This is a genomic window from Streptomyces sp. ST2-7A (genome assembly GCF_021390475.1).
Taxonomy (GTDB): Bacteria; Actinomycetota; Actinomycetes; order Streptomycetales; family Streptomycetaceae; genus Streptomyces.
On record NZ_JAJUWS010000006.1, the window covers coordinates 115,344 to 173,014 of the forward strand.

A 57,671-nucleotide genomic window follows, 5' to 3' on the forward strand; every position below is an offset into this window, starting at 1 on the left:
CCACACCCGGTGGGCGAGATCCTCCTTCGGGCCACGGGGGATCTCCTCCCGGGGGCCGCGGGCGTCCAGCAGGACCGCCTCGTTGTCCTCGGTGCCGAAGGCCACCCCCTCCCCCACCCGGTTGACGACCAGCAGGTCGCATCCCTTGCGGGCGAGTTTCGCCTCACCGTTGGCCAGGACGTCGTCGGTCTCGGCGGCGAATCCGACGACCACGCGCCGGGGGTCGGAGCGATCGGCCGCCAGTTCGGCCAGCACGTCGGGGTTGCGGACCAGCCGGATCGGTTCGGGGTCCTCGCCCTCCCGCTTCTTGATCTTTCCCGCGGCTCGGTGGGCGGGGCGGAAGTCCGCCACCGCGGCGGCCATGACCACGGCGTCGGCACCGGTGGCGGCGGCCAGCACGGCTTCGCGGAGTTCGGCGGTGGTCTCCACCGTGATCGTCTCCACCCCCTCGGGGTCCGGCAGTGAGGTGTTGGCGGCCACCAGGACGACCCGGGCGCCGCGGGCCGCGGCGGTGCGGGCGAGGGCGTACCCCTGTTTGCCGGAGGAGCGGTTGCCGAGGAAACGGACGGGGTCCAGCGGTTCGCGGGTGCCACCGGCGCTGACCACGACGCGGCGCCCCGCGAGGTCGTCGGACCGGTCGGCGGGGCGCGCGGACACGACGGCGGGTTCCCCGGGTTCGGTCGGGCCGCCGGGCACGTCGGGGAGGGAGGTGTCCCCCTCCGCCCGGGTCAGCGCCGCCCGGCACTCCGCGAAGAGGTCGGCCGGGTCGGGGAGCCGACCGCGCCCGGTGTCGGCACCGGTCAACCGGCCGACGGCGGGCTCCACCACCGTTACGCCGCGCCGGCGCAGGGTGGCGACGTTCTCCCGGGTGGCGGGGTGTTCCCACATCTCGGTGTGCATGGCGGGGGCGAGCACCACCGGGCAGCGGGCGGTGAGGAGGGTGTTGGTGAGCAGGTCGTTCGCCAGGCCGTGGGCGGCGCGGGCCATCAGGTCGGCGGTGGCGGGGGCGACGACGACCAGGTCGGCCCGTTGTCCCAGGCGCACGTGGGGCACCTCGTGGACATCCACCCAGACCTCGTCGGCCACCGGCCGACCGGAGAGGGCTGCCCAGGTGGGGGCGCCGACGAAGCGCAGCGCGGAGGCGGTGGGCACGACGGTGACCGCGTGGCCGGACTCGGTGAGGCGTCGCAACAGCTCGCACGCCTTGTAGGCGGCGATACCGCCGCTCACCCCCAGGACCACCTCGGGTCTGCGCGTCATCGTCCGCCGCCTCTCGCCGTCGTCTCAATCCAGCCCCGCCATCCTGCCCCGGGGGAGGCCGTCGGGTTCGGCCGGGCCCCGGACACACCGACGGGCCCGTCGCCGCGTCGGGGACGCGGGTCGGGCCCGTGGGATTCGGAGGGGTCGATCGGTCGAGGGGCCGATCAGTCGGCCGGGCCCTCCACGGCCTCGGAGGTGAGCAGGCCGGCGTTGATCTCGCGCAGGGAGATCGACAGCGGCTTCTCGTGGACGTGGGTGTCGACCAGGGGGCCGACGTACTCCAGCAGGCCCTCACCGAGCTGCGAGTAGTACGCGTTGATCTGCCGGGCGCGCTTGGCTGCGTAGATCACCAGGCTGTACTTCGAGTCGGTGGCCTCGAGCAGCTCATCAATCGGCGGATTGATGATGCCCTCGGGAGTGGTGATGGGAGAGGACACGCTCTGCCTTCCGGAAGACGGGAACGAAGATGGTGACCGGGACGGACGCGCGGGGCGCGCACGGGGGTCAGGATTTGCTGACCAAGGCTAGCAGCTCGGCCGATACGTGCTCGACCGACGTGTTGGTCAGGGTGGTGTCGAACTCCGGCTCGGCGGCCAGCTCGACCCGGGCCGCCGCCAACCTGCGCTCGATGACCTCGGGGGGCTCGGTGCCGCGGCCGGTGAGCCGGCGGACCAGTTCCTCCCAGGAGGGGGGCGCCAGGAAGACCAGCCGGGCGTCGGGCATGGCCTCCCGCACCTGCCGTGCCCCCTGGAGGTCGATCTCCAGGAGGACGGGCTCACCGCGCTCGAGCCGTTGGAGCACGGGCCCGCGCGGCGTGCCGTACCGGTTGCCGGCGAACTCGGCCCATTCGAGCAGCTCACCGTTGGCGACGAGCTTGTCGAACGCGGCGTCGTCCACGAAGAAGTACTGCACACCCTCGCGCTCGCCGGGACGCGGCGCACGGGTGGTGGCCGAGACCGAGAGCCAGAGTTCGGGGTGGGCACGGCGCAGATGCGCGACGACCGTGCTCTTACCGACCCCCGAGGGGCCGGAGAGCACGGTCAGTCGCGGACGGCCGACCGGGGTCGCGGGGGTCTCGCCCCGGGGCGCAGCAGCTTCCATGCGGCGATTATCCCGGTTCCCCGCGACACGGTGAAATCAGGCCTGGTTGACGCCGAACTCGCGCTCCAGCGAGGCGATCTGGTTGGAGCCCAGGCCGCGGACGCGGCGGCTCTCGGAGATGCCGAGCCGCTCCATGATCTGCTTGGCGCGGACCTTGCCCACGCCCGGCATCGACTCCAGGAGTGCGGAGACCTTCATCTTGCCGATGACCTCGTTCTCCTGGCCCTGCTTGATGACCTCCTGCAGGGATGCGCCGGAGTGCTTGAGGCGGTTCTTGACCTCGGCGCGCTCCCGGCGAGCCGCGGCGGCCTTCTGGAGCGCGGCTGCGCGCTGTTCAGGGGTAAGGGGCGGAAGAGCCACGCCTGCGTCACCTCGGGTATCGGAACTGTCGGATACGGAAGCGGTGGGGGCCGACGGCCCCGCACCGGCGGGGCGATGGGCCTCGCCCGGCATCCCCGCTCTGCTCGGAGACTAGCGGCCCGAGGCGCCGGAGTCAGCGAGAACAGCCGAAAACTCCTGGTCAGCCTCCCGAAAAAGGGAAACAAAGCGACATTTCACCCCTCCGGCGGGGAGTTTCTTTACCGACTCCTTGCCGGGACCCCGCACCGGAATCCGGCATTCCGCCGACTTCCGGACTCTTGCGGCGTGTCGCCCGGGGCTCCCGCGCCGGCTCCCCGACCCCCGGGAACGGAATACCCCGGGGTGACCCCGGGGTTCCGACCCGCCGGACTCAGGGGGTCGCGCCGTCCAGACCCGCCCGCACCTCCCCCGTCCAGCGGTCGGCGGCGGCCCGCAGCGCCGCGATGTCCGGACCGGCCCCCAGCACTCCCCGACCGACCGTGGGGACCACCTGCCGCAGGGCGGCACCGAACACGCGCGGCAGATCGGCCGCGCGGGCGCCCTGGGCGCCGAGCCCGGGGGCCAGCAGGGGGCCGTTGACCGCCGTCAGCGCGCGCTCCGAGACCGCGGCCGCGGTCTCGCCCAGCGGGGGCAGGGTGGCCCCCACCACCGCGCCCAGGCTGCCCAGGGGCTCGGCACCGGCGTTCCGGGTCGCCAGGTGGTCCAGCACCGTCTCGGCCACCGTCCGTCCGTCCGCCGCCACGGCGCGCTGGACCTCGGCCCCCTCCGGGTTCGAGGTCAGCGCCAGGACGAACAGGCCCCGCCCGTGCTCGCGGGCCAGTTCGACGGCGGGCGCCAGGGAGCCGAACCCCAGGTAGGGGCTGACGGTCAGGGCGTCCGAGGAAAGGGGCGCGTCGGGCGTCAGGAAGCTCTCCGCGTAGGCGGCCATGGTGGAGCCGATGTCCCCGCGCTTGGCATCCGTGATCACCAGCGCGCCCGCGGCCCGGGCGTCGGCCACGGCCCGTTCCAGCACCGCCAGGCCCCGGGAGCCGAAGCGCTCGAAGAAGGCGACCTGCGGCTTGAGCGCCGCCACCCGGTCGGCGAGTGCCTCCACCACCGTACGGGTGAAGCGCTCCAGGCCCGTGAGGTCGTCCGACAGGCCCCATTCGGCCAGCAGGGAGGCGTGCGGGTCGATGCCCACGCACAGCGGATCCCGGACCTCCATGGCGCGGTGCAGGCGGGCACCGAACGACTCCGGGGCGGACGGCCCCGTCGGTGCGGTCGGGTCGGTGCCCGGGCTGCCCGGGGATCGCGGTGCGGCGTCGGTCACGGGGTGTCCACCTTCCGGTGTTCGGCGCCGACCGCGTCGGCGAGACTTCGATGGGGACTCGCGGCCAGCAGACGGGCCAGGCCGCGATGGATCCCACGCGGCCACGCGGGACCGCGGTAGACGAAGGCGCTGTATCCCTGGACCAGGGAGGCACCGGCGAGGATCCGCTCCCAGACGTCCCCGGCGGTCTCCACGCCACCGGCGGAGACCAGGACGAGACGGTCGCCGACCCGCCGGTGCAACCGGCGCAGGACGGCGAGGGAGCGCTCGCGCAGCGGCGCGCCGGACAGACCTCCCCCGCCCGCCGCCTCCACCGTCGCCGGGTCGGTGACCAGGTCCCGGCGCCCGACGGTGGTGTTGGTGGCGATGATGCCGTCCAGACCGAGTTCCACCGCGAGGTCCGCGACTGCGTCGATGTCCTCGTCGGAGAGGTCGGGGGCGATCTTGACCAACAGCGGGACGCGCCGCCCCGCGGACGCGGTCGCCCGGTCGGCGGACTCGCGGACCGCGGCCAACAGGGGGCGCAGCCGCTCCACGGACTGCAGGTCCCGCAGGCCGGGGGTGTTGGGCGAGCTGACGTTGACGACCAGGTAGTCGGCGTGCGGGGCGAGCCGGTCGGCGGAGAGCACGTAGTCGGCGACCGCCTCCTCCTCGGGCACCGCCTTGGTCTTGCCGATGTTGACGCCCACCGGCACCGGGAAGACCGGGCGGCGGCCGGACAGCCGGGCGGCGACGGCCGCCGAGCCGTCGTTGTTGAAGCCCATCCGGTTGATCAGGGCCCGGTCCTCCGGCAGGCGGAAGAGCCGGGGCCCGGGGTTCCCCGGCTGGGGCTCACCGGTGACGGTGCCGATCTCGACGGCGTCGAAGCCGAGCATGGCCAGGCCGTCGATCCCCTCGGCGTTCTTGTCGAAGCCGGCCGCGAGGACGAAGGGACCCGGCAGGTCGAGGCCGAGCACCCGGGTGCGCAGCGACGGGTCGCGGCGGGCCAGGACGCCGGCCACCGCGTCGCGCACGCCCGGCACCCGGGCCGTGGCGCGGATGGCGCCGAAGGCCAGGTGGTGGGCGCGCTCGGGATCCATACGGCGGAAGGCGAGGCGGAACAACAGCCGGTAGGCGGGGTGGGACACGGGGGACGACCTCCGTCGGGGGCTCGCCGGTGGGCGGGCCCGGTGCGGTGCCGAGGCCCGTCGACGGTCGGGACCCGACCGGGGGACGGGCGTTCGGGGCGTGCTCGGATGGGGGTGGGGCGGCGTTCCCGCCGCCCCGGACACGGACACGGACACGGACACGGGTGCGGGCCCGTCCCGGACGGGTCGTCCGGGACGGGCCGGGAGGCGCGCGCGTCAGTCGCGCGGGGCGCGCAACCGCTCGGCGTGCTCCTGGAGCGAGCCGACCCCGACCTCGCCGCTGTTGAGCGCGCCGATGCCCTGCACCGCGGCGGCCAGGGCCTGCACGGTGGTCAGGCAGGGCACCGAGCGGGCGACGGCGGCGGTGCGGATGTCCCAGCCGTCCAGGCGGCCACCGGTGCCGTAGGGGGTGTTGACGATCAGGTCGACCTCACCATCGTGGATGAGTTGCACGATGGTCCTCTCCCCGTTCGGCCCCTCGCCCTCGCTCTGCTTGCGCACCACGCCGGCGGGGATGCCGTTGCGTCGCAACACCTCGGCGGTGCCGGAGGTGGCCAGTAGTTCGAAGCCCATGGCGGCCAGTTCCCGGGCGGGGAAGATCACGGCGCGCTTGTCCCGGTTGGCCACCGAGACGAAGGCCCGTCCGCCGGTGGGCAGGGCGCCGTAGGCGCCGGCCTGGGACTTGGCGTAGGCGGTGCCGAAAACGGCGTCGATGCCCATCACCTCACCGGTGGAGCGCATCTCCGGCCCCAGGACGGTGTCCACACCGCGGCCGTGCACGTCCCGGAAGCGGGACCAGGGCATGACCGCCTCCTTGACCGAGATCGGCGCGTCCAGCGGCAGGGTGCCGCCGTCGCCCTCGGCCGGGAGCAGGCCCTCGGCCCGCAGTTCGGCGACGGTGGCGCCCAGCGAGATGCGGGCCGCCGCCTTGGCCAGGGGCACGCCGGTCGCCTTGGAGGTGAAGGGAACCGTCCGCGAGGCCCGGGGGTTGGCCTCCAGGACGTAGAGGATGTCCCCGACCAGGGCGAACTGGATGTTGATCAGTCCGCGCACGCCGACCCCGGCCGCGATGGCCGTGGTCGAGGCCCGCAGTCGCTTGATGTCGTGGCCGCCCAGGGTGATGGGGGGCAGGGCGCAGGCCGAGTCGCCGGAGTGGATACCGGCCTCCTCGATGTGCTCCATCACGCCGCCCAGGTACAGCTCCTCACCGTCGTACAGGGCGTCGACGTCGATCTCGATGGCGTCGTCGAGGAAGCGGTCGATCAGCACGGGGTGCTCGGCGATCAGTCCGGCGTGCCGGCGCAGGTACTCCGCCAGGGAGACCTCGTCGTAGACGATCTGCATGCCGCGCCCGCCCAGCACGTAGCTGGGCCGCACCATCACCGGGTAGCCGATGCCGGCGGCGATCGCGGCGGCCTCCTCGAAGGAGAAGGCGGTGCCGTACTTGGGCGCGGGCAGGCCGGCCTCGGCGAGGACCCGGCCGAAGGCGCCCCGGTCCTCGGCTGCGTGGATCGCCTCCGGCGGGGTGCCGACGATGGGCACGCCGTTGTCCTTGAGCGCCTGGGCAAGACCCAGCGGGGTCTGGCCGCCGAGCTGGACGATGACCCCGGCGACGGGGCCCGCCAGCCGCTCCGCGTACACGACCTCCAGGACGTCCTCCAGGGTGAGCGGCTCGAAGTACAGCCGGTCGGAGGTGTCGTAGTCGGTGGACACGGTCTCGGGGTTGCAGTTGACCATCACGGTCTCGTAGCCGACCTCGCCCAGTGCGAAGGAGGCGTGGACGCAGGAGTAGTCGAACTCGATGCCCTGCCCGATGCGGTTGGGACCCGAGCCCAGGATGATCACCGCGGGCTTCTCCCGGGGCGCGACCTCGGTCTCCTCGTCGTAGGAGGAGTAGAAGTACGGCGTGCGGGCGGCGAACTCGGCGGCACAGGTGTCGACGGTCTTGTACACCGGGCGCAGCCCCAGCGCGTGGCGCACCTCGCGCACCACGTCCTCGCGCAGCCCGCGCAGTTCGCCGATCTGCAGGTCCGAGAAGCCGTGCCGCTTGGCGTGACGCAGCAGGTCGACGTCGAGTCGGGGGGCGTCGGCGATCTCCACGGCGATCTCGTGGATCAGGAAGAGCTGGTCCACGAACCAGGGGTCGATCTTCGTGGCCTCGAAGACCTGCTCGGGTGTGGCACCGGCGCGGATGGCGCGCATGACGGTCGACAGTCGGCCGTCGGTGGGCCGACCGGAGAGCGCCAGCAGTTCGTCGCGGTCGCCGGGGTCGCCGACGAAGGAGAACTGCGAGTCCTTCTTCTCCAGGGAGCGCAGCGCCTTGTTGAGGGCCTCGGTGAAGTTCCGGCCGATGGCCATGGCCTCGCCGACCGATTTCATGGTGGTGGTCAGGCCGGCGTCGGCGGCCGGGAACTTCTCGAACGCGAACCTCGGCACCTTGACCACGACGTAGTCGAGGGTCGGCTCGAAGGAGGCCGGGGTCTTCTCGGTGATGTCGTTCGGAATCTCGTCCAGGGTGTAGCCGATGGCCAACTTGGCTGCGATCTTCGCGATCGGGAAACCGGTGGCCTTGGAGGCGAGTGCCGAGGAGCGGGAGACCCGGGGGTTCATCTCGATGACGACGACCCGACCGTCCTCGGGGTCGACGGCGAACTGGATGTTGCAACCACCGGTGTCCACGCCGACCTCGCGGATGATCGCGATGCCCATGTCGCGCAGGATCTGGTACTCGCGGTCGGTCAGCGTCATCGCGGGGGCGACGGTGATGGAGTCACCCGTGTGCACCCCCATCGGGTCGAGGTTCTCGATGGAGCAGACGACCACGACGTTGTCCTGCTTGTCGCGCATCAGCTCCAGCTCGTACTCCTTCCACCCGAGGATGGACTCCTCCAGGAGCACCTCGGTGGTCGGGGACAGCGTCAGCCCCTGGCCGGCGATGCGGCGCAGTTCCTCCTCGTCGTGGGCGAATCCGGAGCCGGCGCCGCCCATGGTGAAGGAGGGCCGCACCACCACGGGGTAGCCGCCGAGGGTCTCCACCCCGGCGAGGACGTCCTCCATGGAGTGGCAGATCACCGAGCGGGCGGACTCGCCGTGCCCGATCTTCCGCCGGACCGCCTCGACGACCTCCTTGAACAGGTCGCGGTCCTCGGCCTTGTGGATCGCCTCGACGCTGGCACCGATCAGCTCGACGCCGTACTCCTTGAGGGTCCCGGCGTCGTGCAGGGCGATGGCGGCGTTCAGGGCGGTCTGGCCGCCGAGGGTGGGCAGCAGCGCGTCCGGCCGCTCCTTGGCGATGATCTTCTCGACGTACTCGGCGGTGATCGGCTCGACGTAGGTGGCGTCGGCGATCTCCGGATCGGTCATGATCGTGGCCGGGTTGGAGTTGACCAGGATGACCCGCAGGCCCTCCGCCTTGAGCACCCGGCACGCCTGGGTGCCGGAGTAGTCGAATTCCGCCGCCTGCCCGATGACGATCGGGCCCGAGCCGATGACCAGGACGGATCGGATGTCGGTGCGCTTAGGCACGCTGGGCCTCCATCAGAGAAACGAAGCGGTCGAAGAGGTGGGCGGCGTCGTGCGGACCGGCCGCCGCCTCGGGGTGGTACTGGACGCTGAAGGCCGGGCGGTCGAGCAGCCGCAGCCCTTCCACCACGTCGTCGTTCAGGCAGATGTGGGAGACCTCGGCCCGGCCGAAGGGGGTGTCGGAGGGCTTGTCGAGGGGGGCGTCGACGGCGAAGCCGTGGTTGTGGGCGGTGACCTCCACCTTCCCCGTCGTACGGTCCTGCACCGGCTGGTTGATGCCCCGGTGCCCGTACTTCAGCTTGTAGGTCCCGAAACCCAGCGCGCGGCCCAGGATCTGGTTGCCGAAGCAGATCCCGAAGAGCGGGATGCGGCGCTCCAGTACCGCCCGCATCAGCTCCACCGGGTGGTCGGCGGCGGCCGGGTCGCCCGGGCCGTTGGAGAAGAACACGCCGTCCGGGCCGCCCGGCGCCACCGCCAGCAGTTGCTCCACCGAGGTGGTGGCCGGCAGCACGTGCACCTCGATGCCGCGCTCGGCCATCCGGCGGGGGGTCATGCCCTTGATGCCGAGGTCCACCGCGGCCACGGTGAACCGCTTCTCGCCGATGGCGGGTACCACGTAGGGCTCGGTGCAGGCCACCTCGGCGGAGAGGTCGGCGCCCTTCATCCGCGGGATCGCCCGCACCCGGTCGGCCAGTCGTTCCGGGTCGGCACCCTCCAGGGCGGGCCCCGAGAAGATGCCCACCCGCATGGCCCCGCGCTCGCGCAGGTGACGGGTGAGTGCCCGGGTGTCCACGCCGCTGATACCGACCACGTCCTGCGCGGTCAGTTCCTCGTCCAGGGAGCGGCGGGAGCGCCAGTTGGAGGAGCGGCGGGCGGGGTCGCGGACCACGAAGCCGGAGACCCAGATCCGGCCCGACTCCGGGTCCTCGTCGTTCACGCCGGTGTTGCCGATGTGGGGGGCGGTCATCACCACCACCTGCCGGTGGTAGGAGGGGTCGGTCAGCGTCTCCTGGTAGCCGGTCATGCCGGTGGAGAAGACCGCCTCGCCGAAGGTCTCGCCGACGGCACCCCAGGCGCGTCCGCGGAAGACGCGGCCGTCCTCCAGGACCAGCAGGGCCGGTCCGGACGCGGTGGTGGGGCTCTTTGTCGTGGAGGGGGCGGAGGTCGTCATCGTGCGCCTTCCTGGTCGTGCGGGCCGGTGGTGCCGGCGGGGGATTCGGAAGCGTCATCGGTACCGGGACTCGCCGCGGTGGCGGGGGACGGGGCGGGGACGGGGACCGGGGCCCCCGCGGGGGTCCGCGTCCCCTCGGCGGCCTCGGCGGCCGCGCGGTGGACCGCCTCCAACCACTCCCGGTGCTCCTCGGCGCGGTCGGAACGGAATCCGGAGTCCAGGACCCGCTCCCCGTGGCGCCAGGTGAGCACCAGCAGGCCGCCGTCGGTGAGCACCTTCCCGGCGATGCCCCGGTCCAGCCGGGCCCCGATCAGGCGGTCGGCGGGGACGAAGAAGTCCCGCGCGCCGGGGCGCACCACGCGCACCCCGTGATCGGTGAGGGTCAGCTCGGCCGTGCTGCGGGTGCCCAGCCCCCGGGTGACGATGCGGTCCAGCCACTGCTCGGTGGTGGTGGAGCCGAAATAGCGGCCCCGCAGCACCAGGCGGGCCGGTGCGTCCGGGGCCGGGTCGACGGGCAGCTCCGGCAGGTCGGAGTGGAAGGATCCCCGGCGGGCCCAGCCCCGGCCCATCAGCCAGTAGAGCAGGACCACGACCAGCAGCATCCCGATGGTCCAGGAGATGTATCCCGGCCAGTGGATCTCGGGGCGCTCCACTGCGAGCGCGACCACCGACGTGTCGGGCGCGGCGGGCGTGTCGGGCGCGGCGGGTGCGGAGAGGGTGATCACGCGGGCTCCCCCTCCACGACGGTGGCCCGACCGCGCAGGAAGGTGTACCGGACCCGGCCCGGCAGTTCCAGCCCTCGATACGGGGTGTTGCGGCTGCGCGAGGCGAAGGACCCGGGATCCACCACCGCCCGGTGGGTGGGGTCGAAGAGAACCAGGTTGGCGGGTTCTCCGGGGGCGACGGGCCGGCCGTGACCGGACAGCCGACCGATCTCCGCGGGACGGTGGGACATCCGTTCCGCGACCCCGGCCCAGTCCAGCAGGCCGGTGTCCACCATGGTGTGCTGAACCACCGACAGCGCGGTCTCCAGGCCCACCATGCCCATGGCCGCGGCGGGCCACTCGCAGTCCTTGTCCTCGTGCGGGTGGGGGGCGTGGTCGGTGGCCACGCAGTCGATGGTGCCGTCGGCCAGCGCCTCGCGCAGCGCGCGCACGTCCCGCTCGGTGCGCAGCGGCGGGTTGACCTTGTAGACCGGGTCGTAGGAGCGCACCAGTTCCTCGGTGAGCAGCAGGTGGTGCGGGGTCACCTCGGCGGTGACCCGCCATCCCTTGGACTTGGCCCAGCGCACGATCTCCACCGAACCGGCGGTGGACAGGTGGCAGATGTGCACCCGGGAGTCGACGTGCGCGGCGAGCAGCACGTCGCGGGCGATGATCGACTCCTCCGCGACGGCGGGCCAGCCGCCCAGGCCCAGCTCGGCGGAGACGGTCCCCTCGTTCATCTGGGCGCCCTCGGTGAGCCGCGGCTCCTGGGCGTGCTGGGCGATCACCCCGTCGAAGGCCTTCACGTACTCCAGCGCCCGCCGCATGATCACGGCGTCGTCCACGCACCTGCCGTCGTCGGAGAAGACCCGGACGCCGGCGGCTGACTCGTGCATCGCGCCCAGTTCGGCGAGCTGCTTGCCCTCCAGCCCCACGGTGACCGCGCCGATCGGCTGGACGTCGCAGTAGCCCGAGGAACGGCCCAGCCGCCACACCTGCTCCACCACGCCGGCGGTGTCGGCGACGGGGAAGGTGTTGGCCATCGCGTGGACGGCGGTGAAGCCGCCCCGGGCGGCCGCCCGGGTGCCGGTCAGGACGGTCTCGGAGTCCTCGCGGCCGGGTTCGCGAAGGTGGGTGTGGAGGTCGACGAGGCCGGGCAGCAGCACCGCGCCCTTCGCCTCGACGATCTCGGCGTCGGCGGTGTCCGGGCCGGCGAGGTCGGCCCCGACGGCGGCGATCGTCCCGTCCGTCAGGAGGACGTCGACGGGATCGGCGCCGAGTGGGCGGGCGCCGCGGATCAGGGTCTTGCCGGTGGTCACTGGTTCTCCTCGGGAAGGACGGGGGCGGTGGCAACGATGGGGGTTCCCCCGGTGGCGCCGGCGGCGGGCGCGTCGTCGCGAGTCGCGCCGCCCAGCAGCAGGTAGAGGACGGCCATCCGGATGCTGACGCCGTTGGTGACCTGTTCCACCGCGGTGCACCGGGGGGAGTCCGCGACCTCGGCGGTGATCTCCATGCCCCGGTTCATCGGCCCGGGGTGCATGACGACGGCGTGCTCCGGCATCCGGGCCATCCGGTCGCCGTGCAGACCGTAGCGGCGGGCGTACTCGCGCTCGGTGGGGAAGAACGCGGCGTTCATCCGCTCCCGCTGGACGCGCAGCATCATCACCGCGTCGCTCTTGGGCAGGACCGCGTCCAGGTCGTAGGAGACGGCGCAGGGCCATGCCTCGACCCCGACGGGGATGAGGGTGGGCGGTGCCACCAGGGTGACCTCGGCGCCCAGCGTGTGCAGCAGGCGCACCCCGGACCGGGCTACCCGGCTGTGCAGGATGTCACCGACGATGGTGACCCGGCGGCCGGCCAGGTCGGCGCCCGCCCCCCGGGTGCCGGTGCCCACCAGGCGGCGGCGCAGGGTGAAGGCGTCCAACAGCGCCTGGGTGGGGTGCTCGTGGGTGCCGTCCCCGGCGTTGACCACGCTGCCGCCCAACCAATCGGAACGGGCCAGGCGGTGCGGGGCCCCCGAGGCGTGGTGCCGGATGACCACCGCGTCGGCGCCCATCGCCTGGAGGGTGAGCGCGGTGTCCTTGAGCGACTCCCCCTTGGAGACCGAGGATCCCTTGGCGGAGAAGTTGATCACGTCGGCCGACAGCCGCTTGGCGGCGGCCTCGAAGGAGATGCGGGTCCGGGTGGAGTCCTCGAAGAAGAGGTTGACCACCGTCCGGCCGCGCAGGGTGGGCAACTTCTTGACGGGGCGGTCGGCGAGCCGGGCGAGTTCCTCGGCGGTGTCCAGGATCAGGACCGCGTCGTCGCGCGAGAGGTCGGCGGCCGAGACGAGATGGCGTTTCATCGCTTGCCTTCCGGGTCAGGCAGGTGGATCGGGTGGGCCGCGGGTGACGGCCGCGGGACGGGCCGGAGCGCCCGGTGGTGACCGGGACGCGCCGGGGCGCGGTGTCGCGCGTTCCCGCGGGTCAGGGTTCGCGCCGCCCGAGCAGGACGCCGTCGCGGCCGTCCTCCTCGGCGAGCCGGACGCGGACGGCCTCCCGCAGGGAGGTGGGCAGGTTCTTGCCCACGTAGTCGGCGCGGATCGGCAGTTCGCGGTGCCCCCGGTCGACGAGCACGGCGAGTTGGACGGCGCGCGGGCGGCCGAGATCTCCGAGGGCGTCCAGTGCGGCGCGCACGGTGCGCCCGGAGAACAGCACGTCGTCGACGAGCACGACCAGGCGGCCGTCGATGCCCTCGTCGGGGATCTCGGTGCGGGCGAGGGCGCGGGCGGGGCGCAGCCGCAGGTCGTCCCGGTACATGGTGATGTCCAGGGAGCCCACCGGCACGTCCGCGCCGGTGATGTCGCGCAGCCGCGTGCCGAGGCGACGGGCGAGGTGCACGCCACGGGTGGGGATGCCCAGCAGGACGACGTCCTCGGCGCCGCGGGCGCGCTCGACGATCTCGTGGGCGATGCGGGTGAGGACCCGGGCGATGTCGGGGGCCTCCAGGACCGGGCGGCCGGATTCGGCCCCACCCGGCGACGTCGGGGCGGCCGGCTTCCCGGCGGTCTCGGCGCCCCGGCTTCCGGGATCGGATGCGCGTTCGGAGGGTGTACCGGTGGTGTCCATACGAAACGGACCTCCTTCCCCGCCTCACGGGACGGGCTTTAAAGGACGTCTGGCCGACCGGTGATCGGAAACCGAACGTTCACGCAACACTCACGAGTGAGACGTTCAGCTGTACGATCCCGGTCCGCCCCGAGCATAGCAGGAAGGGTGGGGGCGCCCGCATCATCGCAGGTCGGGGGCGTTCGACGGCGCCCCGCTTGACGGCGGTTATCACGCTGCGTAATCTCACACTGAGTTACCACTACGCCGTCCGGGGAGTCCCATGTCGAGTGAATACGCCAAACAGCTCGGAGCCAAGCTCCGAGCGATCCGCACCCAGCAGGGCCTGTCCCTGCACGGAGTGGAGGAGAAGTCCCAGGGCCGTTGGAAAGCGGTCGTGGTCGGCTCCTACGAGCGCGGCGACCGTGCCGTCACCGTGCAGCGCCTGGCCGAACTGGCCGATTTCTACGGGGTCCCGGTCCAGGAGCTGCTGCCGGGCACGACGCCGGCCGGCGCCGCCGAGCCGCCGCCGAAGCTGGTCCTGGACCTGGAGCGGCTGACCCAGCTCCCGGCCGACAAGGGCGGCCCGCTGCAGCGCTACGCGGCGACGATCCAGAGCCAGCGCGGCGACTACAACGGCAAGGTCCTCTCGATCCGCCAGGACGACCTGCGGACCCTGGCCGTCATCTACGACCTCTCGCCCTCGGTGCTGACCGAGCAGCTGATCGGCTGGGGCGTGCTGGACGCGGACGCGCGGCGTGCCGTGCAGGCCGAGGAGAGCTGAGCGGTTCCCGGGTGAACCCGACCCGTTCCGGGAACCGGGGGCGGTCACGGCCGTGACGGGTCACCGCGCCCGGGCCGGGATCGGTCGGCCCCGGGTCACCGTTCCCCTTCACGACCCTCCACCGCGGTCCGTCGTCCGCGTCCGGTCCCCGCGCCGGGGATCCCTCCCCGGAAAAGGCGGGGAACACCTCCGGTACCGGTGACGGGCCCGACGGCCGACCCCGGACGGCGAAGGGCCCCGACGGACACCGGATGTCCGGTGTTCGTCGGGGCCCTCGTCACCCGGGTGGGCGGGGCTCAGCGGGAGAGGCCCGGCTTGAGTTCCTTGATCTTGCCGAGCAGTCCGTTGACGAAGCCCGGGGAGTCGTCGGTGGAGAACTCCCGGGCCAGGCGCACCGCCTCGTCCAGAACCACCGCGTCCGGGGTCTCGTCCTCCCAGATCAGCTCGTAGGCGCTCATCCGCAGCAGGCTGCGGTCCACCACCGGCATCCGGTCCAGGGGCCAGCCCACCGCGTGACGGGCGATCAACCCGTCGATGGTGCCGGCGTGTTCGGCGTACCCCTCGACCAACCGCATGGTGTACTCCGAGACCGGCGGCTGCCGGGTGTCGCTGTGCGAGTGCCGGATCCAGTCGGCGAGCACCGTGGTGGGCCGCACGTCCCGCTGATCGGCCTCGAAGAGGATCTGGAGGGCGCGCTTGCGGGCGGTGTTGCGTGCCGCCACGTCAGCTGCTCACGCGGCCGAGGTACTCCCCGGAGCGGGTGTCCACCTTGATCTTCTCACCGGTGGTGATGAACAGCGGGACACCGATCTCGTAACCGGTCTCCAGGCGGGCCGGCTTGGTCCCACCGGTGGACCGGTCGCCCTGCACACCCGGCTCGGTGTACTCGATGGTCAACTCGACCGCCGCGGGCAGCTCGATGAAGAGCGGGTTCTCCTCGTAAATCGCCACCGTGCAGTCCTGGCCCTCGAGGAGGTAGTTGGCCACGGTGCCCACGGTCTCGGGGTTGATGTACAGCTGGTCGTAGGTCTCCATGTCCATGAAGACGAAGTCCGAGCCGTCCTTGTAGGAGAACTGCATGCCCCGCCGGTCGACGGTGGCGGTGTCCACCTTGGTCCCGGCATTGAAGGTCTTGTCCACCACCTTGCCGGAAAGCACGTTCTTCAGCTTGGTGCGGACGAAGGCGCCGCCCTTGCCTGGCTTGACGTGCTGGAACTCGACTACGGACCACAGCTGGCCCCCGTCGAGCTTGAGCACCATGCCGTTCTTGAGGTCGTTCGTGGTGGCCACGGTCGCGGAATCTCCTGAGACTGCTGCTTCGGATGAACCGAGGGCCGCACCCGCCCGTACGCCCCGGTTCGGGGACTACAGGGCGAGGAGCTCCTTGGTCGTGATGGTGAGTAGCTCCGGTCCGCCGTCCGCCTCGGGGCGGACGACGAGTGTGTCGTCGATCCGGACACCGCCCCGACCCGGGATATGCACCCCCGGCTCGACGGTGACCGGAACACAAGGGCCCAGTCTACCCATGGCCGCGGGGGAGAGCCGTGGGTCCTCCCCGATTTCCAGCCCCACGCCGTGACCGGTCGAGGTTCCCGGAGCCGGGCCGTGCCCCGCCGCCTCCAACACCGAACGGGCCGCCCGATCGACCTCGCGGCACTCGGCGCCCGGTCGCAGCGCCTCCCGTCCGGCGCGTTGGGCCGCGAAGACCAACTCGTGCAACTCGATCTGCCAGTCGTCCGGGCGACCGCCGATGACGAAGGTACGGGCGATCTGGCAACCGTAGCCCCGGTGACGGGCGCCCAGCCGCACGGTGAGGAAATCCCCCTCCTCCACCCGCCGATCGGTGGGACGGTGGTCCGGTAGCCCGGAGTGCGGCCCGGTGCCGACGGAGGTGGGCAGGGCCGGGGCCTCGGCCCCGTGGTCGACCAGCCGCCGCTCCAACTCCAGCGCCAGGTGACGCTCGGTGCGACCGACCAGGATGGACTCCAGCAGTTCGCCCAGCGCCCGATCGGTGATCTCCGCCGCGGTCCGCAGGGCCTCCAGTTCCCCCTCGTCCTTCACCAACCGTCGGTGTTCCACCGCGCAGCCCAGATCCACCAGGGGCGGCCCGCCGAGGGCCGCGGCCAGCGCGCGGTGACGGGTGACCGTCAGATGGTGCTCCTCCACCGCCAGCGTCCCCGCGCCCCGGGCCCGGACCAGCCGGGCGATCTCGAGCAGCGGCTCGGGGTGGGTGACGCGCGGCAACCCGGGGTCGGGGCCCGCGGGGGGCCCACCCGGCTGCCGCGCGGCGTCGGGGGCCGGGCCGGGCGGGAGGACGAGCAGATCCTCCCCCGCGTCCCCGGCGGGGCCCGGCGGCAGCAGCAGGGCGGCCCCGGCGGGGCGGAGACCGGTCAGATAATGGATGTTGGCCGGATGGGTGACCAGCACCGCGGTCCCGGACTCCGTCCCGGCCGCCGCCCGGATCCCGGCCCGTCGGCGGGCGTGTGCCTGTGGAGTGCCGCGTGACATGCGGCGAGCCTACGCAGCACGGGAGCCGACGGCTCCCCGGACGCGTCCGGGCGGGTTCCGGACCGGTTCCGGGGCCCGGGGCGGGCACCGCCGGGCCCGTCACCAGGTCGGGGGGTGGGCCAGGGCCCCGGCCACCGCCTCGTCGATCATGCGTGCGGTGGTGGGGATGTCCAGCCGGGAGTTGTCGATGACGGGAAGCCCCGAACCGTACCAACCGGCCATGCGGCCGTGGATGACCGCCACCTCCTCGTCGGCCAGGCGCCGGGTGCCGCCGCGGGCCGCGTTGCGCTCCAGGACCGTCTCCAGGCCGGGCAACAGCACCACCGGTATGAGCCCGGGGCCCACGTGCCGCTTCCAGCCGCCCAGACCGACGGCGGGACGGTCGGGGAACACCGCGTCGTCGAGGATGCAGGAGATTCCGTTGGCGAGGAAGTTGCGAGCGGCGAAACCACAGGTGCGACGGGCCAGCCGGTACTGGGCCTCGGAGCGGTCGTCCCAGCCGGCCCGGGGGTCGGCGAAGCCCGAGCGCACCCATTCGCGCACGTCGTCCAGGCTGATGTGGGCGGTCGGGGCGGTGCGCCGGTCGGCCCAGTGCCGGGCCACAGTGGTCTTGCCCGCCCCGGCCGGGCCGATGAGCAGGACCGCGACGGCGGTACCGGCCGGACCCGGCGGGGCCGGGACCGGGGCGGGTACCGCCGGGGGCAGCGGCAAGTGACCGGTGACCGGGGGCTCGGCGGCCCGGGGGGCCGGGCCGGTCGGGGCGAAAGGGGGTCCCGGGACCCCTCCGGGGTGATGCATCCGCTGTCGCTCCGTGGTGTCGCGTTCGGGACCGGCGGGCGATCCGGCCCCTCGGGTATCGGGATGGGTGGGGCGTGTCGGGACGACCGACGGGCAGGGCCCGGTCGGGTGCCGGCGGGCCGGCGCCGGGGGCCGCCGTCGACGCCCTCCCGGGAGGGACGTTCGGGGCACCCCCGGGGTTCCCGCTTCGTCCGGCCGATCCGCCGGAACGGGGACCGGGCTCCCCGACCGGCGGCCGATCCCCCGGCTTCAGGCCCGGTCCGCCGCCCGGGGTCGCGTGTCCTCCTCGGCGAGGGCGCGCAGGGCCAGCAGGTAGGAGTTCACGCCGAAGCCGGCGATGGTGCCCGAGGCCACCGCGCCCACCACCGAGGTGTGGCGGAAGGACTCGCGGGCGTGGGGGTTGGAGATGTGCACCTCGATCAGCGGGGCGGTGCGCTGGGCCGCGGCGTCCCGCATCCCGTAGGAGTAGTGGGTGAAGGCTCCGGGGTTGAGGACCACGGGCAGCCGGCCATCGGCCGCCTCGTGGAGCCAACGGATCATCTCCCCTTCGTCGTTGGTCTCCCGCACCTCGACCGCCAGCCCGAGGTCGGCGCCCAGCGCGGTGCAGCGCTCCACCAGCCCGGCGTAGGAGACCGCGCCGTAGACGTCCGGTTCCCGGGAGCCGAGGCGTCCGAGGTTGGGGCCGTTGAGGATCAGCACCCGGCGTTCGGCGGCGGCGCTCACGCGGCGATCTCCGCGTGCGCGGCCAGCAGCAGGGCGGGGTCGGGCGCCTCCATCACCGTGGGGCGGGCCAGGCCCTCCAGGACGATGAAGCGCAGTCGGTCCCCGCGCGACTTCTTGTCCACCCGCATCGTCTCCAGCAGGCGGGGCCACTGGTCGCCACGGTAGGTCAGAGGCAGGCCCAGCAGCTCGAGCACCCGGCGGTGCCGGTCGGCGGTGGCGTCGTCGAGCCGACCGGCGATGCGGGCCAGCTCGGCGGCGAAGACCAGACCGACGGAGACCGCGGCCCCGTGCCGCCACCGGTAGCGTTCGTTCTTCTCGATGGCGTGGGCCAGGGTGTGACCGTAGTTGAGGATCTCCCGGCGACCGGACTCGCGCAGATCGCCGGCGACCACGTCGGCCTTGACCCGGATCGAGCGCTCGATGAGTTCCACGGTGTGCGGGCCGGCCGGGGTGCGGGCGCCGGCGGGGTCCTCCTCGATCAGGTCGAGGATGGTGGGGTCGGCGATGAAGCCGGCCTTGACCACCTCGGCCAGTCCGGCGACGTACTCGTGGCCGGGCAGCGAGTCCAGCGCCGCCAGGTCGCACAACACCCCGGCCGGGGGGTGGAAGGCCCCGACGAGGTTCTTGCCCTCGGCGGTGTTGATGCCGGTCTTGCCCCCGATCGCGGCGTCGACCATGCCCAGGACCGTGGTGGGGACCGCCACCCAGCGCACCCCGCGCAGCCAGGTCGCCGCGACGAAGCCCGTCAGGTCGGTGGTGGCCCCGCCGCCCACGCCGATGATCGCGTCGCTGCGGGTGAATCCGCTCTGCCCCAGCACCGACCAGCAGTAGGCGGCGACCTCCACGTTCTTGGCGTCCTCGGCGTTGGGTACCTGGATCGCGACGGCCTCCATCCCCTGCCCGGCGAGGTCGGCGCGGATCGCCTGCCCGGTCTCGTCCAACGCCTCGGGGTGCAGGATGGCCACCCGGCGGACCCCGGGGCCCAGGAGGTCGGGCAGCTCGCCCAGGAGCCGGTGGCCGATCAGGACGTCGTAGGGGGCGGTGCCGGCGCTTCCGGCGACGGTCAGTCGGATGGGGGCGGCCGGCGGCTGGTCGGCGGTCATGCGCGGGTGGGCTCCAATGCGTCGAGAACGGCGTCGGCGACCTGTTCGGGGGTGCGGTCGTCGGTGGTGACGACCGCCCGGGCCACCTCGGTGTACAGCGGCCGGCGGTGCTCCATCAGGGTGCGCCACTGCTGTCGTGGGTTGACCGCCAGCAGGGGGCGCGCGGTGTCCAGGCCCACCCGCCGCACGGCGTCGGCCAGGGCCACGTCGAGGAAGACCACGGGCCCGCCGGTCAGCAGCCGGCGGGTGGATTCGCGCAGCACCGCGCCGCCACCCAGGGCGAGGACCCCGGTGTGCTCGCGGACGGCCTCCTCCACGGCCGCGACCTCCACCTCGCGGAAGTGGTCCTCCCCGTGCTCGACGAAGATGTCCGCGACGCTCTTGCCGGCCCGCTCGGCGATGTCGGCGTCGGTGTCGCGCAGCGCGACCCCCAGCCGCTCGGCGAGCAGGGACCCCACGGTGGTCTTCCCGGCCCCCGGAGGGCCGACCAGGATGACCAGCGGCCCGACATCCGATCGGCCGGGACGGTCGGCGGCGCTCACCGGATCGCCAGGGCGTCGAGGTAGCCGCGCAGGTTGCGACGGGTCTCCACGACGTTGTCGCCGCCGAACTTCTCCATCACCGCGTCGGCCAGCACCAGTGCCACCATGGCCTCGGCGACGATCCCGGCGGCCGGCACCGCGCACACGTCCGAGCGCTGGTGGTGGGCCCGGGCCGGCTCACCGGTGGCCACGTCCACCGTGGCCAGGGCGCGCGGCACGGTGGCGATGGGCTTCATCGCCGCCCGCACCCGCAACAGCTCACCGGTGGACAGGCCGCCCTCGGTGCCGCCCGAGCGTCCCGACGCCCGGCGGATGCCCGGCCCCCGCCCGCCGGCACCCGAAGCGGGGTCGCTTCCCGTCGCCGCGTCCGGTGCGCCGGGGAGGATCTCGTCGTGCGCCTCGGAACCGGGCACCCGGGCCAGGTCGAAGCCGTCCCCGACCTCCACTCCCTTGATCGCCTGGATGCCCATCAGCGCCCCGGCCAGCCGCGCGTCCAGGCGGCGGTCCCAGTGCACGTGGGATCCCAGACCCACCGGCACCCCGTACGCCAGCACCTCGACCACCCCACCGAGGGTGTCGCCGTCCTTGTGGGCGCGGTCGATCTCCGCGACCATCGCCTCGCTCGCCTCCGGGTCCGCGCAGCGGACCGGGTCGGCGTCCAGTCGCGCGGTGTCGTCGGGGCCGGGCAGCACCCCCTTCGGGGCACGGGCGGCACCCAACTCCACCACGTGGCTCACGATCCCGATGCCCGCGACCTCGCTCAGCAGCGAACGGGCCACCGTACCCAGCGCCACCCGGGCCGCGGTCTCCCGCGCGGAGGCGCGCTCCAGGATCGGCCGGGCCTCCTCGAAGCCGTACTTCTGCATCCCCGCCAGGTCCGCGTGACCGGGACGGGGACGGGTCAACGGCGCGTTGCGACCCAGCTCGGCGAGGATCCCCGGATCCACCGGGTCGGCCGCCATCACCTGCTCCCACTTGGGCCACTCGGTGTTGCCGACCATGACCGCCACCGGGGAGCCCAGGCTCAGCCCGTGACGCACCCCACCGAGGAAGGTCACCTCGTCGCGCTCGAACTTCATCCGGGCACCACGCCCGTAGCCCAGTCGCCTCCGGGCCAGCGCGTCCGCCACCGCGTCCGTGGTGATCGGGATCCCGGCGGGCAGCCCCTCCAGGGTCGCCACCAGGGCGGGTCCGTGCGACTCACCGGCCGTCAGCCAGCGCAACCTGCTCAACGGTGCTCCTCGATTGTCCTCGACGATGCGATCGGCGCGGTCGGGACGGCCCCGCGGGCCCACGGGGGCCCGCGGCCGGGGTCTCTCGACGCGGCCGGCGGCCGGCGGGGGCGTCCGGCGCCCCTCCGGCGGCGTCGCCGATCCTCCCACGAATCGGGGGGGCGCCGCTCCCGGTCCAGGGTACGGACGCGGTCACGGGCGGGGACGCTCCCGGTCCACCGGAGCCCGGGCTCCGCCATCGGTCCAGGCGGTCCGGGCCCGGGGGCGGCGTCAGGCCCGGACGACCGGGCCCGAGGGGGGCCCGAGCGACCCTCCGTCGCCCCGCGCCGCCAGGGCGCGCTCCCCCGCCTCCCGCATGGCGGCGAGCGGTCCCGGGACGCGACCGGTCATCAACTCGACCTGGAGCACCGCCTGGTGGACCAGCAGGTCCAGCCCGCCGAGGACCGTTCCGCCCCGACGGTCCCAGGCCGCTGCCAGCCGGGTCGGCCAGGGTTCGTAGAGCACGTCGAAGAGGGTGCCCGGGGCCGCGGGCACCACGTCGGCGAGGGCGTCGCAGGCACCGGCCGGGGTGGTGGAGACCACCAGCGGCAGGTGCAGGGAGTCGGCGGCCCGTTCCCAGGGCTCGGGACGCACCCTCACACCCAGCCGCTCGCCGAGCGCGAGCATCTCGGCGACACGATGGGCACCGCGCACGTGCGCCACCACCTCACCCTCGCAGATCGAGGCCAGTGCGGCGAGGGTGGAGGCGGCGGTGGCCCCGCCCCCCAGGACGGCCGCGGTCGGCACCCGATGGACGCCGCGTTCGGCGAGGGCCGCGACCAGGCCGGGTACGTCGGTGTTCTCGCCGATCCGGCCGGCGTCGGGGTCGAACACCAGGGTGTTGACCGCCTCCACCGCCACGGCGCTCTCCCCCACCCGGTCCAGCAACGGGATGACCGCTCGCTTGAGCGGCATGGTGAGGGAGAGGCCCGCCCACTCCCGTCCCAGACCGGCGACGAAACCGGGGAGCGCCGTCTCGTCCACCTCGAACCGGTCGTAGCTCCAGCCGGTCAGACCGAGGGCCGCGTGGGCCGCCCGGTGGAGTTCCGGCGACAGGGAGTGGGTGATCGGGCAGCCCAGCACCGCGGCCCGACGGTGCTCAACCGATGCCCTGGCGCTCATTGAACTCCTTCCTCAACTCCTCGTGCTCGTCCAGCGTGCGGGTGAAGGTGGTCTTCTCCCCGTCGATGGAGATGAAGAACATCCACCCCTCGTCGGTCGGGTCGAGACTGGCCTCGATGGCGACCTCACCCGGATTGCCGATCGGGCCCGGCGGCAGACCGGTGTGGACGTAGGTGTTGTACGGATCCCGGTTGGAGTGGATCTCCCGCTCGGTGATGCGGATCTCGCTCTGCCCCATCAGGTAGTTGTACGTGGAGTCGAATTCCAGTTTCCGGTTGGTGACGTCGTTGTCCGGCTCGAGCCGGTTGTAGACGACCTCGGCCATCTGCTGGAAGTCGTCGTAGGTGATGCCCTCGGCCTGCACCAGGCTGGCGACGCTGAGCACCTGCAGGGGGGACTCCAGCCCCAGTCCGGCCGCGGCGTCCTCGATGCCGTAGCCCTCGTAGACGGTCACCGCCCGTTCCACCATCCGGGCCAACACGTCCTCCGGGTCCATGCCCTCGGCCACGTCGTACCGGGCGGGGAAGAGGAAGCCCTCCAGCGGGTCCTTGATGTCGGGGTGGCTGTCGGCCCATTCGGGCAGGTCGAAGTCGCCGAGGGCGGCGGCCTCCCGCGTGGTGCCCTCGGGCACCCCGAGCCGCTCGTCGATGGCCTGGTAGATCTGTTCCGCACGCATCCCCTCGGGGATGGTGAGGACGTTGAGGGCCGAGGGGTCGGTGAGCGCGTTCACCGCGGAGGCGGCGGACATCTCCAGACGCAGGCTGTAGACACCGGCCTGGATGTTGCTCTCACCGGCGGCGGAGATGAAGGCACCGACACTCTTGACCACGCCGGCGTCCTTGAGGATGTTGCCCATCTGCGCGATCGAGGAACCCGGCGGGATCTCCACCTGCACCGATTCGGTGCCCTCCCCGGCGAAGTCCTCGGGGGCGGCGAACCGGCTGTTGTAGAACTGGTATCCCTGGTGCACGGCGATGCCCAGACCACCGGTGACCAGCACCAGGGCGGCCAGGCACCCGCAGCCGGCACGCCGCTTGGGGCGGCCGCCGCGGCCGGTGCGCTTCCGCGGGTCGTCCCGGTCGTCGAAGTCCCCCGGGCCCGGGGCCTCGGCGGCCTCCGGATCGTCGAGACCGTCGGAACGGCGGGAACCACGGGAACCACCGGGGACGTCCCGGTCGTCGAGGGGGTCCGCCTGCTCCCGACCGCCACGGCGCCGTACGGTACGGCGGGAGGCGGGGGCCTCGTCGTGGCCGAAGCCGCTGGTGAAGAAGTCGTGTTCCCCCTGGTCCGGCCCGGGGTCCCAGCCGGTCTCGGGGTCCGCCCCCGGGGGGTTGGCCGTGCCGCGGGCGTTGCCCTCCGCACGGCCCCCGGGCGCCCCGGACGGGGGATACCCGTCCTGCGCGGGAGGGTTCCCGGCTCCGGGGGCACCGCCCCAGCTGTCGGGGCCCTGCGGGGCCGCGGACCGCGCTTCCCCGTACCAACCGCCGTCCTGGCCCTGGCCCTGCTGCGGATAGCCGTACCCCCCATTGGGGTCGTACCAGCCGTCACCGCCACCGTGCTGCGGACTCTGCGGGGCCGCGGACTGCGCCTCCCCGTACCAACCGCCGTCCTGGCCCTGGCCCTGCTGCGGATAGCCGTACCCCCCATTGGGGTCGTACCAGCCGTCACCGCCACCGTGCTGCGGACTCTGCGGGGCCGCGGACTGCGCCTCCCCGTACCAACCGCCGTCCTGGCCCTGGCCCTGCTGCGGATAGCCGTACCCCCCGTCGGGGTCACCGGACCACTGCTGTTGCCCGTCGGGGGGGTGGCCGTGTCCGGCGGGGGCCCGGCCATCGGGGGCGGCACCGGGGTCACCACCCCGGGGCACGTCCCCGTAGAGCGGGTCCGCGGGGTGCCACGGTTCGGAGCCGGAGCCCCGGCCATACTCAGTCATCGATCCCCTTGTGACGCCGGGCGGCAGCCGGCCCCGGGATCCGGACCCCGGGGGCCGAACATCCCTTCGACCGACCGGGAATGTTCGAATGGCTGCGGTGTCCTGCGGAACGTTACCGTACCGCGATCAGACAACCACTTCGACGCACTGCCCCGGAGGACCACCCGTGGAGCGTTCGATCTCCAGTGCGTGCTGCAGGATCTCCACCGCTGCCGCCTGATCGATCCGTGAACGTCCCCGCCGGGCATTCACCCCGGCGGACCTCATCCGTTCGGCGGCGGTCACCGTCGTCATGCGTTCATCCACCAACCGCACCGGCACCGGTACGGGCGCCGCGGCCAGTTCGCCCGCCAGCCGCCCGGCGAACTCCCGGGTCCGCCGGGCGGCGGGGCCCTCCGCCCCGCTGAGCGAACGCGGGAGCCCCACCACCACCTCCACCGGGTCGTACTCCGCCACCAGGGCGAGGAGCCGGCGCCGGGCCGCCGGGACGTCACGGCCGGGCACGGTCTCCACCGGGGTCGCCAGCACCCCGTCGGGGTCGCAGGAGGCGACCCCGATCCGGGCCTCGCCGACATCGATCGCCAACCGGCGGCCGCGGCGCATCAGGACCGCCCGGCCACGAGCCGCTCGACGGCCTCCACCGCCTCGTCGACGGCGGCCGGGTTCTGGCCGCCACCCTGCGCGACATCGGGCTTGCCGCCCCCGCCGCCGCCCAGGGCCTTGGCCGCGGCCCGCACCAGGTCGCCGGCGCGCAGTCCGCGTTCGCGGGCGCCCTCGTTGGTGGCGATCACGGTCAGCGGCCGGTCCTTGACCACGGTGAACAGGGCGACCACCGCCGGGCGCGAGGCCGGGATGCGGCCCCGCACGTCCAGCACCAGACGACGCAGGTCCTCGGCGGTGGTGCCGTCGGGCACCCGGGCCGTCACCACCGCTACGCCCTCCACCTCCCGCGCGCCCTCGGCCAGCCCGGCGGCCGCCCGCAGGACCTTCTCGGCGCGGAAGCGGTCGATCTCCTTCTCCGCGTCCCGCAGCCGGCCCAGCATCCCGGAGACCTTCTCCGGCAGTTCCTCGGGACGCCCCTTGAGCAACTCGGTGAGCTGCGAGACGACCGTGTGCTCGCGGGCCAGGTAGCGGTAGGCGTCGGTGCCCACCAGCGCCTCCACCCGGCGCACGCCGGAGCCGATGGAGGACTCCCCCAACAGCTTCACCAGGCCCAGCTGGGCGGTGTTGTGCACGTGGGTGCCACCGCACAGTTCCTTGGAGAAGTCGCCGATGGTGACCACCCGGACCCGCTCCCCGTACTTCTCCCCGAACTCCGCGATGGCGCCCTGCCGTCGGGCGTCGTCCAGGCTCATGATCTCGGCGGTGACGTCGAGTTCGCGCCCCAGCACCTCGTTGATCCGCTGCTCCACGTCGTTGAGCACGGTGGAGGGCACCGCGGCGGGCGAGCCGAAGTCGAACCGGAACCGCCCCGGGGCGTTCTCCGACCCCGCCTGCGCGGCGGTCGGGCCCAGTGCGTCGCGCAGCGCCTGGTGGGTGAGGTGGGTGGCGCTGTGCGCGCGGGCGATGGAACGTCGTCGGGCCACGTCGATCGCGCAGTGCGCGGCGGCTCCCACGGTCACCTCGCCGACCTGGACGACGCCCTTGTGCACGGTGACGCCGGGCACCGGCTGCTGCACGTCGCGGACCTCGACCACCGCACCGGAGTCCAGCCGGATCCGGCCGGTGTCGGCGAGCTGACCGCCGCCCTCGGCGTAGAAGGGCGTGCGGTCCAGGACGACCTCGACCGCGTCGCCCTCGTGCGCGGCCGGCGAGGAGGCCCCGCCCACCAGCAGACCGACGACCGTGGCCTCCCCGTCGGTGCGGGTGTAGCCGGTGAACTCGGTGGTCCCGGACGCGTCCGCGATGCCCCGGTAGGCGGACATGTCCGCGTGACCGGTCTTCTTGGCCCGCGCGTCGGCCTTGGCCCGCTCCCGCTGCTCGGTCATCAACCGACGGAAGCCGGCCTCGTCCACGCTCAGGCCCTGCTCGGCGGCCATCTCCAGGGTGAGGTCGATCGGGAAGCCCCAGGTGTCGTGGAGCAGGAACGCCTTCTCCCCGGGGAGTACCCGACCACCGGCGTCCCGGGTCTCGGAGACCGCGGTGTCCAGGATGTTGGTGCCCGCCCGCAGCGTCTTGAGGAAGGCCGCCTCCTCTGCGAGCGCGACGGTCTCGATCCGACCGCGGTCGGTGATCAGCTCCGGGTACTGGCGCCCCATCGTGGTGATGACCACGTCCACCAACTCCCCGGCCACCGGGTCCGTGGCGCCGAGGATGCGCAGGTTGCGGATGGCCCGGCGCATGATGCGGCGCAGCACGTAGCCGCGGCCCTCGTTGCCCGGGGTGACACCGTCGCCGATGAGCATCACCGCGGTGCGCATATGGTCGGCGATCACCCGCAGCGAGACGTCGCTGCGCTCGTCGGCGCCGTACCGCACACCGGTCAGTTCGCCGGCGCGGTCGATGAGCACCCGCAGGGTGTCGGTCTCGTACATGTTGCGCACGCCCTGCAGGATCATCGCCAGGCGTTCGAGGCCGAGGCCGGTGTCGATGTTCTTGCTGGGCAGCTCGCCGAGGAGGGGGTAGTCCTTCCCCTCGCCCGGACCGCGCTCGTACTGCATGAAGACCAGGTTCCAGATCTCCACGTAACGCTCGTCGTTGACGGCCGGGCCGCCCTCCGGGCCGAAGTCGGGCCCCCGGTCGTAGTTGATCTCCGAGCAGGGACCGCAGGGGCCGGGGACGCCCATGTCCCAGTAGTTGTCCTTCTTGCCCAACCGCTGGATGCGCTCGGCGGGTACACCGACCTTCTCCCGCCAAATGGTCTCCGCCTCGTCGTCGTCCTCGTAGACCGTGATCCACAACCGCTCGGGGTCCAGGCCGTAACCCCCCTGCGGCACCGAGGCGGTGAGCAACTCCCAGGCGAGGGTGATGGCCCCCTCCTTGAAGTAGTCGCCGAAGGAGAAGTTGCCGCACATCTGGAAGAACGTGCCGTGCCGGGTGGTCCTGCCCACCTCCTCGATGTCCGGGGTGCGGACGCACTTCTGCACGCTGGTGACACGTGGCGCGGGCGGGGCCGCCTCACCGAGGAAATAGGGCTTGAAGGGCACCATCCCGGCGGGGATCAGCAGCAGGGTCGGGTCGTCCGCGATGAGCGATGCCGAGGGCACGGGGGTGTGTCCGCGCTCCTCGAAGAAGCTCAGCCATCGGCGGCGGATTTCGGCCGACTCCATCAGTGGTCCTCTTTTCCGGTCGGGTGGTTGGTCTGGTTCCGAAGAGGGCCCGGGGTGGGCAGGGCCCGTCCCGGAACGGTCCTCCCGGGGAAGGACGGTCCGGGGAGGGCACCGGGCGGGAGCCCCGCGCCGAGGGCACGGACCCGGCGGGCGTCCCCGCCGTCGGGGTCGTCGGTCAGGCCCAGCGCCTCGCCGAGTTCGCGCTCGCGTCGGGCCATGCCCTCGCGGACGTCCCCGGCGAAGGTCCGGGCCCGGCGGCCGGCGAGGGCCGCGCGGTCCAGGGCGCGGGCGGCCAGCGCGTCGGGCTCCAGGGCCCGCAGGGCGCGGTGCACCCGGGTGGTGGCCCAGATGCCGGTCGCGGCGCCCGCGGTGAACCAGAAGGTACGGCGGAACATCTCGGTCCTCTCTCGGCGGCCGTCAGCCGCGTCGGGAGCGGCGCGCCGCCCGTCGGGCGGCGGGCACGGTGCGGGGCGGGGTCACCGCCGCGGGGTCCTCAACGGCTCGGCGCCGGGCCAGCGCGCGACGTACCCCGTAGCCGAAGGCGGCGACCTTCACCAGGGGCCCTCCGAAGGTCGAGGAGACGGTGGTGGAGAGCGCGGAGGCGTTGGCGGTGACCTCGCGGATGTCTCCCGCGATGGCGTCCACCCGGTCCAACTGGCTCTGCGCGGAGCGCACGGTGTCGGTGGCCTCGCCCAACAGGGGGACCGCCCGTTCGGTCAGGTCCTCCACCAGTCGGGTGGCCGCCCGCAGTGCGACGGCGAGCCGGGTCAGCACGACGGCGAGGAAGGACACCAGAATGGCCCAGAAGACCGCCACCAGAAGGCCGGCCACCTCTCCACCGGACACGTTCCCACCGTTTCTCTCGGCTTTCCCGGCTTCTCCCGGCTTCCTCCACCCGTTCGGGACGGGCTCCCGGGACGGGCTCCCGGGGCACCCGGGTCGGGCGGACCGACCGGCCGTGCCGGCGCGCCGCTCGAATCCCCGGGCCGGGCTCCCGAGCCTATCGCGCCGGGGCCCACGGACCGCACCGATTGTCGGGCGCGGCGTCCGCCCGCGCCCCGAAGTCTACGGGTCACGGGGGCGCCGGGGCCCGGCGTGCCGCGCCGGGAACGCGACCGGCCCCACCGGACGGCCTCTCGGTCCGTCCGGCGGGGCCGGTACACCCGCCCGTTCCCGTCGTCACGGGGACGACGGGAGGGGATCAGCGGGCGTAGTACTCGACGACCATCTGCTCGTCGCAGATGACCGGGATCTCCTTGCGCAGCGGGTCGCGGTCGAGGCGGAACGCCAGCGCCTGCAGGTTGACCTGCAGGTAGCGCGGGGTCTCACCGTCACCGGCCCAGCCACCCTCACGGGCGACCTGGAAGGGGGTCTTCTCGCGGCTGCGCTCGCGGACCCGCACCACGTCGTCCGGACGGACGATGTAGGAGGGCCTGTCCACCTTCCGGCCGTTGACCTCGATGTGGCCGTGGACCACCATCTGGCGGGACTGGTAGATGGTGCGGGCCAGGCCGGCCCGCAGGACGAGCGCGTCCAGACGGCGCTCGAGCTCGACGATGAGTGCCTCACCCGTCTTGCCGTCGACCTTCCGAGCGCGGTCGTAGGCACGGGCCAGCTGTCGCTCGCTGATGTCGTACTGCGCGCGCAGACGCTGCTTCTCGAGCAGACGGACCTTGTAGTCACTGGTCTGCTTGCGACCCCGACCGTGGACACCCGGCGGGTAGGGGCGCTTCTCGAAGTACTTGACCGCCTTGGGGGTCAGGGCCACGCCGAGCGCCCGCGACTTCTTGACCTTGGGACGCGACTGGTTCACGTGGGAGGAACCTCCGTGTAACTTAGGTTAGCCTTACCTTATCTCAGGGAGTGCACATGTCTCGTACCGGGAGCCCCAAGACGGGTCAGCCGCGCCCCACGGCGGACGACGCCCAGCGACCTTCGGCCGCGGAGCGCGTGCGCACGATGACCGATTCAAGCGCATCGGCCAGGCTCGTCATCCCGGGACCTGCCTCCGACGAAGGAGGGCACAGCCGTTCCGAGATTCGTGCCGTGGACACCGACGGTACCGTATTCCTCCTGGTGGAGGTGAATTCGCCCGCCGCCTCGGCGGTCACGGACCGGGTGCACCACGCGCCCACCTGCGTGATGGAAATCACAGACGTGGCGCCCGTCGCCGTCCCCCACAGGATCCGCGGACGCGGCTGGGTGGCGGGTTGGTTGCGCGTTCCCTCCCCTGAGCAGGCCGTTCGCGCGGAGCGACTGACCGCCGGCCCGCGCCCGTTCCCCTCCCCCGGTGATGCCGGGGGACCCACGACGCTCGTGCTGGAGGTCGGCGAGGCGTACACCGATGACCTGTGGGGAGCCGAACACGTGACCGCGGAGGAGTTCTCCGCGGCCCGTACCGACCCGCTGGCACGCCACGAGGCGGAACTGTTGCAGCACCTCGCGGCCGCGCACCGGGAGCACCTGCACGGCCTGTGCCGACTGCTGGACCCGGCGACCGCCGACCGGGCCGCCCGGGGACGGGTCGCCCCGCTCGCCCTGGACCGCTTCGGGCTGCGGGTGCGTTTCTGGGACGGGGAGCGCCCCGGTGGGGGACCGACCGGCTTCGACGCCCGGTTCGACTTCCCGCGTCCCGTGCGGGACACCACCGAACTGCGCTGCGCGATGCACCGACTCTTCGACACCGTCCGGGGTACGACGACGGATCGGGGCTCCCACTGACGGCCCGACTCCCGTCGGGCCACGGCTCCACGGGCCCGGGAACCGGGAGAACCGCCGGGCTCCCCCGGAGCCCGGCGGTTCTCCGGAGCCGGGGAGAGGCGCGGCCGCCCGCGGGCTCAGCCCTCCCCGCCCCCATCCGTCGTACGGTCGTCCCCCCCACCGGGGTGGCCGGTCACGCCCTCGACCGGCTCCGCGCCTCCCCCGGACACCGCCGGCGCCTCCGTCCCCCCGCTCCGGGCGGTCGGCCCGTCCCCCGCCAGTCGGGCCCGTACCCGCTCGGAGACCTCCGCGTAGCGGGCCTCCGCCCCGTGCCGACCGGGCCGGTAGTAGCGTCGCCCCCGCGCCGCGTCGGGCGCGTACTGCTGGGCGGCGATACCGCCGGGCAGGTCGTGCGGGTAGACGTACGCGGCGCCGTGCCCCAGGGATCGCGCGCCCGCGTAATGGCTGTCCCGCAGGTGCGCCGGGACCGGCCCGGTGCGCCCGGCCCGGACGTCCCCGAGCGCCTCGTCGATCGCCACCACGGCACTGTTGGACTTCGGGGCCAGGGCCAACGCCAGAACCGCCTGGGAGAGGATGATCCGGGCCTCCGGGAAACCGATCATCGCGACCGCCTGCGCGGCCGCCACCGCGGTGGACAGGGCCTGCGGCTCGGCCAGGCCGATGTCCTCGCTCGCGGCGATCATCAGGCGCCGGGCGATGAACCGGGGGTCCTCCCCCGCGTCGACCATGCGCGCCAGCCAGTGCAGGGCCGCGTCGGCGTCCGAGCCCCGGATCGACTTGATCAGGGCGCTGGCCACGTCGTAGTGCTGGTCGCCGTCCCGGTCGTAGGCCACCGCGGCCCGGTCCACCGTCCGTTCCAGGACGGCCGGCGTGATCTCCGTGCCGCTCTCCTCCAGGGTGGCGCCGGCGGCGGCCTCCAGGGCCGTGAGGGCCCTGCGGGCATCCCCTCCGGCCAACCTCAGCAGCTGCCGCTCGGTCTCCTCCGGAAGGGTCACCGTGCCGTTCAGGCCGCGTTCCCCGGCCACCGCCCGTCGTACCAGCTCCCGCAGGTCCTCCTCGGTCAACGGCTCGAGGGTGAGCAGCAGGGAACGGGAGAGCAGCGGTGTGATCACCGAGAAATGCGGGTTCTCGGTGGTCGCGGCGATCAGGGTGATCCAGCGGTTCTCCACCGCCGGCAGCAGGGAGTCCTGCTGCGCCTTGCTGAAGCGGTGGATCTCGTCCAGGAAGAGCACGGTCTCGCGGCCGTGCGTGCCCACCGCGCGACGGGCCCCCTCGATGACCGCCCGCACCTCCCGCACGCCCGCGCTGATCGCCGACAATTCGGTGAAGCGACGATCGGTGGCGTTGCTGACGATCGAGGCGAGGGTCGTCTTCCCGGTGCCGGGAGGCCCCCACAGGATGACCGAGGCGGGCCCGGCAGGTCCGCCGGCCCGGCCCGCCACCAGGCGTCGCAGCGGGGAACCGGGACGCAGCAGGTGCCGCTGCCCGGCGACCTCGTCGAGGGTTCGGGGGCGCATCCGGACCGCCAGCGGCACGGAGGAGGGATCCTTCTCCCGCCGTTCCTCGGCGGCGGCGGTGAACAGGTCGGCTTCCACCCCACGACCCTATCCACCGCATCCACCGGGGCCGGACGAACCCCGATGGTTCGTCCGGCCCCGGTGGATGCGGTGGATCGTGGCGCTCAGCCGATCCAGTAGTCCCACCAGCGGGTGAGGACGAGCATCCCGATGACGCCGATGTGCAGCGCCGGCGGGACCCAGTGGAACTCCATCAGGCCGCGCCGCAGCCCTTCGGGGGCGGGCAGCATCCGGTGCCGCAGGTTGTGCACGGTGGTGTACCAGAACATGACGATGGTGGCGATCCAGGCCAGGGAGCACCACAGACACAGGGCGCCGATGACGTACAGCGACTGGTACATCAGCCAGGTGCAGAAGGCCACGCCGAAGAGCGTGCCGGCCTGCAGGCCCATCCAGTACCAGCGGCGATAGCGGGCCCCGGCCAGCAGCCCCGTGCCGATGGCGATGACCACGCCGTAGGCGACCATGCCCAGCATCGGGTTGGGGAAGCCGAAGACCTCCGCCTGCCGGCTCTCCATGATGTTGCCGCAGGAGAGCACCGGGTTGATGCTGCACGCCGGCACGAAGTCCGGGTCCTCCAGGAGGCTGAACTTGTCGAGCGTGATCACCCAGGCGGCCAGCAGGCCGAGGAAACCGGTGATCACCAGCAGCAGGGAGAAGGGCCGACCGGCTCCCACCCCCGCGGGATCGGGTGAAGCGGGCTCGGTTCCGTGATCGGCTCCGGATGCGGGAGGTGCGTTGTCCGGAGGCGCTGTCGTCGTCATGTTCTCCGATGTCCTCGGTTCCCTCGATGAGATGGGACAGCCCTCACCGCCGCACCCGCGCGGCGTTCCGTCCCACCGCGTCACACCCTGCGACGCGGCACCACGACCCCGACCGGCGGGGCATCACCCCGTCCGCCGCCCCCTCGGATCCCACTCACCTCATTGTGCCCCGGGCCCTCACCTTTCCGTCCCGGACGAAGACATCGGAGCGGTCGTTTCCAGCCGCCGGACGATCTCCGCCGCCACCTTGTCCAGTGCGACCGCTTCCTGCTCCCCGGTGGTCAGGTCCTTGAGCTGGACCGCCCCCTCGGCCAGGTCCCGCTCACCGGCGATCACCGCCCAGCGCGCCCCGGATCGCCCCGCGGACTTCATCGCGTTCTTCAAACCCTTGCCCCCGTAGGCCAGATCGGCCGCCACCCCGGACCGCCGCAGGTCCGTGACCAGCCCGAACAGCGTGCCGGCGGCCTCCTCGCCGAGCGGTACCGCGTAGACGTCGGTCGCGGCCGGGCGGTCGGTCGCCACGTTCTCGGCCCGGAGCGCGAGGACCGTGCGGTCCACGCCCAGCGCCCAACCGACCGAGGGCAGCGCGGGGCCGCCGATCATCTCCGACAGCCCGTCGTACCGTCCACCGCCACCGATCGCGGCCTGCGCGCCCAGCCCCTCGTGCACGAATTCGAAGGTGGTCCTCGTGTAATAGTCGAGACCGCGCACCAGCGCGGGATCGTCCTCGTAGACCACGCCGGCCGTGTCCAGCAGGTCGCGGACCCGGGCGTGGTAACCGCGGCAGGCGTCGCACAGGTGATCCCGCAGCAGGGGCGCGTCGGCGAGCTGCGCCCGGACGGCGGGACGCTTGTCGTCCAGGACCCGCAGCGGGTTGATCTCCCCCCGCCGCCGGGTCTCCTCGTCCAGATCCAGGCCGCGCAGGAACTCCTGGAGACGCTCCCGGTAGACGGGCCGGCAGGCGCGGTCGCCCAGCGAGTTGAGCAGCAGCCGAACCTCCCGCAGGCCCAGGGCGCGATGGGCGTCCACGGCCAACACGATCAGCTCGGCGTCCAGGGCCGGGTCCTCGGCCCCGATCGCCTCCGCGCCGATCTGTGAGAAGTGTCGGTAACGGCCCTTCTGGGGGCGCTCGTAGCGGTAGTAGGAACCGGAGTACCACAGTTTGACCGGCAGGTTGCCGGTACGGTGCAGGTTGGCCTCCAGGGCCGCGCGCAACACCGACGCCGTGCCCTCGGGGCGCAGCGCCAGGCGGCTGCCGCCCTTGGTGGTGAGGGTGTACATCTCCTTGGTGACGATGTCCGTGGACTCGCCCACACCGCGGGCGAAGAGTTCCACGTCCTCGAAACCGGGGGTCTCGGCGTAGCCGTAGCCGGCCCGGCGCAGCGGTGCCGACAGGGCCTCGCGGACGGCCAGGAACTCCTCGGAGTCCGGCGGCAGCAGGTCGTAGGTGCCCTTGGGGGCCTTGAAGGTACTCACAGGGGATCCGGATTCCGCTCTCGACGCGCCGGCGGAGCCGCACGGCGCGGGGTCAGATGGTCATCGGGGACGGCACGCGCGGCGCGGTTCCCGGGAACGACGGGGGTACGACCCGCCGGGTCACGGGAGGCGGCGTGACGGGGCGGGGGCCCCGGCGGCACCCCCGGCCAGGGGTCCGAGGTAGGGGTTGCCGACCCGCTCGCGGCCGATGGTGGTCTGCGGCCCGTGGCCGGAGAGCACCACCGTCTCGTCGGCCAGCGGCAGGCACACACGGGCGAGGGAGTCCATCATCTCGTCGTGGTCGCCGCCGGGAAGGTCGGTGCGTCCGATGGAGCCGGCGAACAACAGGTCGCCCGAGAAGAACACCGGCGGCAACTCCGGCCCCTCGGGCATCCGGTAGGTCACCGACCCCTTGGTATGGCCCGGGGCGTGGGCGACCGAGAACTCCATGCCGGCCAGCTCCAGCACTCCGCCGTCGGTCAGCTCGCGCAGGTCGTCGGGCTCCCCCACCGTCAGCTCCCCCATCAGGGGGGCACCGATCGCGCGGCCCAGCGCCTTCTCCGGGTCGGAGAGCATGTACCGGTCCCGCGGGTGGATCCAGGCGGGCACGTCGTGGGCGCCGCAGACCGGTACGACCGAGGCGACGTGGTCGATGTGTCCGTGGGTGAGGATCACCGCGACCGGCTTGAGGCGGTGTCGGGCGACGGTTTCCGCGACGCCTTCGGCGGCCCGGTGACCCGGGTCGATGATCACGCATTCCTCACCGGGTCCGGGGGCCACCAGGTAGCAGTTGGTGCCCCAGGCCCCCGCGGGGAATCCGGCAACGAGCACGGGTGTCACCTTCTCTATCGATTTCCATCGAGCCTCGACGGGCGCGGCGCCCCGATCGCGGACGCGCCGGGGACGCCCTGCGCCCGAAAGCCTACAGGGGGCCGCCCGGGAGGGTCGAACACCTCGCCGCCCGTCCACCGGGCCACCGGGCCGGGCCGTCCGATCGGTTCTCCCCGCCGGGAACGGGACCGGAAGGGGGCACCGGCCACGGCACGGCGGAGGACGACACCGGGCGGATCGACACCGCCCCGCGCCTCCCGGGCACCCCCGAACGCGCGACGGGGCGGCGAGGTGGACAATTTCGGTGCCGCGAGGTGCGGACAGCCGGGCGGCGCGTCGCCTATGTTTGCGGGGTGCGGGCCGCTCCGGCTGCGGCCCGACCGGGAGTCGGGGCCCGAGGGATCCGAGGGACCCGGGAGGACTCCCGGCCGCACACCGGACGCGCCCGTCGGATCCCCGTATCCCCGCGGCGTGCCGGCCGAACGCCGGATGGACACTGTGGACGACACCACGGGATCGGATCCCGGCGGTGTCATGGTGGAGGAGGCGCTGTGAGCAGCGACCCGTGGGGCCGCGTCGACGAGACGGGCACCGTGTACGTGCGGACTGCCGACGGGGAGAAGGTCGCCGGCTCCTGGCAGGCGGGCTCGCCCGATGAGGCCCTCGCCTACTTCGAGCGGAAGTACGAGGGAATCGTGGTGGAGATCGGACTGCTGGAGCGCCGGGTGCGCACCACCGATCTCGCGACCAAGGACGCGCTGGCGGCCATCGCCCACCTCCGGCAACAGGTGGACGAGGCCCACGCCGTGGGCGACCTCGACGCGTTGTCGAAGCGACTGGACCGGCTGACCGCGACGGTGGACGAGCGCCGCGAGGAGCGGAAGGTCGCGCGCAACCGGCAACTCGAGGAGGCCCGGAAGGCCAAGGAGAACCTGGTCGCCGAGGCCGAGGAGCTGGCGGCCGGTGACCAGTGGCGGGCCACCGGGGAGCGTTTGCGTGCCCTGGTGGACACCTGGAAGGGCCTTCCCCGGCTGGACCGGAAGACCGACGACGAGCTGTGGCACCGCTTCTCCCACGCCCGCTCGGCCTTCTCCAAGCGACGCAAGGCGCACTTCGCCGCGCTGGACTCGCAGCGCGAGGAGACCCGGCGTCGCAAGGAGAAGCTGATCTCCGAGGCCGAGGCCCTGTCCTCCTCCACCGACTGGGGTCCCACCGCGGCCCGCTACCGCGAACTGATGCGGGAGTGGAAGGCCGCCGGTCGCGCCCAGCGGGACGCGGAGGAGGACCTGTGGACCCGGTTCCGGGCCGCCCAGGACGCCTTCTTCGCGGCCCGGGGCGAGGTGTTCGCCGAGCGCGACACCGAGTACCGGGAGAACCTGGCGAAGAAGGAGGAGCTGGCCCTGGAGGCCGAGAAACTGCTGCCGATCGGCGACGTGAGGACGGCGCGGGCCGCGTTGCGATCCATCGGTGAGCGCTGGGAGGCCATCGGACACGTCCCCCGGGAGTCCCGGGCCGCGATCGAGGGCCGGATCCAGACCGTGGAGCGGGCGGTGCAGGAGGCCGAGGAGACCGAGTGGCGCCGCACCAACCCCGAGGCACGGGCCCGTGCGGCGGGGCTGACCGGTCAGCTCCAGGACGCCGTGGACCGGCTGGAGCGCCAGATCGCGACCGCCCGGGAGGCCGGCAACACCGCCAAGGCGCAGAAGCTGGAGCGGGAGCTGGAGGGACGCCGGGCGCTCCTGGAGCAGGCGTTGAAGGGGCTGCGCGAGTTCGGCGGCTGATCCGCGCCGGTCGCGCCACACGACCGGGCCGGGGCCGGTTCCGGATCAGGTCCGCTGCTGCTCCGGGCGCCGGGTGGAGGTCACCCGGTAGACGTCGTAGACGCCCTCCACCCCCCGCACGGCCTTCAGTACGTGACCCAGGTGCTTGGCGTCCCCCATCTCGAAGGTGAAGCGGGAGATCGCCACCCGGTCCCGGGAGGTCTGCACGGCGGCGGACAGGATGTTGACGTGCTGGTCGGAGAGCACCCGGGTGACGTCCGAGAGCAGCCGGGAGCGATCCAGCGCCTCGACCTGGATGGCGACCAGGAACACCGAGGACTGCGTCGGCGCCCACTCGACCTCGAGGATCCGCTCCGGCTCGCGGGAGAGGGAGTCGACGTTCACGCAGTTCGCGCGGTGGACGGAGACCCCGCTGCCACGGGTGACGAAGCCGATGATCGGATCACCGGGGACCGGGGTACAGCAGCGGGCCAGTTTGACCCACACGTCGTCCACACCCTTGACCACCACGCCCGGGTCCGCGCTGCTGCGCCGCTTGGTCCGGCTGGGCACCGGTGGCGACGCCTCGGCCACGTCCTCCCCGGCCGCCTCCTCGCCACCGACCGCCTGCACCAGCTTCTGGACCACGCTCTGGGCCGAGACGTGTCCCTCCCCGATCGCCGCGTACAGCGAGGAGATGTCGGGGTAGCGCATCTCGTGGGCGAGGGTGACCAGCGAATCGCCGGTGAGGATGTGCTGGATCGGCAGGTTCTGTTTGCGCATGGCCCGCACGATGGCGTCCTTGCCCTGTTCGATGGCCTCCTCGCGGCGCTCCTTGGAGAACCAGCCGCGGATCTTGTTGCGGGCCCGGGGGGACTTCACGAAGCCCAGCCAGTCCCGGGAGGGGCCCGCGCCCGGCGCCTTGGAGGTGAAGACCTCGATCGTGTCGCCGTGGTCCAGGGTGGACTCCAGCGGCACCAACCGACCGTTGACCTTGGCGCCTATCGTGCGGTGACCGACCTCGGTGTGCACCGCGTACGCGAAGTCCACCGGGGTGGAGCCGGTCGGCAGCGCGATGACATCGCCCTTGGGCGTGAAGACGAAGACCTCGTGCCGGGAGAGGTCGAACCGCAGCGACTCCAGGAACTCGCCCGGATCCTCGGTCTCCTTCTGCCAGTCCAGCAACTGCCGCAGCCAGGCCATGTCGTTGACCGCCTCGCCCCGGTCCCCCTTGGTCGGCGGGGCGTCGGTGCGCACCTTGGAGACACCGGCGACGGCCTGCTGCTTGTACTTCCAGTGGGCGGCGATGCCGTACTCCGCCCGACGGTGCATGTCGAAGGTGCGGATCTGGAGTTCGACCGGCTTGCCACCGGGCCCGATGACCGTCGTGTGCAACGACTGGTACATGTTGAACTTCGGCATCGCGATGTAGTCCTTGAAGCGCCCGGGCACCGGGTTCCAGCGCGCGTGGACCGTCCCCAGCGCCGCGTAGCAGTCGCGGACACTGTCCACCAGGAGGCGGATGCCGACCAGGTCGTAGATCTCCGCGAAGTCGCGGCCCCGCACGATCATCTTCTGGTACACGCTGTAGTAGTGCTTGGGGCGGCCGTTGACCGAAGCTTTGATCCGGGCGCCGCGCAGGTCGGCCTGCACCTCGGCGATGACCGTCTCGAGGTACTCGTCCCGCTTCGGGGCCCGCTCGGCGACCAGCCGGACGATCTCGTCGTACATCTTCGGGTAGAGGATGGCGAAGGCCAGGTCCTCCAGCTCCCACTTGATCGTGTTCATGCCCAACCGGTGGGCCAGCGGGGCGTAGATCTCCAACGTCTCGCGCGCCTTCTGCTCCTGCTTCTCCCGCTTCAGGAAGCGCATGGTGCGCATGTTGTGCAACCGGTCGGCCAGTTTGATGACCAGCACCCGCGGGTCGCGGGCCATGGCGACGACCATCTTGCGGACCGTCTCGGCCTGCGCGGCCTCGCCGAACTTGACCTTGTCCAGCTTGGTGACGCCGTCCACCAGGAGCGCGACCTGGTCCCCGAAGTCCCGGCGCAACGCCTCCAGACCGTACTCGGTGTCCTCCACCGTGTCGTGCAGCAGTCCCGCCATCAGGGTGGCCGAGTCCATGCCCAACTCGGCCAGGATGGTCGTGACCGCCAGCGGGTGGGTGATGTACGGGTCACCGCTGCGACGCTTCTGACCCCGGTGCCAGCGCTCCGCGACCTGGTAGGCGCGCTCCAACTTGCGCAGGGAGGCGGTGTCCGCCTTGGGGTCGTTGGCCCGGACCACCCGCAGCAGGGGCTCCAGGACCGGGTTGTAGGGGTTGGAACGCTGCACGCCCAGCCGGGCCAGTCGGGCCCGCACCCGGTTGGAGGACCCCGAGCGCCCGGAGACCCCCGAGACGGCCGGGGCCCCCGGGGCGGGGGACGGGGGGGCCTCGGGCCCGTCGGCCCGCCCGCCCTTCTTCGCCGGTGCCTTCGAGGACGCCTTCGTCGGGGCGGGGGCCTGCGACCGGGGGGCCTCACGGGGGTGGCGCCCGGCGGGGGGGCTCGGCTGGATCTGGTCTGGCAAGAGCGCTCCCGGAAGACGTTCGGAATGCCATGGTAGCGACCGGACCCCGGGCGCTCCCCCGGAAGGACCCGTCGGGAGACCGCACGACGCCCCGAACACGGGGATCCCGGTGTCCGGACCCTCCGGGAAAAGAGGGGCCGAACACCGGGATCGGGTGTCGTTCACGGCATCGGACGAGGCGGCCGGGGGGGGTGAACCCACCGCGCGCCCGAAACGCCTCAGATGGAGAGCAGAACCTCCAGCGGGGCGGACCCCAGGGCGGGGTCCAGTCGTTCGCGTCCGGCCAGGAAGCCCAGCTCCATCAGGACCGCCAGACCGGCGATCTCGGCACCGGTGCGACGGATCAGTCGCAGCGACGCCTCGGCGGTCCCGCCGGTGGCGAGCACGTCGTCGATCACCAGGACGCGGTCCGAGGGACCGAGATCCTCCGCGTGCAGCTCGATCTCGGCGGTGCCGTACTCCAGCTCGTAGCTCTGGCCCAGGGTGGCGCCGGGCAACTTGCCCGCCTTGCGGACCGGTATGAACCCGATCCCCGCCCGGACCGCCGCCGGGGCGGCGAGGATGAACCCGCGCGCCTCCAGCCCGGCGACCTTGGTGGCGCCGTACCGCCGGCAGATCGCCGCCAGGGTGTCGGTCACCACCGCCAGGGCGGCCGGATCGGCCAGCAGCGGGGTGATGTCCTTGAAGACCACGCCCGGCTTCGGGTGATCGGGGACGTCCCGGATCCGATCCAGCAACAACCGGCGCTGCGCCTCGGTGACCGGGGCGAACGGGGTACCGCCCGTCGTCCCGCTCACCGCCGCTTCCCCGAGGGACGGCCGCGACCGCGGGAGCGGGAGACCGGCTGGCGGCGCTCGACGGTGACGTAGTCGGCGTCACCGGCCGCACTGCTTCCCCCGCCGTCCCCCCGACCGGGTCCGGGGACACCGGCCGCGGCCGCCGGGTCCCCGGCACCGTCCTCGTCCCACTCGGCGGTGTCGGTGTCCCGCTGGGCGTCAGCGGCCTCATCGCCCTCCATCCGGCCGTGCGCGGCCGGGGAGGGGGCGGCGATGCCGCGCTCGGCCCGCTTGTCCAGGATCCGCCGGTTGTGCGCGGCGATCTCCGGGTCGCGGAGGCGGAAGTCCACCACCAGCGGGGTGGCGATGAAGATGGAGGAGAAGGTACCCGCGGCCAGGCCCACGAACAGCGGCAGGGCGATGTCCTTGAGCATCCCGCCCGCCAGCAGGCCGGTACCGATGAACAGCAGGCCGGCCACCGGCAACAGCGCGGTCACCGAGGTGTTGATCGAGCGGACCACCACGGAGTTGACGCCCTGATTGGCCAACTCCCCGTAGGTGTACCGGCTCTGTTTCTGGACGATGCGGGTCTTCTCCTGAACCTTGTCGAAGACCACCACCGTGTCGTAGAGCGAATAGCCCAGGATGGTGAGGAGGCCGACGACCGAGCCGGGGGTGACCTCGAAGCCGACCAGCGCGTAGACGCCGACCGTGACCACGAGGTCGAAGGCCATCGCGACGAGCGCCGCCAGGGACATCCGCCATTCGAACGCGAAGGCCAGATAGATCGTCACCAGCACAAGGAAGACGATCATTCCCTGGAACGCCTTGCTGGTCATCTGTTGACCCCAACTGGGACCGACCAGTTCGGCGTCGATCTCCGTGGCCTCCAGGCCCACCTCGTCGGCGATCGCGGCACGGGTGGCGTCGGACTCGTCGGTGTCCAGGCCGGTGACCTGGATCCGCAGCGCGCCGCTGCCCAGTTCCTGCACCCGGGCGTCGTTGCCGGACGCCTCCTCCGCGACCCGACGACCCTCGTCGGTGGACAACTCCGCGCTCGCCGGGACGGTGAAGACCGCCCCGCCCTGGAACTCCACGCCCAGGAACAGGCCGCGGACGCCCAGACCGGTGAGCGAGACGATCACCAGGAGGATCGAGACGGCGTACCAGAACTTCCGCCGGCCCACGAAGTCGTAGGCGGTCTCGCCTCGGTAGATCCTGGCACCGAGAGTGGAGAGGCTCGCCATCTCAGGCCTCCTTCGGTTCGGCGGTGACGGGGACCGGACGACGGCCGGTGCGACGGATCGGTGGCCTGGCCCCGAGGCGCTTGGGGTCGAGACCGGACCACTTGTGGCCCCTGGCGAAGAACTTGCGGCGCCCGGCCAGGGTCAGCATCGGCTTGGTGAGCAGGAACACGATGAGCAGGTCCAGGGCGGTGGTCAGGCCGAGCACGAAGGCGAAGCCCTGCACCGAGCCGACCGAGACCAGGAAGAGCACGATCGCGGAGAGGAAGGAGACCACGTCGGAGACGATGATCGTGCGGCGGGCCCGGGGCCAGCCGCGCTCGATCGCGGCCCGGATCGGCCGCCCCGCCCGCACCTCGTCACGGACCCGTTCGAAGTAGACGATGAACGAGTCCGCCGTGATGCCGACGGCCACGATGGCGCCGCAGATGGCCGGCAGGCTCAGCGCGAAGCCGATCGCCGGGCCGAGCAGCGTCATGATCACGTAGGTCAGCCCCGCCATCAGGATGAGGCTGGAGACCGCGATCACGGACAGGGCCCGGTAGTAGAAGACCAGGTAGCCCACGACCAGGGCCAGACCGATACCGCCGGCGATCAGACCGGCGCGCAGCTGCTCGCTGCCCAACGTCGGGGAGACCGTGTTGACGTTGGCGATCTCGAAGGTGATCGGCAGGGCGCCGAACTTCAGGACGTTGGCCAGCGCGCCGGCGGTCTCGGAGTCGAAGTTGCCCTGGATCATGGCGCTGCCGCCGCCCAGCCGCTCGGAGACGCGGGGTGCGGAGCGGACCTCGCCGTCGAGGACGATGGCGAACTGGTTGCGGGGCTCGAACTCGGTGGCCAACTGGGCCGTGATGTCCGCGAACTTGCGGGCACCCTCCGAGTTGAAGTCCATGGTGACGATCCAGCCCAGGCCCTGCTGGGTGTCGTAGACCGAGTCGGCGCCGGTGATGTCGGTGCCGGGCACGGCCACCGGGCCGAGCTCGTACTTGTAGAAGCCCTCCTCGTCGCAGGCGACGATCGGGTTCTCGTCGGGGGCGTCGGCCGCGGCCGAACGGGCCTCCTGGCGGGCCTCGGGGGTGGAGCAGTCCAGGGCGGCGAGTTCGGCGGCGAGACCGGACTCGGCCTCGGGGAGCTCGAAGCCCTCCTCGCCCTCACCCGGGGCACCGTCCTCCTCGGACTCCTCGCCGTCCTCCTGCGCGGTCCCCTCATCGGTGCCGTCGGTCTCCTCGACGGCCTCGTCGGTGGTCTCGTCGGTACGGAAGGAGGCGTTGGTGACGGTTGTCGCGCCGGCGGGGGCGCCGGGGGCCCGCAGGCTCTGGTCGGTGGAGTCGCCGTCGTTCTCCCCGGACTCCTCCCCCGACTCCTCCGCGTCGCCCTCGGTTCCGGGCTCCTCGGCGGTCTCACCGTCGCCCTCCCCGTTCTCGGCGTCACCGGGTTCCCCGCCCTCCTCACCCTCGGGGAGGGTGAAGGCGGGCTGTACCGAGAGCACCTGGCGGAAGCCGAGCTGGGCGGTGGTGCCGACCTGCTCGCGGGCCTGTGTCTCATCGGTGCCCTGCGGGATGTTCACCACGATGTTGCGGTCGCCCTGGGACTGGACGGTGGCCTCGGAGACACCCAGCCCGTTGACCCGGCGCTCGATGATGTCCACGGCCGTGGCGAGGTTCTCCTCGGTGACGGCCCCGTCGTTCCGGGAGTCCTCGGTGGCGCTCAGCGTGATGCTCGTGCCCCCCGCCAGGTCGATGCCCAGGCGGGGGGTGTTGGCACCGGTGAGGAACATGCCACCGGTGAGGAGCACCGCCAGCAGCGACAGCGCAAGCAGGGCGCGGCCGGGCTTGGCCTGCGAGGACCTGAGGTCCTTCCTGGGGGACCTGAAGTCCTGATTCGGTCCAGCCACCTTCTCGTCTTCTCTCTGTCCAGCGGCCCGCGCCCGGTGATCGCGGCACGGCTCGGCGGGTGTCGGCGGTTGTGAACGGGGTGTGGGGGAGGGTCCCGTGGGGCGGCGACCGACGACGGGTCGGCGCCACCCGGCGGATCAGGACCGGGGCCCGTTCCCGTCGTCCTCGGCGGAGCCGTCGCGGCGATCGCGCCGGGGGGTGTCGTCCCCGGCCTCGCCGGCGGGGGCCTCACCGGCGGCGTCGGTCGGTTTGTCCAGCCCGACCGGCTCGTCCCGCTCGCCGTCGGCGGGGCGGTCGGCGCCCTCCCCACCCGTCAGCGAGGAGGCGTCGTCGGGAACCACGGGGGTCTCACCGTCGTCCTCCGGCCAGGGCTCGTCGTTGACGATCCTCCGATACTCGTCGGCGTCGAGCACGGCGGCGATCGAGCTCTTGACGTAGAGCGCGGGCACCCCCGGAGCGACCTCCAGCAGCACGGAGTCCTCGCGGACCTCCTTGACCAGTGCGTACATGCCGCCGATGGTCCGGACACCGGTGCCCGGTTCCATCGCATCGCGCATTTCCATCATCTGGCGCTGCTTGTTTCGGGCCGAACGGGACATGAGAAGCATGACGCCGATCAGCAGGATGAGCGGGAGGAAGAGTTCCACGGCGGAGGTTATTCCTTCATGTGACCGATGTGACGTGGCCTGGCGTGTGGGTGGACGGTCCCGGCCCCGGGGCCGGCATCGGCGCAGTCTAAGCGAGGCCTTACCGGCGTAACAACGTCGTGGACACCGCGTAAGTTCCGTTCCGATGGCTCCCACCGTACGGCGTGCCCCGCCGCGACGGGGTACGCGCCGGGGCTCACTCCTCGAACAGACCACCGCCCGGCGACTCCCCGCGCTGCCGCGGCGGGGCGAGTCCCATGTGGTTCCAGGCGGCCGGAGTGGCGACCCGACCACGTGGTGTACGGGCCAGCAGCCCCTCCCTGACCAGGAAGGGCTCGGCCACCTCCTCCACCGTCTCGCGCTCCTCCCCCACCGCGACGGCGAGCGTGGAGAGGCCCACCGGCCCGCCGGTGAAAAGCCGCAGCAGGGCGTCGAGCACCGAGCGGTCCAGACGGTCCAGACCGCGCTCGTCCACCTCGTAGACCTCCAGCGCCGCGGCGGCGATCCCCCGGGTGATGACACCGTCGCCCTTCACCTGGGCGTAGTCGCGCACCCGTCGCAGCAGCCGGTTGGCGATCCGCGGGGTGCCCCGCGACCGCCCGGCGATCTCGGCGGCCCCCTCCGCGCGGACCTCCACGTTCAGCAGACCGGCGGACCGGTGGATCACCCGTTCCAGCTCCGCCGGCGCGTAGAACTCCATGTGCGCGGTGAAGCCGAAGCGGTCGCGCAGCGGTGGCGGCAGGAGGCCGGCCCGGGTGGTGGCGCCGACCAGCGTGAAGGGGGGCAGCTCCAGCGGGATGGCCGTGGCGCCCGGCCCCTTCCCGACGATGACGTCGACCCGGAAGTCCTCCATCGCCATGTAGAGCATCTCCTCGGCGGGCCGGGACATGCGATGGATCTCGTCGAGGAAGAGGATCTCGCCCTCCTGGAGGGAGGAGAGGATCGCCGCCAGGTCGCCGGCGTGCTGGATGGCCGGTCCGGAGCTGATCCGGATGGGGGCCTCCATCTCGGCGGCGATGATCATGGAGAGGGTGGTCTTGCCCAGGCCGGGGGCCCCGGAGAGCAGCACGTGGTCGGCGGTCGCGCCCCGGGCGCGGGCGGCCTTCAACACCAAATCCAGCTGGCCGCGCACCCGCTCCTGTCCGATGAACTCACCGAGGTCGCGGGGGCGCAGCGCGGCCTCCACGGCGCGGTCCTCACCATCCGGGGCCGCGGCGACCAATCGGTCCCGCGCGTCCTCCCCGGAGCCGGGGTCCTCCCCGCCGTACCCGTACCGGTGGGCGGTCTCCTCGGGAGCTCCCCGCGATCCGTCCGGAAAGCCGCTCATCCGGACCTCCTGGCACCGAGTCGGCGCAGCGCGGCGCGCAGCAGGACGGGCAGTTCGGGCCGGGCCCCCTCGGCGAGGCGGGCCGCGGCCTCGGGCTCGACCTCGCGCACCCCGAGGTCGGCCTCGCGCGCGGACCATCCCAGACCGGTGAGGGCCGCGTGCAACTGCTCCTCCCAGGAGGTCGTCGGCGTCGCGGCGCCGGCGGGCCCGCCGGCGGGCCCGCCGGCGACCCCGACGGGAGCCCCCAGCCGGTCGCGGAGTTCCAGGAGGAGCTTCTGCGCGCCCTTCTTCCCGATGCCGGGGACGGCGGTGAGCGCCTTCTCGTCGCCGGTGGCGACCGCCCGTCGCAGGTCGTCGGGACGGTGCACGGCGAGCATCGCCTGGGCGAGTCGGGGACCGACCCCTCCGGCGGTCTGGAGCAGTTCGAAGGTCTGCCGGGCGTCCTCGTCGGGGAAGCCGTACAGGGTCAGGGAGTCCTCCCGCACCACCAGCGAGGTGGCGAGGCGGGCGGGCTCGCCCACCCGCAGGCCGGAGAGGGTGTCAGGGGTGCAACGGACGCTGATACCGACCCCGCCCACCTCCACGACGGCGGCGTCGGGGCCCAGCGCGGCGACGGGTCCGGCTACGGAGGCGATCATGGGCGGGTGTCCTCGGGGAGTCGGGCGGGAGCGGCGCGCCGGGCCCCGGCGCGGGCGCGCTCCAGGCGATCGCGGGCGGGGGCGCGCCAGATGTGGCAGATCGCCAACGCCAGGGCGTCGGCGGCGTCGGCGGGTGTGGGCGGGGCGGGGAGCCGGAGCAGGCGGGCCACCATGGCCCCGACCTGCGCCTTGTCGGCGCGTCCGTTACCGGTGACGGCCGCCTTGATCTCGCTGGGGGTGTGCAGCGCCACCGGCAGATCCCGACGCGCCGCGCAGAGCATGGCGACCGCGGCGGCCTGGGCGGTCCCCATGACGGTGCTGACGTTGTGCTGGCTGAAGACGCGCTCGACGGCGACACAGTCCGGTCGGTGCTCCTCCAGCCACGCCTCCACCCCCCGCTCGACCTCCAGCAGGCGCGACGGGATCGGGGCGTCGGCCGAGGTGCGCACGACCCCGAAGGCGGCCATGCGCAGGGGGCGTCCCGGTGTTCCCTCGACCACGCCGAGACCGCACCGGGTGAGCCCCGGATCCACTCCGAGTACCCGCACTCCGTCGTCCTCCCCTGGTTGCCGTTGTTTCCCGGGCCGGGCCCGGTGGCGACGGGTCCGTCCCGACGGTCCCCCGTCCGGCGGGCCCGGGCACCCACCCCGATGGTCACCGGTGGACCACGGGGGCACCCCTCCGGGGTCGGCCGCGCGCGCCGGGCCCTGCCGGCAGGTTAACGCCCACCTCCGACAATCGCCCGCGGCCGGGGGCGGCGCGGCGCGCGCCGACGCCCCGCCGCCGGGGAACCCGGTGACGGGGCGGTGACGTCCCACCGGTCGCGACGGACCGGGAGGGGCGACGGACACCCGAACGGGACGTGCCGGGGGCCTCAGGCGTCGACAGCCGCCATGATCTCGTCCGAGACGTCGAAGTTGGCGAAGACGTTCTGGACGTCGTCGCTGTCCTCGAGGGCGTCGATCAGTTTGAAGATCTTCCGGGCCCCCTCCTCGTCCAACTGCACCTGCATGGTGGGGACGAAGTTCGCGTCCGCGGAGTCGTAGTCGATGCCCGCCTCCTGGAGCGCGGTGCGCACCGCCACCAGGTCGGTGGCCTCGCTGAGCACCTCGAAGGTCTCACCGAGGTCGTTGACCTCCTCGGCACCCGCCTCCAGGACCGCCGCGAGAACGTCGTCCTCGGTGAGCCCGGCACGCGGGACGATGACCACTCCCTTGCGGTGGAAGAGGTAGGAGACCGAGCCGGGGTCGGCCATCGACCCGCCGTTGCGGGTCATCGCGACCCGGACGTCGGAGGCCGCCCGATTGCGGTTGTCGGTCAGGCACTCGATGAGGACCGCGACCCCGTTGGGGCCGTAGCCCTCGTACATGATCGTCTCGTAGTCGGCGCCGCCGGCCTCGAGACCCGCGCCGCGCTTGACCGCGCTGTCGATGTTCTTGTTGGGGACCGAACTCTTCTTGGCCTTCTGGATGGCGTCGTACAGGGTGGGGTTGCCGTCCGGGTCGGCGCCCCCCATCCGCGCCGCGACCTCGATGTTCTTGATCAGCTTGGCGAAGAGCTTGCCGCGCTTGGCATCGATCACGGCCTTCTTGTGCTTGGTGGTTGCCCACTTGGAGTGGCCGGACACAGCCTCGCCCCTTCGATGTCACCTACGAACCGACCCGCCGATCCTACCTCCGGACGTTCACCCCGCCGGTACCGCGCGGCCCCGTTCCGGTCGGCCGGTCGTCCCCGGGGCGCGATCGGCACGGATCACGGTCGGTTCGACGGGGTCGGTCGCGTCGGCCGCGGCCGGGGTCCCGGCGGCGTCGAGGACCTCACGGACCATGTCCACGAAGAGGCCGTGCACCCGGTGGTCGCCGGTCAGCTCGGGGTGGAAGGCGGTGGCCAGCAGACGCCCGGCCCGCACCGCCACGGGGTGTCCGGCGTGGACCGCCAGCACCTCGACGGTCGGACCGGCGCGCTCCACCCACGGGGCGCGGATGAACACGCCCTCCACGGGGCCGCCCCCGACGCCCTCCATCACGACCGCGGCCTCGAAGGACTCGTTCTGCCGTCCGAAGGCGTTGCGCCGCACGGTGATGTCGAGACCGCCGATGGTGCGCTGCCCCGAACGGGGATCCTCGATGGCGTCGGCGAGCAGGATCATCCCGGCGCAGGAGCCGTAGGCGGGCATCCCCGCCGCCACCCGCGCGCGCAGCGGCTCCAGCAGGTCGAAGGCCTCCGCCAGCTTGGAGATGGTGGTGGACTCTCCGCCGGGGATCACCAGCGCGTCCACGGTCGCCAGTTCGGCGGGGCGGCGCACCGGGACGGCGCGGCCCCCCGCCGCCCCGAGGGCGGCGAGGTGTTCGCGGACATCGCCCTGGAGGGCGAGGACACCGATGACGGGCGTGGACACGGGGTCGCACCTTTCCCGGGGGGAGACCCCGGACGAAGTGTTGCGGGCTGTGGGCACGGACGAGGGGGACGGCGGGCGGGGGTACCCGCCCGCCGTCGGGTTCACCAGCCGCGCGAGGCGTAGCGCTCGCTCTCGGGCAGGGTGTCGCAGTTGATGCCGACCATGGCCTCGCCGAGCTTGCGGGAGACCTCGGCGATCACCTTGGGGTCGTCGTGGAAGGTGGTGGCCTTGACGATGGCGGCGGCCCGCCGGGCCGGGTCGCCGGACTTGAAGATGCCCGAGCCGACGAAGACGCCCTCGGCGCCCAGCTGCCGCATCAGGGCGGCGTCGGCCGGGGTGGCCACACCGCCGGCGGAGAACAGCACCACCGGCAGTTTGCCGAGGGAGGCGACCTCGGCTACCAGCTCGTAGGGCGCGCGCAGTTCCTTGGCCGCGGCGTACAGCTCGTGGTTGTCCAGACCCTTCAGACGGGCGATCTCGCCACGGATCTGCCGCAGGTGACGCACCGCCTCGACGACGTTGCCGGTACCGGCCTCTCCCTTGGAGCGGATCATCGCCGCCCCCTCGGCGATCCGGCGCAGGGCCTCGCCCAGGTTGGTGGCCCCGCAGACGAAGGGGGTGGTGAAGGACCACTTGTCGCTGTGGTTGACCTCGTCGGCCGGGGTGAGCACCTCGGACTCGTCGATGTAGTCCACGCCGAGCGCCTGGAGCACCTGCGCCTCGACGAAGTGGCCGATGCGGGACTTGGCCATCACCGGGATGGAGACGGCCTCGATGATGCCCTCGATCATCTCCGGGTCGGACATGCGGGCCACGCCGCCGTCCTTGCGGATGTCGGCGGGCACCCGCTCCAGGGCCATGACGGCGACGGCACCGGCGTCCTCGGCGATGCGCGCCTGCTCGGGGGTGACCACGTCCATGATCACGCCGCCCTTGAGCTGCTCGGCCATGCCTCGCTTGACCCGGGCGGTGCCGGTTCCGGGGGCGCCGGTGGTGGAGATGTCGGAGGGGGTGGGAGACGTGCTGGACAAGGGTGTCGACCTCGCTCGTCGGTGTCGGGGGGCCGCGGGTTCCGACGGGCCCCGGGAATCTCGGAACATGTCACCGGCCCGGCGGCGGTACCGCTCCGGAAGCCCGGGTCGCGACGGATCCGGGACCGGTGGACGGGAACCGGACCACGTTCGATGACACCCCGGGGGCGGCATCGCGCGGAAGGGCCAATCCCGGGCAAGTGGACCGCTCGCCGGTGTCGGGCCGGCGCCGGTCTCAGCCGATGACCAGCAGTTCCGGCGGCTCGTCGTCCATCTCGAAGGCGGGCGGGAAGGGCGCGCGGCCGGCGAGGCGGAACCATCGCACCGCGCGCTGGCGACGCAGGGCGCGGACCGAGCGCACGGCGTCGTTGTGGAAACGGCGGGCCATCGGCACCCGGCGTACGGCGGCTGTCAGCTCGTCCAGGGCGGCCGGACCGCCCGGTGCGGCGCGGACGGCGGCGAGTTGGTCGGGATCGGCCAGCACCGCCCGCAGGGCCTGGCTGAGTTCGCTCTCGGCGACCTCGCGGCTCTCCTCCTCCACCTGCCGGGCGTCGTGCGCCGCACGGTAGAGCACCATCGAGGCGGCCGGGTCCAGCAACCCGGCGGTGGCGATCTCCTGGGCGACGGAGGCGCGCCGCAGCAGTTGCGCGTCGAGGGCCGCCCGGGCGGCGTCGATACGGGCGTGCAACCGATCCAGGCGGCCCGCCGTCCAGCTCAGGTAGACGCCGATCGCCAGCAGGGCGACAAGGGCCCAGATCACGGTGGTCACGGGGAGGAAGACTACCGTCGGCTATCGGCGGGCCCATCGGCGCGGGGGGTCGTCCCCGACGAGCCGGGCGGCCCGCTCCGCGGCCTCCGCCGCCTCGGCAGCCACCACCTCCGCACCCTCGGTGACGGTCTCGTAGACCGCCAGGACCTCGGCGCCCACGGTCTCCCAGTCGAAGCGACGGACATGTCGGGAGGCCCGCTCGCGCAGTGCGGCGCGGCGCGCCGGGTCCCCCAGCAGCCGGATGGCGGCCGTCGCCAGGGCGTCGTCGTCACCGGTGGGGAAGAGTTCCCCGGCCGCGCCGCCGTCCAGGACCCGGGCGAAGGCGTCCAGGTCGCCGGCGAGCACCGGCGCGCCGGCCGACATCGCCTCGACCAGGATGATGCCGAAGCTCTCGCCGCCCGTGTTGGGGGCCACGTAGAGATCCACGCTGCTCAGCAAGCGGGCCTTCTCCTCGTCATCGATCATGCCGAGGAAGACCACCCGCTCGCGGACCCGGGGTTCCAGGCCCTTCAGCGCCTCGTCGGTGTCGCCCCGGCCGGCGACCAGTAGTCGAGTGGCGGGCCGTTCCTCCAGGATGCGCGGCAGGGCCCGGGTGAGGACGGGCAGTCCCTTGCGGGGTTCGTCGATGCGACCGATGAAGCCGATGGTGTCGCCCTGCCACTCGGGGCGGGGCTCGGCCCGGGCGAAGAAGTCGACGTCCACGCCGTTGGGGATGACCACCGCGTCGCCGCCGAGGTGTTCCACCAGGGTGCGGCGGGCGTACTCGCTGACGGCGATCCGCGCGCTGATCTTCTCCAGGGCGGTCTGGAGCAGCGGGTAGGCGGCGACCATGGCCCGCGAGCGCGGGTTGGAGGTGTGGAAGGTCGCCACGATGGGTCCCCGGGCGACCCAGCAGGCGAGCAGTCCCAGGGAGGGGGCGGTCGGTTCGTGGACGTGCAACACGTCGAAGTCGCCGTCGTGCACCCAGCGGCGGACCCGGGCGGCGGAGAGGAAACCGAAGTTGAGGCGGGCGACCGAGCCGTTGTAGGGCACCGGCACCGCCCGGCCGGCGGAGACCGCGCCGGGGGGCAGGTCGGTGTCGTCGTCGGCGGGGGTCAGGACCGAGACCCGGTGACCGCGGCGGCGCAGGTGCTCGGCGAGGTCCCGGACGTGGAACTGCACACCGCCGGGGATGTCCCAGGCGTACGGGCAGACGATGCCGATGGACAGCACGCGCCCGGTGGGACGGGGCGCGACGGGACCCTCGGAGCGCCGTTGGGGGCCGGCCGGGGAGCTCATGCGTCCGTCTTCCCCTCGTGGCGGGCGGCGGCCCGGGCGGCGCGGTCCCGGGGCCAGAACGGCTGGAGCATGTGCCAGTCCTCCGGATGGGCGGCGATCCCCTCCTCGAAGCGGGCGGCCATCTCCCGGGTCATGATCAGGGCCGCCTCCTCGCGGGTCGCCGCCTCCTCCGGGCCGGGGACCCGCACGGCGGGGTGGACCCGGCCGCGCAACATCGGACCGTCGTACCACAGGGAGGCCGGCAGCAGGTCGGCGCCGGTCTGCCGGGCGAGTTTGGCCGGACCCAGCGGGAAGCGGGCGGTCTCGCCGAAGAACTCGACCTCCCCGCCGGAGCCCGTCAGGTCCCGGTCGGCGACCAGGGCGACCAGTCCCCCGGCCCGCAGGCGGCGGGCGAGGACCCCGAGGGCGGCGCCACCGGTGTGGGGCAGCACCTCCATGCCCAGGCTCTCCCGGTGGGCGACGAAGCGGTCGTAGAGGCTCTCCGGCCGGAGGCGTTCGGCCACCGTGGTGAGGGGCACCTTCAGCACGGTGGTGCCCCAGGCCCCGGCGAGGTCCCAGTTGGCCAGGTGGGGCAGGGCCATGACCACTCCGCGGCCGGCGGCGAGGGCGTCGGAGACCCGCTCGATCCCCTCCACCCGCACGCTCCGCTCGATGCGCCCGGGGCTCCACACCGGCAGACGGAAGGACTCCGTCCAATACCGCAGGTAGGAGCGCATCCCCAACCGGGAGAGCTCCCGGAGGCCCTCGGGGCCGGCGTCGGGCACCACCCGGGCGAGGTTCGCCTCGAGTTGGCGGACGGCGGGTCCCCGGCGTCGCCAGGCGGTGTCGGCGACACGGCGGCCCAGGGCCGTGGCGGTGCGTTCGGGCATCCGGCGGACGGCGGTCCAGGCCAGCGCGTATCCGGCGTCGGTCAGGCGCTCCCTCATGCCTCCCGGCTCCCCGGCGTCCGTTCGGCGGTGTCGCCGGGCGGGTCGGTGGCCTCCGGGCCGGTGGTCACCGGGTCGACGGGGGCGTCGGCCGCCTCCGCGGCGTCCGCGGCGGCCGCCTCCCGCCGAACGGTGACCATCCGCTGGATCAGCGTGATCAGACTGCCCACGGCGACCACCCACAGGGCGATCGGCAGCAGGACGTCGATGTGCGGCACCCCGAAGATCGTGAAACCGGAGAGTCCGGTCAGCACGAGCGTGACGGTCAACCGCTCGGCACGCTCGACCAGGCCGTTGACCCGCACCGGGAGGCCGATGCTCTCGCCCCGTGCCTTGGTGTAGGACACCACCTGTCCGGAGGCCAGACAGAAGATGGCGATCCCGCACAGCAGCAGGTCGTCGCCCCGACCGGCGAACCACAGGGCGATGCCCGCGAAGACGGCGGCGTCGGCGAGACGGTCCAGCGTGGAGTCCAGGAAGGCCCCCCACCGACTGGAGACGCCGGATTGACGGGCCATCGTGCCGTCGACCAGGTCGGAGAAGACGAAGAGCGTGATGACGACCGTGCCCCAGAAGAACTCGCCCCGGGGGTAGAAGGCGAGTGCCCCGCCGATCACACCGGCGGTGCCGACCAGGGTGACGGCGTCGGGGCTGACCCGCAGCCGGAGCAGCAGGACGGCGAAGGGCGTGATCACACGCGTGAAGAACGCACGCGCGTACCTGTTGAGCATGGCCTTCCCGGGGATTCGGGGACGGGCCGGCGGCCACACGGACACCGGGGGCCCCATCGTAGCCGGCGGACCCGCCGGCGGAAGCGCCGGCCCGCCCCCATCGCGCCCCGGGTCGGCACCGACGCGCCCCCGGCCGGCCGGAAGGCACGCGGCCACGGCCGGGGAACGGCTGCCCCGGGGGGTGACCGACCGCTACCCTGGTGGGGGATCCGACGCCCCGTCGGAGACCGGGACGAACCCGCCGGGGCGGGGCGGGATTTCATCCCCTCCACCGGGGGAAGACCGTTCCCGGACCCGTGACCGGCTCGACCCAGGGGGTGAACCATGGCGGGGTTCGAGGACCTCAAGGCAGCGGCCGGGGTGGACTTCGATTTCAGCCCCGGGGCGCAGATCCCGCTCTCGGGGGCCGGTGGTGGCCAGACGCAGATCAGTTCGGCCCTGGCCGCGACGGCCTACCGGGACGGCGACGTCCGCTCCATCCTCGGGATCAACGACGGCGCGAAGGTGTCCGACGCGAGGATCTCGCTGCTGGAGCCCAACCTGGGCGAGGCCTTCACCCGGGCGATCGAGACCCGGATGCTGGCGCCGGACCGGGCCCCGTTGGTGCAGTCCTTCGGCGCCGAACCGCAGACGGTGGTCGAGCACACCCTGGCGGCCAAGCGGATCCGACGGCAGCGCGACCGCCGGCTGACCGCGATCATGGCGGTCCTCGGCATCCTGTTCCTGCCCGGCGTCCTGGTGTGGCTGGGCCTGTTCCAGTTGCGGCGCACCCTGGCCGGCGCGCAGGACAAACGGGCGGGCAGTCTGGGGATCGTGGCGCTGGCGGCCGTCTTCGTGCTGATCGTGCTGTTCGTCTACAGCCTGGAGATCGGCGGTCCGCTCCAGTTGTACGTCTGGGCCCTGCTGCCGGCGCCGATCGTCGGCTGGTTCCTGGCCCAGCGGGTGAGCGAGCGGGCGGCCCGGAACCTGCGGGCGCACTGGTCGGACCTGTTGGGCGGCGGAGGGTCCGGGGCCCGGGTGCCCGAGGCGGTGCCGCAGAACCCGAACGACTCGGAAGCCGAGCGGCTGCGCAAGGGACTGGCGAAGATCTCCGCCGAGCAGAGCAGCAACATGGTTCACTACGCCGGGCCGAAGGGAATCCTCGGCATGGGGCCGCGGTGGGGCCGCTGGAGCCTGGCCGAGGACCTCTTCCCCGCCGATCCGCAGGGCGACATGGACGGCTTCCGGGCCTGGGACGTGGCCCGCGCCATGTACGACGACCTGCGGATGGTCAACCGCGGTCCGCTGCACACCGGTGGCTTCCGCACCGCCCCGGAGATGACCCACTGGGTGGTGCGGCACGTGGGTGAGGGCGCCGGCGCGATCTCCCGCCCGGACGGACCGCACGCCGAGGGGTACAGCATGACCCCCATCGAGGTGCAGCGGATCTGCAACGAGGAGCACCACGGCGCCAACGACCGGCACTACCTGGGCGCGCGCTGGGTCATGCACGACGGCAACCTGGTGATCAACTACCTGACCCGGGTGAGCGTGCTGCACCGGGTGCTGCGGGTGGAGTTCAGCGCCTACGCCCTGGGACCGGTGAACGGCTTCTTCCTGCAGAAGCCCGCCGCGAAGAAGGCGAAGTCGCGGCACCCGTTCAAGCCGTGGAAGAAGGTGGAGCGGGAACTGCCCCTGGTGGATGTCAAGGAGGTGGTGCGGCTGGCCGCGCGCGCGCCCCTGACCTGGTTCCCCGCCGAGCTGGACAAGTGGGGCGGCAAGCTCTCGCTCCCCGAGCCGTTCGGGCTGCGGCACGTCTGGGCGGAGAAGCCCTGGCGGCACCGCTTCATGACCGACGACGCCCTGGAGACCACCACACCGGTGGTGCGCGAGGCCATGCGGTCGCTGCTGCGGGTCCTGCGGGAGAACCGGGTGAATGTGGGCCCCTTCGAGGCGAAGGTGAAGGGCATCAGCGGGGCGGTGGAGAACGCCGAGCCCAAGAGGCCCGACGAGATCAACATCTAGGGTCCTTCGACGCACCGCGTGCCCTCCCCACCCACCGGCGGGGAGGGCACGCGGTCAAGCTCGACGTCCCGGGTTCACCGATATGGGCGACGTACGGGGCCCGGGTGTGGTACCCCTTGATCCCGTCGGCCGGGCCCATCGGGCCGGGTCCGGCCGACGTGGTCGGTTCCCCGTACGCGCCCCTCAACGCCCGGGAGTCGAGGAGGTCGTCGTCGGCCAGGCCCCGGCGAGCAACTCCCTGGTGTCGGCGAGCAGTTGGGGCAGCACCCGGGTGTGGCCCACCACCGGCATGAAGTTGGCGTCGCCGCCCCAGCGCGGCACCACGTGCTGGTGCAGGTGAGCGGCGATCCCCGCCCCGGCCACAGCGCCCTGGTTGAGACCGATGTTGAAGCCGTGCGCGCCGGCGGCGGCCCGGATGGCCGTCATGGCGCGCTTGGTGAAATCGGCGACGCCGAGGGTCTCCGCGTCGGTCAGGTCGGTGTAGTCGGCGATGTGCCGATAGGGCACCACGAGCAGGTGTCCGCCGGTGTAGGGATAGAGGTTGAGCACCGCGTAGACCGCCTCGCCCCGGGCGACGATCAGCGCCTCCTCGTCGGAGCGGTCCGGCAGGCCGCAGAACGGACAGCCGTCCTCGGCGCGCGGCCCCGTCGGTTTCCCCTCGCCCCGGATGTACGCCATCCGGTGGGGGGTCCACAGGCGTTGGAAGTCGTCCGGGACGCCCACCCCCTCCTGTCGCCGGGGGCCGGGGGTCCCGTCCTCCCGTTCCCGTGCGGGCTGCTGTTCGGGCTCGCTGCTCATGCCGGTCAGCATATGACCGGTGGGGGCGCCCGAAGCGGGCTCCCCCACCGGTGGGAACGGGGTCGGGACGAGGGGTCCCGGCGTCGGGATCAGATCCGGGCGCGACTCCGAACGGCCTCGGCGATCTCGGCCAGGGCCTCCTCGCGCGGGATGCCGTTGCGCTGCGAGCCGTCCCGGTAGCGGAAGGAGACCGCCCCCGCCGCGGTGTCGTCGTCGCCGGCGATGACCATGAAGGGCACCTTGGCCCGCTGGGCGTTGCGGATCTTCTTCTGCATCCGGTCCGCCGAGGCGTCCACGTCCACCCGCAGCCCCATCTCCCGGGCCCGATCGGCGAACTCGCGCAGGTACGGCACGTGGGCGTCGCCGATCGGGATGCCGAGCGCCTGGACGGGGGCGAGCCAGGGCGGGAAGGCTCCCGCGTAGTGCTCCAGCAGTACCGCGAAGAACCGCTCGATGCTGCCGAACAGCGCGCGGTGGATCATCACCGGGCGCTGCCGGGAGCCGTCGTCGGCGGTGTACTCCAGGTCGAAACGCTCCGGCAGGTTGAAGTCGACCTGGATGGTGGACATCTGCCAGGTGCGGCCGATCGCGTCGCGGGCCTGGACGGAGATCTTCGGGCCGTAGAAGGCCGCCCCGGCCGGGTCCATGACCAGCTCGAGCCCCTGCTTGCCGGCGGCCCGGCGCAGCGCCTCGGTGGCCTCCTCCCAGTTCTCGTCCGAACCGATGGACTTCTCCGGGTCCCGGGTGGAGAGCTCGAGGTGGAAGTCCTCCAGGCCGTAATCGCGCAGCAGGTTCAGCACGAAGGTGAGCAGGCCGTCCAGCTCGCCGGCCATCTGCTCGCGGGTGCAGTAGATGTGCGCGTCATCCTGGGTGAAGCCGCGCGCCCGGGTGAGACCGTGCACCACGCCGGACTTCTCGTACCGGTATACCGTCCCGAACTCGAAGAGTCGCAGGGGCAACTCACGGTAGGAACGGCCCCGGGCACCGAAGATCAGGTTGTGCATCGGGCAGTTCATCGGCTTGAGGTAGTAGTCCTGGTGGCCGTCCAACCGCATGGGCGGGTACATGCCGTCGGCGTACCAGTCCAGGTGGCCCGAGCGCTGGAAGAGGTCGCCCTTGGTGGCGTGGGGGGTGTAGACGAACTCGTACCCCGCCTCCTCGTGCCGCCGCCGGGAGTAGTCCTCCATCACCCGGCGGATGATGCCGCCGCGGGGGTGGAAGACGGCCAGTCCGGAACCGATCTCCTCGGGGATGGAGAACAGGTCGAGCTCGGCGCCCAGGCGCCGGTGGTCCCGCTTCTCCGCCTCGGCGAGGAACTCCAGGTGTGCCTTGAGTTCGTCGCGGGTGGGCCAGGCGGTTCCGTAGATCCGCTGGAGCTGGGGGTTCTTCTCGCTGCCGCGCCAGTAGGCGGCGGCGGAGCGCATCAGCCGGAAGGCCGGGATCATCCGGGTGGTGGGCAGGTGGGGCCCCCGGCACAGGTCCTTCCAACACAACTCGCCGGTGCGGGCGTCCAGGTTGTCGTAGATCGTCAACTCGCCGGCGCCGACCTCCGCGGAGGCCCCCTCGGCGGCCTCGGCCGCCGATCCCTTGAGGCCGATCAGTTCCAGTTTGTAGGGCTCCTCGGCCAGCTCCGCGCGGGCCGCCTCCTCGCCCACCACCCGGCGGGAGAACCGCTGGCCCTTCTTGACGATCTCCTGCATCTTCTTCTCGACGCGCTTGAGGTCGTCGGGCTGGAAGGGCTCGGCGACGTCGAAGTCGTAGTAGAAGCCGTCCCGGATGGGTGGACCGATGCCCAGTCGGGCCCGGGGGAAGAGCTCCT

General features: G+C 72.8%; 50 protein-coding genes and 2 pseudogenes (2 of these 52 cut by a window edge). 4 read left to right on the plus strand and 48 right to left on the minus strand.

Annotated elements, in window-relative coordinates; genetic code table 11:
• The 12 genes and pseudogenes from LZF96_RS05720 to pyrR form a co-directional block, all read right to left on the minus strand.
• Positions 1 to 1,260 carry the 5' portion of a phosphopantothenate--cysteine ligase family flavoprotein gene (locus tag LZF96_RS05720; RefSeq protein ID WP_233866363.1) on the minus strand. It extends 63 nt beyond the left edge of the window, so the window shows 1,260 of its 1,323 coding nt (coding positions 1-1,260); its start codon is at positions 1,258 to 1,260; its stop codon lies beyond the left edge, outside the window.
• A gap of 164 nt (positions 1,261 to 1,424) precedes the next feature.
• Positions 1,425 to 1,697, minus strand: a complete 273-nt coding sequence (gene rpoZ, locus LZF96_RS05725; protein WP_233866366.1) for a DNA-directed RNA polymerase subunit omega — start codon at positions 1,695 to 1,697, stop codon at positions 1,425 to 1,427.
• 67 nt (positions 1,698 to 1,764) lie between these two features.
• Positions 1,765 to 2,361, minus strand: coding sequence for a guanylate kinase (gene gmk, locus LZF96_RS05730; protein WP_233866369.1), 597 nt, complete (start codon positions 2,359 to 2,361; stop codon positions 1,765 to 1,767).
• A 36-nt stretch (positions 2,362 to 2,397) separates the two neighbouring features.
• A complete protein-coding gene (locus LZF96_RS05735) occupies positions 2,398 to 2,721 on the minus strand; it encodes an integration host factor, actinobacterial type (RefSeq protein ID WP_233866372.1) in 324 nt (107 codons plus the stop codon).
• A 370-nt stretch (positions 2,722 to 3,091) separates the two neighbouring features.
• On the minus strand, positions 3,092 to 3,937 hold the full coding sequence (pyrF, locus tag LZF96_RS05740) for an orotidine-5'-phosphate decarboxylase (RefSeq protein WP_267940532.1): 846 nt from the start codon (positions 3,935 to 3,937) through the stop codon (positions 3,092 to 3,094).
• Positions 3,938 to 4,026: 89 nt separating this feature from the next.
• Complete coding sequence (locus LZF96_RS05745; protein WP_233866611.1) at positions 4,027 to 5,109, minus strand: quinone-dependent dihydroorotate dehydrogenase; 1,083 nt, start codon at positions 5,107 to 5,109, stop codon at positions 4,027 to 4,029.
• A 264-nt stretch (positions 5,110 to 5,373) separates the two neighbouring features.
• Positions 5,374 to 8,682, minus strand: coding sequence for a carbamoyl-phosphate synthase large subunit (gene carB, locus LZF96_RS05750; protein WP_233866376.1), 3,309 nt, complete (start codon positions 8,680 to 8,682; stop codon positions 5,374 to 5,376).
• On the minus strand, positions 8,675 to 9,850 hold the full coding sequence (gene carA / locus LZF96_RS05755) for a glutamine-hydrolyzing carbamoyl-phosphate synthase small subunit (protein ID WP_233866379.1): 1,176 nt from the start codon (positions 9,848 to 9,850) through the stop codon (positions 8,675 to 8,677). Before carA ends, carB begins: the two co-directional genes overlap by 8 nt.
• A gap of 155 nt (positions 9,851 to 10,005) precedes the next feature.
• Positions 10,006 to 10,518, minus strand: a pseudogene (locus tag LZF96_RS05760) (hypothetical protein); the annotation flags it as partial.
• 53 nt (positions 10,519 to 10,571) lie between these two features.
• Complete coding sequence (locus LZF96_RS05765) at positions 10,572 to 11,873, minus strand: dihydroorotase (RefSeq protein WP_233866382.1); 1,302 nt, start codon at positions 11,871 to 11,873, stop codon at positions 10,572 to 10,574.
• Complete coding sequence (locus LZF96_RS05770; protein ID WP_233866384.1) at positions 11,870 to 12,898, minus strand: aspartate carbamoyltransferase catalytic subunit; 1,029 nt, start codon at positions 12,896 to 12,898, stop codon at positions 11,870 to 11,872. Before LZF96_RS05770 ends, LZF96_RS05765 begins: the two co-directional genes overlap by 4 nt.
• 121 nt (positions 12,899 to 13,019) lie before the next feature.
• The gene (pyrR, locus tag LZF96_RS05775) at positions 13,020 to 13,661 is read right to left on the minus strand and encodes a bifunctional pyr operon transcriptional regulator/uracil phosphoribosyltransferase PyrR (RefSeq protein ID WP_233866386.1); all 642 of its coding nucleotides are present in this window, start codon (positions 13,659 to 13,661) and stop codon (positions 13,020 to 13,022) included.
• A 262-nt stretch (positions 13,662 to 13,923) separates the two neighbouring features.
• On the opposite strand from pyrR, the gene LZF96_RS05780 reads away from it, so the two are divergent.
• Positions 13,924 to 14,424 carry a transcriptional regulator gene (locus LZF96_RS05780; protein ID WP_233866388.1) on the plus strand — a complete coding sequence of 167 codons (501 nt, stop codon included), beginning with the start codon at positions 13,924 to 13,926 and terminating at the stop codon, positions 14,422 to 14,424.
• A 296-nt stretch (positions 14,425 to 14,720) separates the two neighbouring features.
• Here the strand turns inward: LZF96_RS05780 and nusB are convergent, their stop codons facing one another.
• The 15 genes from nusB to rpsD form a co-directional block, all read right to left on the minus strand.
• Positions 14,721 to 15,146: a transcription antitermination factor NusB gene (gene nusB / locus LZF96_RS05785; RefSeq protein WP_233866391.1), complete on the minus strand. Its 426-nt coding sequence runs from the start codon at positions 15,144 to 15,146 to the stop codon at positions 14,721 to 14,723.
• Position 15,147: 1 nt separating this feature from the next.
• A complete protein-coding gene (gene efp, locus LZF96_RS05790; RefSeq protein ID WP_233866394.1) occupies positions 15,148 to 15,714 on the minus strand; it encodes an elongation factor P in 567 nt (188 codons plus the stop codon).
• Between the two features lie 75 nt (positions 15,715 to 15,789).
• Positions 15,790 to 16,932, minus strand: coding sequence for an aminopeptidase P family protein (locus LZF96_RS05795; RefSeq protein ID WP_233866397.1), 1,143 nt, complete (start codon positions 16,930 to 16,932; stop codon positions 15,790 to 15,792).
• A gap of 99 nt (positions 16,933 to 17,031) precedes the next feature.
• Positions 17,032 to 17,643, minus strand: a complete 612-nt coding sequence (locus tag LZF96_RS05800; protein WP_308294153.1) for an AAA family ATPase — start codon at positions 17,641 to 17,643, stop codon at positions 17,032 to 17,034.
• 336 nt (positions 17,644 to 17,979) lie between these two features.
• Positions 17,980 to 18,453, minus strand: a complete 474-nt coding sequence (locus LZF96_RS05805; RefSeq protein ID WP_233866400.1) for a type II 3-dehydroquinate dehydratase — start codon at positions 18,451 to 18,453, stop codon at positions 17,980 to 17,982.
• On the minus strand, positions 18,450 to 19,556 hold the full coding sequence (gene aroB / locus LZF96_RS05810) for a 3-dehydroquinate synthase (protein ID WP_233866403.1): 1,107 nt from the start codon (positions 19,554 to 19,556) through the stop codon (positions 18,450 to 18,452). Before aroB ends, LZF96_RS05805 begins: the two co-directional genes overlap by 4 nt.
• The gene (locus LZF96_RS05815; protein ID WP_233866406.1) at positions 19,553 to 20,098 is read right to left on the minus strand and encodes a shikimate kinase; all 546 of its coding nucleotides are present in this window, start codon (positions 20,096 to 20,098) and stop codon (positions 19,553 to 19,555) included. The genes aroB and LZF96_RS05815 overlap by 4 nt, the downstream gene beginning before the upstream one ends.
• Positions 20,095 to 21,330, minus strand: a complete 1,236-nt coding sequence (gene aroC, locus LZF96_RS05820) for a chorismate synthase (RefSeq protein ID WP_233866409.1) — start codon at positions 21,328 to 21,330, stop codon at positions 20,095 to 20,097. Before aroC ends, LZF96_RS05815 begins: the two co-directional genes overlap by 4 nt.
• A 270-nt stretch (positions 21,331 to 21,600) precedes the next feature.
• On the minus strand, positions 21,601 to 22,491 hold the full coding sequence (locus LZF96_RS05825) for a shikimate dehydrogenase (RefSeq protein WP_233866412.1): 891 nt from the start codon (positions 22,489 to 22,491) through the stop codon (positions 21,601 to 21,603).
• The gene (gene mltG / locus LZF96_RS05830; RefSeq protein WP_233866415.1) at positions 22,469 to 24,424 is read right to left on the minus strand and encodes an endolytic transglycosylase MltG; all 1,956 of its coding nucleotides are present in this window, start codon (positions 24,422 to 24,424) and stop codon (positions 22,469 to 22,471) included. The genes LZF96_RS05825 and mltG overlap by 23 nt, the downstream gene beginning before the upstream one ends.
• A 126-nt stretch (positions 24,425 to 24,550) precedes the next feature.
• A complete protein-coding gene (gene ruvX, locus LZF96_RS05835) occupies positions 24,551 to 25,027 on the minus strand; it encodes a Holliday junction resolvase RuvX (RefSeq protein ID WP_233866418.1) in 477 nt (158 codons plus the stop codon).
• On the minus strand, positions 25,027 to 27,693 hold the full coding sequence (gene alaS / locus LZF96_RS05840; protein WP_233866420.1) for an alanine--tRNA ligase: 2,667 nt from the start codon (positions 27,691 to 27,693) through the stop codon (positions 25,027 to 25,029). The genes ruvX and alaS overlap by 1 nt, the downstream gene beginning before the upstream one ends.
• The gene (locus LZF96_RS05845) at positions 27,693 to 28,088 is read right to left on the minus strand and encodes a DUF6167 family protein (RefSeq protein WP_233866422.1); all 396 of its coding nucleotides are present in this window, start codon (positions 28,086 to 28,088) and stop codon (positions 27,693 to 27,695) included. Before LZF96_RS05845 ends, alaS begins: the two co-directional genes overlap by 1 nt.
• Before the next feature lie 22 nt (positions 28,089 to 28,110).
• Positions 28,111 to 28,539: a DUF948 domain-containing protein gene (locus tag LZF96_RS05850; RefSeq protein ID WP_233866424.1), complete on the minus strand. Its 429-nt coding sequence runs from the start codon at positions 28,537 to 28,539 to the stop codon at positions 28,111 to 28,113.
• 355 nt (positions 28,540 to 28,894) lie between these two features.
• Complete coding sequence (gene rpsD, locus LZF96_RS05855; protein WP_233866436.1) at positions 28,895 to 29,506, minus strand: 30S ribosomal protein S4; 612 nt, start codon at positions 29,504 to 29,506, stop codon at positions 28,895 to 28,897.
• A 146-nt stretch (positions 29,507 to 29,652) separates the two neighbouring features.
• Here rpsD and LZF96_RS05860 point away from each other — a divergent pair, with 146 nt between their 5' ends.
• Complete coding sequence (locus LZF96_RS05860; protein WP_267940514.1) at positions 29,653 to 30,414, plus strand: DUF2470 domain-containing protein; 762 nt, start codon at positions 29,653 to 29,655, stop codon at positions 30,412 to 30,414.
• Between the two features lie 116 nt (positions 30,415 to 30,530).
• On the opposite strand, the gene LZF96_RS05865 is transcribed toward LZF96_RS05860, so the two are convergent.
• From LZF96_RS05865 to LZF96_RS05880, 4 genes are all read right to left on the minus strand, one after another.
• On the minus strand, positions 30,531 to 32,009 hold the full coding sequence (locus tag LZF96_RS05865) for a replication-associated recombination protein A (RefSeq protein ID WP_233866441.1): 1,479 nt from the start codon (positions 32,007 to 32,009) through the stop codon (positions 30,531 to 30,533).
• 86 nt (positions 32,010 to 32,095) lie between these two features.
• Positions 32,096 to 32,755, minus strand: coding sequence for a vitamin K epoxide reductase family protein (locus LZF96_RS05870; protein ID WP_233866444.1), 660 nt, complete (start codon positions 32,753 to 32,755; stop codon positions 32,096 to 32,098).
• Positions 32,756 to 32,932: 177 nt separating this feature from the next.
• Positions 32,933 to 34,231, minus strand: a complete 1,299-nt coding sequence (hisS, locus tag LZF96_RS05875) for a histidine--tRNA ligase (protein ID WP_233866447.1) — start codon at positions 34,229 to 34,231, stop codon at positions 32,933 to 32,935.
• Between the two features lie 120 nt (positions 34,232 to 34,351).
• Complete coding sequence (locus tag LZF96_RS05880) at positions 34,352 to 35,062, minus strand: MBL fold metallo-hydrolase (RefSeq protein WP_233866450.1); 711 nt, start codon at positions 35,060 to 35,062, stop codon at positions 34,352 to 34,354.
• Between the two features lie 551 nt (positions 35,063 to 35,613).
• Between LZF96_RS05880 and LZF96_RS05885 the strand changes: the two genes are divergently transcribed.
• On the plus strand, positions 35,614 to 36,843 hold the full coding sequence (locus LZF96_RS05885) for a DUF349 domain-containing protein (protein WP_233866453.1): 1,230 nt from the start codon (positions 35,614 to 35,616) through the stop codon (positions 36,841 to 36,843).
• A gap of 45 nt (positions 36,844 to 36,888) precedes the next feature.
• Here the strand turns inward: LZF96_RS05885 and LZF96_RS05890 are convergent, their stop codons facing one another.
• The 15 genes and pseudogenes from LZF96_RS05890 to pgsA all read right to left on the minus strand — a co-directional run bounded on the left by LZF96_RS05890 (position 36,889) and on the right by pgsA (position 53,050).
• Positions 36,889 to 39,390: a bifunctional (p)ppGpp synthetase/guanosine-3',5'-bis(diphosphate) 3'-pyrophosphohydrolase gene (locus tag LZF96_RS05890; RefSeq protein WP_267940515.1), complete on the minus strand. Its 2,502-nt coding sequence runs from the start codon at positions 39,388 to 39,390 to the stop codon at positions 36,889 to 36,891.
• A 218-nt stretch (positions 39,391 to 39,608) separates the two neighbouring features.
• Positions 39,609 to 40,187, minus strand: a complete 579-nt coding sequence (locus tag LZF96_RS05895) for an adenine phosphoribosyltransferase (protein ID WP_233866456.1) — start codon at positions 40,185 to 40,187, stop codon at positions 39,609 to 39,611.
• A complete protein-coding gene (gene secF / locus LZF96_RS05900) occupies positions 40,184 to 41,413 on the minus strand; it encodes a protein translocase subunit SecF (RefSeq protein ID WP_233866459.1) in 1,230 nt (409 codons plus the stop codon). Before secF ends, LZF96_RS05895 begins: the two co-directional genes overlap by 4 nt.
• 1 nt (position 41,414) lies before the next feature.
• Positions 41,415 to 43,304: a protein translocase subunit SecD gene (gene secD, locus LZF96_RS05905; RefSeq protein ID WP_233866461.1), complete on the minus strand. Its 1,890-nt coding sequence runs from the start codon at positions 43,302 to 43,304 to the stop codon at positions 41,415 to 41,417.
• Between the two features lie 138 nt (positions 43,305 to 43,442).
• The gene (yajC, locus tag LZF96_RS05910; RefSeq protein ID WP_308294154.1) at positions 43,443 to 43,952 is read right to left on the minus strand and encodes a preprotein translocase subunit YajC; all 510 of its coding nucleotides are present in this window, start codon (positions 43,950 to 43,952) and stop codon (positions 43,443 to 43,445) included.
• Positions 43,953 to 44,148: 196 nt separating this feature from the next.
• On the minus strand, positions 44,149 to 45,279 hold the full coding sequence (gene ruvB, locus LZF96_RS05915; RefSeq protein WP_233866463.1) for a Holliday junction branch migration DNA helicase RuvB: 1,131 nt from the start codon (positions 45,277 to 45,279) through the stop codon (positions 44,149 to 44,151).
• On the minus strand, positions 45,276 to 45,917 hold the full coding sequence (gene ruvA / locus LZF96_RS05920) for a Holliday junction branch migration protein RuvA (protein ID WP_233866465.1): 642 nt from the start codon (positions 45,915 to 45,917) through the stop codon (positions 45,276 to 45,278). The genes ruvB and ruvA overlap by 4 nt, the downstream gene beginning before the upstream one ends.
• Positions 45,914 to 46,465, minus strand: coding sequence for a crossover junction endodeoxyribonuclease RuvC (gene ruvC, locus LZF96_RS05925; protein WP_233866467.1), 552 nt, complete (start codon positions 46,463 to 46,465; stop codon positions 45,914 to 45,916). The genes ruvA and ruvC overlap by 4 nt, the downstream gene beginning before the upstream one ends.
• Positions 46,466 to 46,791: 326 nt before the next feature.
• Positions 46,792 to 47,544, minus strand: coding sequence for a YebC/PmpR family DNA-binding transcriptional regulator (locus LZF96_RS05930; RefSeq protein WP_233866469.1), 753 nt, complete (start codon positions 47,542 to 47,544; stop codon positions 46,792 to 46,794).
• A 192-nt stretch (positions 47,545 to 47,736) separates the two neighbouring features.
• A pseudogene (pdxT, locus tag LZF96_RS05935) lies at positions 47,737 to 48,315 on the minus strand (pyridoxal 5'-phosphate synthase glutaminase subunit PdxT); the annotation flags it as partial.
• 101 nt (positions 48,316 to 48,416) lie between these two features.
• On the minus strand, positions 48,417 to 49,346 hold the full coding sequence (gene pdxS / locus LZF96_RS05940) for a pyridoxal 5'-phosphate synthase lyase subunit PdxS (RefSeq protein ID WP_267940516.1): 930 nt from the start codon (positions 49,344 to 49,346) through the stop codon (positions 48,417 to 48,419).
• Positions 49,347 to 49,581: 235 nt separating this feature from the next.
• Positions 49,582 to 50,115 carry a hypothetical protein gene (locus LZF96_RS05945; protein ID WP_233866471.1) on the minus strand — a complete coding sequence of 178 codons (534 nt, stop codon included), beginning with the start codon at positions 50,113 to 50,115 and terminating at the stop codon, positions 49,582 to 49,584.
• 21 nt (positions 50,116 to 50,136) lie between these two features.
• Positions 50,137 to 51,324 carry a glycosyltransferase family 4 protein gene (locus LZF96_RS05950; RefSeq protein ID WP_233866638.1) on the minus strand — a complete coding sequence of 396 codons (1,188 nt, stop codon included), beginning with the start codon at positions 51,322 to 51,324 and terminating at the stop codon, positions 50,137 to 50,139.
• A 65-nt stretch (positions 51,325 to 51,389) separates the two neighbouring features.
• Complete coding sequence (locus tag LZF96_RS05955; RefSeq protein WP_233866473.1) at positions 51,390 to 52,319, minus strand: phosphatidylinositol mannoside acyltransferase; 930 nt, start codon at positions 52,317 to 52,319, stop codon at positions 51,390 to 51,392.
• Positions 52,316 to 53,050 (minus strand): phosphatidylinositol phosphate synthase, encoded by a 735-nt coding sequence (pgsA, locus tag LZF96_RS05960; RefSeq protein ID WP_233866475.1) that lies wholly within the window; start codon positions 53,048 to 53,050, stop codon positions 52,316 to 52,318. Before pgsA ends, LZF96_RS05955 begins: the two co-directional genes overlap by 4 nt.
• Positions 53,051 to 53,374: 324 nt before the next feature.
• Here pgsA and LZF96_RS05965 point away from each other — a divergent pair, with 324 nt between their 5' ends.
• Positions 53,375 to 55,054, plus strand: a complete 1,680-nt coding sequence (locus tag LZF96_RS05965; protein WP_233866478.1) for a hypothetical protein — start codon at positions 53,375 to 53,377, stop codon at positions 55,052 to 55,054.
• A 183-nt stretch (positions 55,055 to 55,237) separates the two neighbouring features.
• On the opposite strand, the gene LZF96_RS05970 is transcribed toward LZF96_RS05965, so the two are convergent.
• Together LZF96_RS05970 and thrS are read right to left on the minus strand one after the other, a co-directional pair.
• On the minus strand, positions 55,238 to 55,864 hold the full coding sequence (locus LZF96_RS05970; RefSeq protein ID WP_233866481.1) for an HIT domain-containing protein: 627 nt from the start codon (positions 55,862 to 55,864) through the stop codon (positions 55,238 to 55,240).
• Between the two features lie 77 nt (positions 55,865 to 55,941).
• A protein-coding gene (gene thrS / locus LZF96_RS05975; RefSeq protein WP_233866483.1) for a threonine--tRNA ligase crosses the window boundary here: on the minus strand, positions 55,942 to 57,671 show its 3' portion. Its footprint extends 250 nt past the window's final position; the window shows 1,730 of its 1,980 coding nt (coding positions 251-1,980); the start codon falls outside the window, past its right edge; it ends in the stop codon at positions 55,942 to 55,944.

What these genes read in the sequence shown, in the direction of transcription:
- LZF96_RS05780 (WP_233866388.1), top strand. Translation starts at nt 13,924, where the DNA reads ATGTCGAGTGAATACGCCAAACAGCTCGGAGCCAAGCTCCGAGCGATC.
- mltG (WP_233866415.1), bottom strand. Translation starts at nt 24,424, where the DNA reads ATGACTGAGTATGGCCGGGGCTCCGGCTCCGAACCGTGGCACCCCGCG.
- ruvX (WP_233866418.1), bottom strand. Translation starts at nt 25,027, where the DNA reads ATGCGCCGCGGCCGCCGGTTGGCGATCGATGTCGGCGAGGCCCGGATC.
- alaS (WP_233866420.1), bottom strand. Translation starts at nt 27,693, where the DNA reads ATGGAGTCGGCCGAAATCCGCCGCCGATGGCTGAGCTTCTTCGAGGAG.
- secF (WP_233866459.1), bottom strand. Translation starts at nt 41,413, where the DNA reads ATGGCGAGCCTCTCCACTCTCGGTGCCAGGATCTACCGAGGCGAGACC.
- LZF96_RS05970 (WP_233866481.1), bottom strand. Translation starts at nt 55,864, where the DNA reads ATGCTGACCGGCATGAGCAGCGAGCCCGAACAGCAGCCCGCACGGGAA.
- LZF96_RS05955 (WP_233866473.1), bottom strand. Translation starts at nt 52,319, where the DNA reads ATGAGGGAGCGCCTGACCGACGCCGGATACGCGCTGGCCTGGACCGCC.
- LZF96_RS05825 (WP_233866412.1), bottom strand. Translation starts at nt 22,491, where the DNA reads ATGAGCGCCAGGGCATCGGTTGAGCACCGTCGGGCCGCGGTGCTGGGC.
- LZF96_RS05770 (WP_233866384.1), bottom strand. Translation starts at nt 12,898, where the DNA reads ATGAAACGCCATCTCGTCTCGGCCGCCGACCTCTCGCGCGACGACGCG.
- LZF96_RS05870 (WP_233866444.1), bottom strand. Translation starts at nt 32,755, where the DNA reads ATGACGACGACAGCGCCTCCGGACAACGCACCTCCCGCATCCGGAGCC.
- pyrR (WP_233866386.1), bottom strand. Translation starts at nt 13,661, where the DNA reads ATGGACACCACCGGTACACCCTCCGAACGCGCATCCGATCCCGGAAGC.
- LZF96_RS05795 (WP_233866397.1), bottom strand. Translation starts at nt 16,932, where the DNA reads ATGTCACGCGGCACTCCACAGGCACACGCCCGCCGACGGGCCGGGATC.
- aroB (WP_233866403.1), bottom strand. Translation starts at nt 19,556, where the DNA reads ATGACCGCCGACCAGCCGCCGGCCGCCCCCATCCGACTGACCGTCGCC.
- LZF96_RS05845 (WP_233866422.1), bottom strand. Translation starts at nt 28,088, where the DNA reads ATGTTCCGCCGTACCTTCTGGTTCACCGCGGGCGCCGCGACCGGCATC.
- LZF96_RS05745 (WP_233866611.1), bottom strand. Translation starts at nt 5,109, where the DNA reads ATGGATCCCGAGCGCGCCCACCACCTGGCCTTCGGCGCCATCCGCGCC.
- LZF96_RS05965 (WP_233866478.1), top strand. Translation starts at nt 53,375, where the DNA reads ATGGCGGGGTTCGAGGACCTCAAGGCAGCGGCCGGGGTGGACTTCGAT.
- ruvB (WP_233866463.1), bottom strand. Translation starts at nt 45,279, where the DNA reads ATGAGCGGCTTTCCGGACGGATCGCGGGGAGCTCCCGAGGAGACCGCC.
- LZF96_RS05860 (WP_267940514.1), top strand. Translation starts at nt 29,653, where the DNA reads ATGACCGATTCAAGCGCATCGGCCAGGCTCGTCATCCCGGGACCTGCC.
- carA (WP_233866379.1), bottom strand. Translation starts at nt 9,850, where the DNA reads ATGACGACCTCCGCCCCCTCCACGACAAAGAGCCCCACCACCGCGTCC.
- gmk (WP_233866369.1), bottom strand. Translation starts at nt 2,361, where the DNA reads ATGGAAGCTGCTGCGCCCCGGGGCGAGACCCCCGCGACCCCGGTCGGC.
- ruvA (WP_233866465.1), bottom strand. Translation starts at nt 45,917, where the DNA reads ATGATCGCCTCCGTAGCCGGACCCGTCGCCGCGCTGGGCCCCGACGCC.
- pgsA (WP_233866475.1), bottom strand. Translation starts at nt 53,050, where the DNA reads ATGCTCAACAGGTACGCGCGTGCGTTCTTCACGCGTGTGATCACGCCC.